General features: G+C 72.9%; 55 protein-coding genes and 1 tRNA gene (1 of these 56 running past the window's edge). 29 read left to right on the top strand and 27 right to left on the bottom strand.

Annotation, left to right across the window (positions count from 1 at the left end; genetic code table 11):
• The 4 genes from AB0412_RS14750 to AB0412_RS14765 all read left to right on the top strand — a co-directional run.
• The coding region (locus tag AB0412_RS14750; protein WP_366402942.1) for a (Fe-S)-binding protein at positions 1-785 on the top strand (785 nt) is incomplete at its 5' end.
• Between the two features lie 205 nt (positions 786-990).
• Positions 991-2,466 carry a VCBS repeat-containing protein gene (locus AB0412_RS14755; protein ID WP_366402943.1) on the top strand — a complete coding sequence of 492 codons (1,476 nt, stop codon included), beginning with the start codon at positions 991-993 and terminating at the stop codon, positions 2,464-2,466.
• A gap of 77 nt (positions 2,467-2,543) precedes the next feature.
• On the top strand, positions 2,544-3,974 hold the full coding sequence (locus AB0412_RS14760; RefSeq protein WP_366402944.1) for an FG-GAP and VCBS repeat-containing protein: 1,431 nt from the start codon (positions 2,544-2,546) through the stop codon (positions 3,972-3,974).
• 98 nt (positions 3,975-4,072) lie between these two features.
• Positions 4,073-5,086, top strand: a complete 1,014-nt coding sequence (locus AB0412_RS14765) for a Yip1 family protein (RefSeq protein WP_366402945.1) — start codon at positions 4,073-4,075, stop codon at positions 5,084-5,086.
• Positions 5,087-5,155: 69 nt separating this feature from the next.
• Here the strand turns inward: AB0412_RS14765 and AB0412_RS14770 are convergent, their stop codons facing one another.
• The 3 genes from AB0412_RS14770 to AB0412_RS14780 form a co-directional block, all read right to left on the bottom strand.
• Positions 5,156-5,653, bottom strand: coding sequence for a phosphoribosyltransferase (locus AB0412_RS14770; protein ID WP_366402946.1), 498 nt, complete (start codon positions 5,651-5,653; stop codon positions 5,156-5,158).
• 5 nt (positions 5,654-5,658) lie between these two features.
• Positions 5,659-6,234 (bottom strand): dCTP deaminase, encoded by a 576-nt coding sequence (gene dcd / locus AB0412_RS14775; RefSeq protein WP_260827882.1) that lies wholly within the window; start codon positions 6,232-6,234, stop codon positions 5,659-5,661.
• Between the two features lie 136 nt (positions 6,235-6,370).
• Complete coding sequence (locus AB0412_RS14780) at positions 6,371-6,541, bottom strand: hypothetical protein (protein WP_366402947.1); 171 nt, start codon at positions 6,539-6,541, stop codon at positions 6,371-6,373.
• Positions 6,542-6,800: 259 nt separating this feature from the next.
• On the opposite strand from AB0412_RS14780, the gene AB0412_RS14785 reads away from it, so the two are divergent.
• The 4 genes from AB0412_RS14785 to AB0412_RS14800 all read left to right on the top strand — a co-directional run bounded on the left by AB0412_RS14785 (position 6,801) and on the right by AB0412_RS14800 (position 9,452).
• Positions 6,801-6,874, top strand: a tRNA-Gly gene (locus AB0412_RS14785).
• A gap of 157 nt (positions 6,875-7,031) precedes the next feature.
• The gene (locus AB0412_RS14790) at positions 7,032-7,289 is read left to right on the top strand and encodes a hypothetical protein (RefSeq protein WP_366402948.1); all 258 of its coding nucleotides are present in this window, start codon (positions 7,032-7,034) and stop codon (positions 7,287-7,289) included.
• A complete protein-coding gene (locus AB0412_RS14795; protein ID WP_366402949.1) occupies positions 7,286-7,663 on the top strand; it encodes a hypothetical protein in 378 nt (125 codons plus the stop codon). The genes AB0412_RS14790 and AB0412_RS14795 overlap by 4 nt, the downstream gene beginning before the upstream one ends.
• A 970-nt stretch (positions 7,664-8,633) precedes the next feature.
• Entirely contained in the window at positions 8,634-9,452 is an 819-nt protein-coding gene (locus tag AB0412_RS14800; protein WP_366402950.1) for a hypothetical protein, read from the top strand.
• A gap of 601 nt (positions 9,453-10,053) precedes the next feature.
• On the opposite strand, the gene AB0412_RS14805 is transcribed toward AB0412_RS14800, so the two are convergent.
• Together AB0412_RS14805 and AB0412_RS14810 are read right to left on the bottom strand one after the other, a co-directional pair.
• On the bottom strand, positions 10,054-10,869 hold the full coding sequence (locus AB0412_RS14805; RefSeq protein ID WP_366402951.1) for a hypothetical protein: 816 nt from the start codon (positions 10,867-10,869) through the stop codon (positions 10,054-10,056).
• A gap of 115 nt (positions 10,870-10,984) precedes the next feature.
• A complete protein-coding gene (locus tag AB0412_RS14810; RefSeq protein WP_366402952.1) occupies positions 10,985-11,695 on the bottom strand; it encodes a DUF4232 domain-containing protein in 711 nt (236 codons plus the stop codon).
• Between the two features lie 213 nt (positions 11,696-11,908).
• On the opposite strand from AB0412_RS14810, the gene AB0412_RS14815 reads away from it, so the two are divergent.
• Positions 11,909-13,297, top strand: coding sequence for a helix-turn-helix transcriptional regulator (locus AB0412_RS14815; RefSeq protein ID WP_366402953.1), 1,389 nt, complete (start codon positions 11,909-11,911; stop codon positions 13,295-13,297).
• Between the two features lie 82 nt (positions 13,298-13,379).
• Here AB0412_RS14815 and AB0412_RS14820 read toward each other — a convergent pair whose 3' ends face one another.
• Positions 13,380-13,841, bottom strand: a complete 462-nt coding sequence (locus AB0412_RS14820; protein ID WP_366402954.1) for a group II truncated hemoglobin — start codon at positions 13,839-13,841, stop codon at positions 13,380-13,382.
• Positions 13,838-14,158 (bottom strand): antibiotic biosynthesis monooxygenase family protein, encoded by a 321-nt coding sequence (locus AB0412_RS14825; RefSeq protein WP_366402955.1) that lies wholly within the window; start codon positions 14,156-14,158, stop codon positions 13,838-13,840. Before AB0412_RS14825 ends, AB0412_RS14820 begins: the two co-directional genes overlap by 4 nt.
• A gap of 12 nt (positions 14,159-14,170) precedes the next feature.
• Here AB0412_RS14825 and AB0412_RS14830 point away from each other — a divergent pair, with 12 nt between their 5' ends.
• Positions 14,171-14,590: a hypothetical protein gene (locus tag AB0412_RS14830; RefSeq protein ID WP_366402956.1), complete on the top strand. Its 420-nt coding sequence runs from the start codon at positions 14,171-14,173 to the stop codon at positions 14,588-14,590.
• Positions 14,591-14,664: 74 nt separating this feature from the next.
• On the opposite strand, the gene AB0412_RS14835 is transcribed toward AB0412_RS14830, so the two are convergent.
• Both AB0412_RS14835 and AB0412_RS14840 read right to left on the bottom strand, forming a co-directional pair.
• A complete protein-coding gene (locus tag AB0412_RS14835; RefSeq protein ID WP_366402957.1) occupies positions 14,665-15,876 on the bottom strand; it encodes an FAD-dependent oxidoreductase in 1,212 nt (403 codons plus the stop codon).
• 114 nt (positions 15,877-15,990) lie between these two features.
• On the bottom strand, positions 15,991-16,935 hold the full coding sequence (locus AB0412_RS14840) for an RNA polymerase sigma-70 factor (protein ID WP_366402958.1): 945 nt from the start codon (positions 16,933-16,935) through the stop codon (positions 15,991-15,993).
• 176 nt (positions 16,936-17,111) lie between these two features.
• On the opposite strand from AB0412_RS14840, the gene AB0412_RS14845 reads away from it, so the two are divergent.
• Positions 17,112-17,984 carry a DUF72 domain-containing protein gene (locus tag AB0412_RS14845; RefSeq protein WP_366402959.1) on the top strand — a complete coding sequence of 291 codons (873 nt, stop codon included), beginning with the start codon at positions 17,112-17,114 and terminating at the stop codon, positions 17,982-17,984.
• 7 nt (positions 17,985-17,991) lie between these two features.
• Here AB0412_RS14845 and AB0412_RS14850 read toward each other — a convergent pair whose 3' ends face one another.
• The gene (locus tag AB0412_RS14850; protein ID WP_366402960.1) at positions 17,992-18,564 is read right to left on the bottom strand and encodes a DM13 domain-containing protein; all 573 of its coding nucleotides are present in this window, start codon (positions 18,562-18,564) and stop codon (positions 17,992-17,994) included.
• A 163-nt stretch (positions 18,565-18,727) separates the two neighbouring features.
• Here AB0412_RS14850 and AB0412_RS14855 point away from each other — a divergent pair, with 163 nt between their 5' ends.
• Entirely contained in the window at positions 18,728-19,729 is a 1,002-nt protein-coding gene (locus AB0412_RS14855) for a TIGR00341 family protein (RefSeq protein WP_366402961.1), read from the top strand.
• Positions 19,730-19,753: 24 nt separating this feature from the next.
• Here AB0412_RS14855 and AB0412_RS14860 read toward each other — a convergent pair whose 3' ends face one another.
• On the bottom strand, positions 19,754-21,106 hold the full coding sequence (locus AB0412_RS14860; protein ID WP_366402962.1) for a hypothetical protein: 1,353 nt from the start codon (positions 21,104-21,106) through the stop codon (positions 19,754-19,756).
• A 148-nt stretch (positions 21,107-21,254) separates the two neighbouring features.
• Here AB0412_RS14860 and AB0412_RS14865 point away from each other — a divergent pair, with 148 nt between their 5' ends.
• The gene (locus AB0412_RS14865) at positions 21,255-21,698 is read left to right on the top strand and encodes a DUF6325 family protein (RefSeq protein WP_366402963.1); all 444 of its coding nucleotides are present in this window, start codon (positions 21,255-21,257) and stop codon (positions 21,696-21,698) included.
• Between the two features lie 79 nt (positions 21,699-21,777).
• On the top strand, positions 21,778-22,086 hold the full coding sequence (locus tag AB0412_RS14870) for an SHOCT domain-containing protein (RefSeq protein WP_366402964.1): 309 nt from the start codon (positions 21,778-21,780) through the stop codon (positions 22,084-22,086).
• Positions 22,087-22,089: 3 nt separating this feature from the next.
• Here AB0412_RS14870 and AB0412_RS14875 read toward each other — a convergent pair whose 3' ends face one another.
• Positions 22,090-23,022, bottom strand: coding sequence for a zinc-binding dehydrogenase (locus AB0412_RS14875; RefSeq protein WP_366402965.1), 933 nt, complete (start codon positions 23,020-23,022; stop codon positions 22,090-22,092).
• 148 nt (positions 23,023-23,170) lie between these two features.
• On the opposite strand from AB0412_RS14875, the gene AB0412_RS14880 reads away from it, so the two are divergent.
• Positions 23,171-23,530, top strand: coding sequence for a hypothetical protein (locus AB0412_RS14880; protein WP_366402966.1), 360 nt, complete (start codon positions 23,171-23,173; stop codon positions 23,528-23,530).
• Positions 23,531-23,704: 174 nt separating this feature from the next.
• Positions 23,705-24,616, top strand: coding sequence for a hypothetical protein (locus AB0412_RS14885; RefSeq protein ID WP_366402967.1), 912 nt, complete (start codon positions 23,705-23,707; stop codon positions 24,614-24,616).
• A gap of 39 nt (positions 24,617-24,655) precedes the next feature.
• Here the strand turns inward: AB0412_RS14885 and AB0412_RS14890 are convergent, their stop codons facing one another.
• Positions 24,656-26,161, bottom strand: a complete 1,506-nt coding sequence (locus tag AB0412_RS14890) for a SulP family inorganic anion transporter (RefSeq protein WP_366402968.1) — start codon at positions 26,159-26,161, stop codon at positions 24,656-24,658.
• 292 nt (positions 26,162-26,453) lie between these two features.
• Here AB0412_RS14890 and AB0412_RS14895 point away from each other — a divergent pair, with 292 nt between their 5' ends.
• From AB0412_RS14895 to AB0412_RS14905, 3 genes are all read left to right on the top strand, one after another.
• A complete protein-coding gene (locus AB0412_RS14895) occupies positions 26,454-26,882 on the top strand; it encodes a MerR family transcriptional regulator (RefSeq protein WP_366402969.1) in 429 nt (142 codons plus the stop codon).
• Positions 26,879-27,208, top strand: coding sequence for an antibiotic biosynthesis monooxygenase (locus tag AB0412_RS14900; protein WP_366402970.1), 330 nt, complete (start codon positions 26,879-26,881; stop codon positions 27,206-27,208). The genes AB0412_RS14895 and AB0412_RS14900 overlap by 4 nt, the downstream gene beginning before the upstream one ends.
• Before the next feature lie 266 nt (positions 27,209-27,474).
• Complete coding sequence (locus tag AB0412_RS14905) at positions 27,475-29,346, top strand: protein-arginine deiminase domain-containing protein (protein ID WP_366402971.1); 1,872 nt, start codon at positions 27,475-27,477, stop codon at positions 29,344-29,346.
• Positions 29,347-29,391: 45 nt separating this feature from the next.
• Here AB0412_RS14905 and AB0412_RS14910 read toward each other — a convergent pair whose 3' ends face one another.
• Entirely contained in the window at positions 29,392-31,014 is a 1,623-nt protein-coding gene (locus tag AB0412_RS14910; protein WP_366402972.1) for a penicillin-binding transpeptidase domain-containing protein, read from the bottom strand.
• 115 nt (positions 31,015-31,129) lie between these two features.
• On the opposite strand from AB0412_RS14910, the gene AB0412_RS14915 reads away from it, so the two are divergent.
• Both AB0412_RS14915 and AB0412_RS14920 read left to right on the top strand, forming a co-directional pair.
• A complete protein-coding gene (locus tag AB0412_RS14915) occupies positions 31,130-32,056 on the top strand; it encodes a LysR substrate-binding domain-containing protein (RefSeq protein WP_366402973.1) in 927 nt (308 codons plus the stop codon).
• Entirely contained in the window at positions 32,053-32,925 is an 873-nt protein-coding gene (locus tag AB0412_RS14920; protein WP_366402974.1) for a serine hydrolase, read from the top strand. The genes AB0412_RS14915 and AB0412_RS14920 overlap by 4 nt, the downstream gene beginning before the upstream one ends.
• 82 nt (positions 32,926-33,007) lie before the next feature.
• On the opposite strand, the gene AB0412_RS14925 is transcribed toward AB0412_RS14920, so the two are convergent.
• Positions 33,008-34,882, bottom strand: a complete 1,875-nt coding sequence (locus AB0412_RS14925; RefSeq protein ID WP_366402975.1) for a hypothetical protein — start codon at positions 34,880-34,882, stop codon at positions 33,008-33,010.
• A gap of 110 nt (positions 34,883-34,992) precedes the next feature.
• Entirely contained in the window at positions 34,993-36,069 is a 1,077-nt protein-coding gene (locus AB0412_RS14930) for a methyltransferase domain-containing protein (RefSeq protein ID WP_366402976.1), read from the bottom strand.
• Between the two features lie 476 nt (positions 36,070-36,545).
• Here AB0412_RS14930 and AB0412_RS14935 point away from each other — a divergent pair, with 476 nt between their 5' ends.
• Positions 36,546-36,911 (top strand): DUF6479 family protein, encoded by a 366-nt coding sequence (locus tag AB0412_RS14935; RefSeq protein ID WP_366402977.1) that lies wholly within the window; start codon positions 36,546-36,548, stop codon positions 36,909-36,911.
• 58 nt (positions 36,912-36,969) lie between these two features.
• Positions 36,970-37,455: a hypothetical protein gene (locus tag AB0412_RS14940; protein WP_366402978.1), complete on the top strand. Its 486-nt coding sequence runs from the start codon at positions 36,970-36,972 to the stop codon at positions 37,453-37,455.
• Positions 37,456-37,464: 9 nt separating this feature from the next.
• On the opposite strand, the gene AB0412_RS14945 is transcribed toward AB0412_RS14940, so the two are convergent.
• The 3 genes from AB0412_RS14945 to AB0412_RS14955 all read right to left on the bottom strand — a co-directional run bounded on the left by AB0412_RS14945 (position 37,465) and on the right by AB0412_RS14955 (position 41,382).
• Positions 37,465-38,250 carry a carboxypeptidase regulatory-like domain-containing protein gene (locus AB0412_RS14945; protein WP_366402979.1) on the bottom strand — a complete coding sequence of 262 codons (786 nt, stop codon included), beginning with the start codon at positions 38,248-38,250 and terminating at the stop codon, positions 37,465-37,467.
• A 217-nt stretch (positions 38,251-38,467) separates the two neighbouring features.
• Positions 38,468-40,171 (bottom strand): alpha-amylase family glycosyl hydrolase, encoded by a 1,704-nt coding sequence (locus tag AB0412_RS14950; RefSeq protein ID WP_366402980.1) that lies wholly within the window; start codon positions 40,169-40,171, stop codon positions 38,468-38,470.
• A 218-nt stretch (positions 40,172-40,389) separates the two neighbouring features.
• Positions 40,390-41,382, bottom strand: coding sequence for a nucleoside hydrolase (locus AB0412_RS14955; RefSeq protein ID WP_366402981.1), 993 nt, complete (start codon positions 41,380-41,382; stop codon positions 40,390-40,392).
• Positions 41,383-41,685: 303 nt separating this feature from the next.
• On the opposite strand from AB0412_RS14955, the gene AB0412_RS14960 reads away from it, so the two are divergent.
• Complete coding sequence (locus tag AB0412_RS14960) at positions 41,686-42,504, top strand: hypothetical protein (protein ID WP_366402982.1); 819 nt, start codon at positions 41,686-41,688, stop codon at positions 42,502-42,504.
• A 29-nt stretch (positions 42,505-42,533) separates the two neighbouring features.
• Here the strand turns inward: AB0412_RS14960 and AB0412_RS14965 are convergent, their stop codons facing one another.
• From AB0412_RS14965 to AB0412_RS14975, 3 genes are all read right to left on the bottom strand, one after another.
• The gene (locus tag AB0412_RS14965) at positions 42,534-42,818 is read right to left on the bottom strand and encodes a ribosomal protein L7/L12 (RefSeq protein WP_366402983.1); all 285 of its coding nucleotides are present in this window, start codon (positions 42,816-42,818) and stop codon (positions 42,534-42,536) included.
• A gap of 48 nt (positions 42,819-42,866) precedes the next feature.
• Positions 42,867-43,643: a GAF and ANTAR domain-containing protein gene (locus AB0412_RS14970; protein ID WP_366402984.1), complete on the bottom strand. Its 777-nt coding sequence runs from the start codon at positions 43,641-43,643 to the stop codon at positions 42,867-42,869.
• 378 nt (positions 43,644-44,021) lie between these two features.
• Positions 44,022-45,365: a helix-turn-helix transcriptional regulator gene (locus tag AB0412_RS14975; protein ID WP_366402985.1), complete on the bottom strand. Its 1,344-nt coding sequence runs from the start codon at positions 45,363-45,365 to the stop codon at positions 44,022-44,024.
• A gap of 98 nt (positions 45,366-45,463) precedes the next feature.
• On the opposite strand from AB0412_RS14975, the gene AB0412_RS14980 reads away from it, so the two are divergent.
• Positions 45,464-45,661, top strand: a complete 198-nt coding sequence (locus tag AB0412_RS14980; protein WP_366402986.1) for a hypothetical protein — start codon at positions 45,464-45,466, stop codon at positions 45,659-45,661.
• 40 nt (positions 45,662-45,701) lie between these two features.
• Here the strand turns inward: AB0412_RS14980 and AB0412_RS14985 are convergent, their stop codons facing one another.
• The 4 genes from AB0412_RS14985 to AB0412_RS15000 form a co-directional block, all read right to left on the bottom strand.
• Positions 45,702-47,084 carry an extracellular solute-binding protein gene (locus AB0412_RS14985; RefSeq protein ID WP_366402987.1) on the bottom strand — a complete coding sequence of 461 codons (1,383 nt, stop codon included), beginning with the start codon at positions 47,082-47,084 and terminating at the stop codon, positions 45,702-45,704.
• Positions 47,084-49,639 carry a substrate-binding domain-containing protein gene (locus tag AB0412_RS14990; protein ID WP_366402988.1) on the bottom strand — a complete coding sequence of 852 codons (2,556 nt, stop codon included), beginning with the start codon at positions 49,637-49,639 and terminating at the stop codon, positions 47,084-47,086. Before AB0412_RS14990 ends, AB0412_RS14985 begins: the two co-directional genes overlap by 1 nt.
• A 4-nt stretch (positions 49,640-49,643) precedes the next feature.
• Positions 49,644-50,006, bottom strand: coding sequence for a hypothetical protein (locus AB0412_RS14995; RefSeq protein WP_366402989.1), 363 nt, complete (start codon positions 50,004-50,006; stop codon positions 49,644-49,646).
• Between the two features lie 76 nt (positions 50,007-50,082).
• Positions 50,083-51,237 (bottom strand): PP2C family protein-serine/threonine phosphatase, encoded by a 1,155-nt coding sequence (locus AB0412_RS15000; protein ID WP_366403183.1) that lies wholly within the window; start codon positions 51,235-51,237, stop codon positions 50,083-50,085.
• Between the two features lie 161 nt (positions 51,238-51,398).
• Here AB0412_RS15000 and AB0412_RS15005 point away from each other — a divergent pair, with 161 nt between their 5' ends.
• From AB0412_RS15005 to AB0412_RS15015, 3 genes are all read left to right on the top strand, one after another.
• On the top strand, positions 51,399-51,848 hold the full coding sequence (locus AB0412_RS15005; RefSeq protein ID WP_366402990.1) for a hypothetical protein: 450 nt from the start codon (positions 51,399-51,401) through the stop codon (positions 51,846-51,848).
• Between the two features lie 706 nt (positions 51,849-52,554).
• Positions 52,555-53,502: a hypothetical protein gene (locus tag AB0412_RS15010; protein WP_366402991.1), complete on the top strand. Its 948-nt coding sequence runs from the start codon at positions 52,555-52,557 to the stop codon at positions 53,500-53,502.
• Positions 53,503-53,609: 107 nt separating this feature from the next.
• A complete protein-coding gene (locus AB0412_RS15015) occupies positions 53,610-54,542 on the top strand; it encodes an endonuclease/exonuclease/phosphatase family protein (protein ID WP_366403184.1) in 933 nt (310 codons plus the stop codon).
• An 80-nt stretch (positions 54,543-54,622) separates the two neighbouring features.
• Here the strand turns inward: AB0412_RS15015 and snpA are convergent, their stop codons facing one another.
• A complete protein-coding gene (gene snpA / locus AB0412_RS15020; RefSeq protein ID WP_366402992.1) occupies positions 54,623-55,309 on the bottom strand; it encodes a snapalysin in 687 nt (228 codons plus the stop codon).
• 214 nt (positions 55,310-55,523) lie between these two features.
• Between snpA and AB0412_RS15025 the strand changes: the two genes are divergently transcribed.
• On the top strand, positions 55,524-56,342 hold the 5' portion of the coding sequence (locus AB0412_RS15025) for a LysR family transcriptional regulator (RefSeq protein WP_366402993.1). It continues 123 nt past the right edge of the window; 819 of the gene's 942 nt are visible here — the first part of the coding sequence; its start codon is at positions 55,524-55,526; its stop codon lies off the right edge, out of view.

Consider the following 56,342-nt stretch of genomic DNA (forward strand, 5'->3'; position numbering starts at 1 on the left):
CGGAGCTGCTGCACATCGCGGGCGTGAAGTTCGCGATCATGGGCGGGGACGAGAAGTGCACCGGTGACTCCGCCCGCCGGCTGGGCAACGAGCCGCTGTTCCAGGAGCTCGGTATGGAGAACGTCGCCGCGCTGAACATGGCGTTCGGTGAGGAGACGGACGACGAGGGCCATGTCACGCCCGAGTCGAGGAAGCCGAGGTCGGCGAAGAAGATCGTCGCGACCTGCCCGCACTGCCTGAACACCCTGGGCAACGAGTATCCGCAGCTCGGCGGCGACTACGAGGTCATCCACCACACCCAGCTGCTGCAGCATCTGGTGGACGAGGGCCGGCTGATCCCGGTCACCCCGGTCGAGGGTCTGATCACCTACCACGACCCGTGCTACCTGGGCCGCCACAACAAGATCTACACCCCGCCGCGGGAGATCATCGCGAACGTGCCGGGCCTGAGGAACGAGGAGATGCACCGCCACAAGGAGCGCGGCTTCTGCTGCGGCGCCGGTGGTGCGCGGATGTGGATGGAGGAGCGGATCGGCAAGCGCATCAACAACGAGCGCGTCGACGAGGCCCTCTCCCTGAACCCGGACATCGTCTCCACCGCCTGCCCGTTCTGCCTGGTCATGCTGACCGACTCGGTCAACGGCAAGAAGAACGACGGCAAGGCCAAGGAATCCATCCAGGTCGTCGACGTCGCCCAGCTGCTGCTGGAATCCGTCAAGACACCGCTCGACCCGGCCGGCGACGCGCAGACCGAGAGCGCACCCGAACCCGAACCGGTGAAGTAGGCATCGCTGACGACGAAGGGGCCGCCCGAGGACCGGGCGGCCCCTTCGTCATGTCCACGTACAACCCTTCCCCGCCCCTGATGGTCTCTTGATCGCCGACCGGCCGGTTACCCCGAGGACAACTCCCGGCGAACGCGGACGGTCCCGGCACCTCATCGACTCCGGATGCCCGCCAGGCATCCCCCGCATGCCGCAGGAGAACCGCATGCACCAGAACCTGAGACTCGCCCTCGCCACGGCCACCGCCGCAGCGCTGACGGGCGGCCTGCTCACCCTCACCACCGCCCCGGCGACGGCCGCCGACTCCACCCGTGTCGCCCAGGCCGACTTCAACGGGGACGGCAAGGGCGACGTGGCCTTCTCGGCCCAGGGCGCCTACGTCGCCGGCAAGGAGGCCGCCGGCCAGCTCGTCGTCCTCTACGGCACGTCCTCCGGCGTGTCCTCCGCCAAGCGCCACTCCCTCAGCCAGAACAGCACCGGCGTGCCGGGCACGGCCGAGACCGGTGACGAGTTCGGCGGCGAGTCCGCCTACGCCGACTTCAACGGCGACGGTTACGACGACGTCGCCGTCTCCGCCCCCACCGAGGACGCCGACGGCGACAAGGACGGCGGCACGGTCGCCATCCTGTGGGGCTCGGCCTCCGGGATCACCGGCAAGGGCATCACGGTCAAGGACCCCGCCCGCTCCTCCCACGACATGTGGGGCGACGAACTCGCCGCCGGCGACTTCGACGGCGACGGCAAGGCCGACCTGGCCGTCGGCAGCAGCGGCGCCACCATCCACGTCTTCAAGGGCGGCTTCACCACCTCGGGCACCTCCGGCGGCCGGTACACCATCACGCCCCCGATCATGAGCGGCGAGGGGACGGGTGCGCTGAACCTGACCGCGGGCGACATCGACGGCGGTGCGACCGACCTGGTCGTCGACGGCTTCGAGACCGACAGCGCGTACGGCTGGAACCGGAACTTCTTCATCCCGGGTTCCACGAGCGGTCTGGACGCCTCGGCGGCCCGGACTCTCAAGCCGGGTGTGATCACCGCGATCGGCGACATCGACAAGGACGGCTACGGCGACATCGTCAGCGGCGCCTACTGGAACTCCACCCTCGAGGACGGCACCCCGATCCCCGACTCCGCCAAGGGCGGCAAGGTATGGGTGACGTACGGCTCCGACAGCGGTCCGCTCACCTCGGACGCCACCGGGATCACCCAGAACACCGGCAACGTCCCCGGCACGGCCGAGGGCAACGACTTCTTCGGCTACGAGCTCGACCTCGGCGACATCACCGGCGACGGCTTCCTCGACCTCGCCATCGGCGTCGCGGGCGAGAACATCGGCAGTGCCACCAACACCGGCTCCGTCACGGTCCTCTACGGCACGGCGAACGGCCTCGACACCAGCTCCGGCGCCCAGTCCTTCTCGCAGGACACCGCGGGCGTCCCCGGCAGCAACGAGGACGACGACGCGCTCGGCCTCGACCTCAAGCTCGACGACGTCAACGGCGACGGCAAGGCCGACCTGGTCGCCGCCTCCGCCGAGAACGCGGGCAACGGCGCGCTCCTCTACCTCCCGTCCAACGGCACGAAGATCACCACCGCGGGCGCCCGCACCGTCTCCCCGAGCACCTCGGGCGTCTCGACGACGGGCACCCCGCTCTTCGGCGGCAACTTCGCCGACTGAGCACCCTTCCCGCCTCCCGCCGGGCCCGTGACACACGGGCCCGGCCCTCCTCCCCCGACTCCCTCCCGGAGCCCTCCTTGCGCAAGCGCACCCTTCTCCTCGCGACCACCCTGACCAGCGGTCTGCTGGCCCTGTCCGCACCGTCCGCGACCGCGGCGGACGGCACCGCGCGGGCCGACTTCAACGGCGACGGTTACCGCGATGTCGCGATCGCCGCCCCCGTCGCCAAGGTCGACGGCAAGTCCGGCGCCGGGCAGGTCGCCGTCGTCTACGGCACGGCGAGCGGACTGGACACCACCAAGCGCCAGGTCATCAGCCAGGCCACCACCGGCATCCCGGGCGTTCCCGAGTCGTCCGACTACTTCGGCGACCGCCTGACCACCGGCGACCTGGACGGCGACGGTTACACCGACCTGATCGTCGGCGTGCACGCCGAGCGGATCGGCTCCACCGGCGACAGCGGCGTGATCACCGTCGTGTGGGGCGGCGCGAACGGGCTGAAGACCGCCACCGACCTCACCGCCCCGCTGCCCGAGAACCGCAACGAGTTGGGCTGGTCCCTGGCCACCGGCGACTTCGACGGCGACGGCGACACCGACCTGGCTGCCGCCAACATCGCCTTTCCCGAGCTGAACATCTTCGAGGGCCCCGTCTCCCGTACCGGCAAGGCCGCCGAGCACACCGGTATCGACACCCTCGAGCAGACCGGCATCAACACCGACCGGATCGTCGCCGGAGACGTCACCGGCGACGGCGCGACGGACCTGCTCGTCATGGGCCAGGAGGAGGCGGGCGGCGCCTACCCGACCCGTAGCGTGCTGTACAAGGGGTCCCCAGCGGGCCCGGTGCCCGGTGGCAAGGTCGCGGGCGGCTACGCGGCGGTCATCGCCGACGTCGACAAGGACGGCCACGGGGACATCGTCACCGGCAACTTCATGGAGAAGTCCGCCGAGGCACCCCACGGCGGCCACGGCGGCGCGATCACCGTCACCTACGGCGCCGCGGGCGGCCTGAGCACCCGCCCGCCGGTCCGGATCACCCAGGACAGCGCGGGCGTCCCCGGCACCGCCGAGACGGGCGACCGCTTCGGCTGGAGCCTGACGGCCGGCGACACCGACGGCGACGGGTACACCGACATAGCGATCGGCGCGGCGGGTGAGGCCATCGGCTCGGTGCGGGGGGCGGGCGCGGTCACCGTGCTGCGCGGCTCGGCCTCCGGCCTCACGGGCACCGGCGCCAAGTCCTTCTCCCAGAACACCTCGGGCGTCCCCGGCACCGCCGAGGCCGAGGACCAGTTCGGTTACGCCGTGCACCTCACGGACACAGACCGCAACGGCCGCGCGGAACTGGTGACGAGCGCGTCCGGCGAGAACGGCGGCGCCGGCTCGGTCTGGCTGCTGAAGTCCACCACGTCCGGCATCACGGCCACCGGCGCCAAGTCCTTCGGCGCGAGCACCCTCGGCACCGCGCCGGGTGTCACGGCCCTGGGTGACGTCCTGACCGGCTGACGGACGCCCTCCGCTGACGCCGTGTCCGTCCTCCGTAGGACCCGGGCCCCTCGGCCCCCTACGGGGGACGGACGGCGGGGCTGACGGTCCCTTAGGGGATGTCACAGCTCGGCCGCAAAGGGGGGTCTGAAACCGGGGGCCGGGCCCGTGACCTTGCAGGACCAGGTACGTTCGAAGACGTGGCTGGATTCAGGATCGGACGCGGCCGGAACAACAACGGCGCTCCCAACGCGCGACCGCAACACCCCCCGTACGGACAGCAGACGCCGCAGGGGCCGTCGTACGGCTACCCGCAGGCGCCGCAGCCGTACCCGCAGCAGCCGTCGTACGGCGGCGGCGCGGGCGGGCCGGGGGGCGGCGGTCCGTGGCCGGGCCCGCACGGCGGGCACGGTGGGCACGGGGAGCCCGAGTACTTCGGCGACGGCGCGTACCCGCCCGGCACGCACGCCCCGCACGACCCGTACGCGGCCAACAACCCGGGCCACACCCAGGCCTTCTCGATCGACGAGGACCCCTACAACCAGGGCGGCACCTACCGGGCCGGCTCGGCCCCGCCCCCCGGCCCGGTCGGCCCCCGGCTGCACTGGAAGGACCTGCTCAGGGGCATCGTCCTGGCCCCGGGCCAGACGTTCCTGCAGATGCGGGACTACACGATGTGGGGCCCGGCCCTCGTCGTCACCTTCCTCTACGGCCTGATCGCCGTCTTCGGCTTCGACGGCGCCCGTGAGGACGCGATCAACGCGACCCTGTCGAACGCGGTCCCGATCGTCCTGACGACGGCCGTGGCGATGGTGCTCAGCGCGTTCGTCCTGGGCGTGGTCACCCACACCTTGGCCCGCCAGCTCGGCGGCGACGGCGCCTGGCAGCCCACGGTCGGCCTGTCCATGCTGATCATGTCCCTCACGGACGCGCCGCGCCTGCTCGTCGCGACGTTCCTCGGCGGCGACGCCCCCTTCGTCCAGATCCTCGGCTGGGCCACCTGGGTCGCGGCGGGCGCGCTGCTCACGATGATGGTCAGCCGCTCCCACGACCTGCCCTGGCCGAAGGCGCTGGGCGCGTCCGCGATCCAGCTGATCGCGCTGCTGTCGATCGTGAAGCTGGGCACGTTCTGACCGGACGGGCGAACGAGAAAGGGGGCTCCCTCGGCGGGAGCCCCCTTTTTCTGTCGCTGTTTCTGCCGGTCAGGCGTCGAGCACCTGCCCCGCCCGCTTCACGACCGGCGGCTGAACGGACCACGGGAAGTTGATCCAGTCGTCGGTGCGCTTCCAGACGTACTCGCACTTCACCAGGGACTGCGTCTTCTCGTAGACGACGGCGCTGCGGACCTCGGCAACGGCGTCGAGGCAGAAGTCGCGGACCAGCTTGAGCGTCTTGCCGGTGTCGGCGACGTCGTCGGCGATCAGCACCTTCTTGTCGGTGAAGTCGATGGCGTTGGGGACGGGCGCGAGCATGACGGGCATCTCGAGGGTCGTCCCGACGCCGGTGTAGAACTCGACGTTGACCAGGTGGATGTTCTTGCAGTCGAGGGCGTAGGCGAGCCCGCCGGCGACGAAGACGCCGCCGCGTGCGATGGAGAGCACTATGTCGGGCTGGTAGCCGTCGTCGGCGATGGCCTGCGCGAGCTCGCGCACGGCGACGCCGAACTGCTCGTAGGTGAGGTTCTCCCGTACGTCGCTCATGCCGCTCACACCTGCGTCCGGTGGAAGTTGAGGTAGGACCGCGAGGCCGTCGGCCCGCGCTGCCCCTGGTAGCGGGAGCCGTAGCGCTCACTGCCGTAGGGGGACTCGGCGGGCGAGCTGAGCCGGAACATGCACAGCTGGCCGATCTTCATGCCGGGCCACAGCTTGATGGGGAGCGTGGCGAGGTTGGACAGCTCCAGGGTGACGTGCCCGGAGAAGCCGGGGTCGATGAACCCGGCGGTGGAGTGCGTGACCAGCCCGAGCCGCCCGAGCGAGCTCTTCCCCTCCAGCCGGGACGCCAGGTCGTCGGGCAGGGTGATGACCTCGTACGTCGAGGCGAGGACGAACTCCCCGGGGTGCAGGATGAACGGCTCGTCGCCCTCCGGCTCCACGAGCCGGGTCAGATCGGCCTGCTCGATGGAGGGGTCGATGTGCGGGTACCGGTGATTCTCGAACACCCGGAAATAGCGGTCCAGCCGCACGTCGATGCTGGACGGCTGCACCATGGATTCGTCGTAGGGATCGATCCGCACCCGCCCGGCGTCGATCTCGGCCCGGATGTCCTTGTCTGAGAGAAGCACGCCCCGAGAATACGCAAGGCGCGCGGACCGGCCACAATCGCACCGTCCACGCGCCCACGTCCGCGACCGCGGAGCTACTGTCGGTGACTGCTCACCGACTCCTCACTGCTGCTTCCGCTCCTACCGCTGCTTGTGCTCACTGCTGCTTCTGCAAGGTCACCGGTACGACGCTGCGGAGCCGCGCGCAGCGCGGACAGCGCAGCAGCCGGCCGGGGCCGAGCCGCTCGGCCTGCTGCATCGGGAACGAGGCGGCGGTGAACACGTGCCCATCGGCACAGCGGACGACGGTGCGCTCCATCAAGTCCAAGAGTCCCTTCCCCAAGAGCCGCGTCTGGCTGACTGCCGTGACGACAAAAGCCACACTACGGGATCAAAGAGACGCCCCTCCAGGCGGCACTCCGCACGCCCGCACCCCCTTCACGGTACGCCCCAACTCCTGCCCCCCGCAGCCACATCCATCCCCTGAAACACAGTCAGGCCCTCGGGCTTGGACACCGGGGGCCTGGCATGGGGTAAAGTAAACGAGCGTCCGGACACCGATCACTGGTCGGCGTCCTGGATCTTGCGCGGGTGTAGTTTAATGGTAGAACATCAGCTTCCCAAGCTGAGAGCGCGAGTTCGATTCTCGTCACCCGCTCCATGAAGAAGGCCCAGGTCAGAGACCTGGGCCCTTTTGCTGTGCGCGGTGATCACTCGTCGTGTGCCAGATCCGTGCCAGAACGCTTCTCGGAACGCCAGACACCGGCAGGCAGCCCTTCCGATACCAGTGCCGCGCCGCCGCCTACCCCCTGAACGAGGTGCACTCCATCCCCCTGGGATCGCACGAGGCCGGCAGCCCACGCCTGGCCCTGCGCTGGTTACAGGAGCGCACGCACCACATCACCGACCAGGTCGACGCCGCATACGCGCAGCCCGGACTGCACTGGCTGACGGACGAGGCAGAGCACGAACGAGCCCTTGCCTACCTGACCGCAGGCACGGTCTACCAAGTCACCCTGTACGACGAGAGCACCCGCTACGTCCTCGTCGCCCACCCGACGGGAGCGGCCTCATGAACGGGCCCGCCCGCGGCTACTGGTGTGAATGCTGGACCGAGGACGTCACCACCACACAAGGGCCGGCACTCCTGGCCTCCTTCGACGTGTACTCAGAGCCCCAGGCGGACCGATGGATGGCCATCGCCCTGCGCACCATCTCACCAGCACTCGACTCCGACACATCCGACCAGGCATGGGCATGGCTCCACGACGAACGCGCCGAGACCCGCAGGGCCCTCCTGCGCTCCGAGCCGTGCACCGTGACCATCACGCACGCCCACATCCGCGTCACATGGACGATCCGCCCAGTCCTCTTCCTGCCCCTGGCACACCGGCAGCACTCTGAACTCCCAGCCTGTGCGCACAGCTTCAAGCCCCGCACCACAGACTGAGTTACAACTTTCTCTACTGGTTCAAGGCACCCGGCTCCGCTGCGCGCTGCACTCCTGCCTTCGGCCCGCTCCGCGCACGCTGCGCCGACGCGCGCCCACGTGCGGATAGGACCGGTGGCCATGAGGCGATCACCGCACTGCGCGGCCCCTGTCAGAACAATGCCTCCGGCGGGGGATCGGCCGGCACTGGGATGGAGGGGGCGCCATCGCCGACTGCGGGTCCGATGTGGCGTGCGCGGGGAGCTCCCATCCCGTCCGCCATCGACCCAGGCGAAGCCGAGCAGACGCGGCCCATGGCGTCCAGGTCGTTCGTACAGTGGCGCGCTCCACCTGGACGCCATGAACCACGCCCGCTCCACGGTGTGTGGGTCGACGGCGGACGGGATGGGAGCTGGGGTGAATGGCGGCTTGAGAAGCGACGACCGCGGCCGCCAGTTGCTCCTTCGAATCCAAGGTCATCGAGACAGTCGAGGTTCGAGAGTAACTGTGTCTCTGACCAGACGCTCTCACTCCGTGCCCACGGTGGGTAATCGGCCCCGATAGGCCGGCGGCCGCTGCTAACGCAGGTGAGAGCGCCAAGGTTCAGCCGCCCCGCGAGACATCTGGATCATTTTTGAACACCATCTGAGCCAGCTCGGACGCATCCTTGGCGGACTGTGATGCGCGCCGGGATGCTCGTCGACGAGCGGGAGATGCCCGCCGCGCCGATAATGAGAGATGGACACGACCCGGACCGTCCCCGCTGATATTGCCGACGTGGCCGCCCACTGGATTGCGGGACTGTCGCTCGCATTTGAGAAGTGCCAGTTCGCTGACGACTACATCGCAGGCCAGGCCCCGATCAACGCCGACTGGCTCTGCCGGGGAGCTATCGGGCCCGTATTCCGAGCTGGGCCGGGACAACCCCGACCTGTCAAAAAGATCAAGGGCATCACGATCGCCAGGTACCGGCGGATGAGGAGGAAGTCAGATGGGCGCTTGGGTCGAAGTTGAGGGCAACGGAATGACGAAATCTGGTCCCGCCGGGATTGTTCAGAGCAACAAAATGCGTCTTGCAGTCAGAGGGTTTGACGACCGCGTCTACAAAAACTCGTCTGATGGAGGATCGTTCGGCGGCTGGGAACAGGCCAACCTGGATGGATTGAGTGCATCCGAACCGGCTTACACTCTCTTCCACGGAGTGGGGGTTCTGTTTTACCGAGGTATGGACAACCGGATCTACAACGGGGGTGCTGGCGACGACGTGGAAGTCGAAGGCGGAGGCCTGACAGGTTCGGCGCCAACTGCCCTGGCCGACGGTCCCCACTTGCACTTGTTCGTGCGCGGACTCGACAACCGCATCTACCACAACCAAGCCCAATCCGAAACGCCGTTCGGCACTTGGGCCGAGGTAGGGGGCGGCGGACTGACGCCCTCGAGTCCGGGCGCCGTCATGGTCGGAGATTTCCTGCATCTGTACGTGCGCGGCGAAGATCTCCGCGTCTACCACAACCGGGCACGTCGAGGACAGCCGTTCGGCAGTTGGGTCGAGGTCGAAGGTGGGGCCCTGACGATGTCCGGGCCAGCTCCTGTTGTGTTCAACGGTGGCGTGCATCTGTTCGTGCGCGGGACCGACGACCGGATCTACCGCAACGCTGGCGACGGCGACCACTTCGGTGGCCAATGGGTTGAGGTCGAAGGTAGCGGCATAACCCCCTCGAGGCCCGCTCCCATTGTTTTCAACGGCGCGGTGAACCTGTTCGTGCGCGGGACCGATGACCGGATCTACCGCAATCGCTTGAATACTTGAGGGGTCGATACTGCCCGAGCGGCCAGATCAGAACTGCACGACAGCCGGTACCGTAGCCGCACTATCGGATCCCCGGCCAGCTACCAGTAGCCGCACGCCGCACCAGCGCGGTTACTGACCTTGGAGTCGGCTTGTCGTAGGAGCTGACGGTTGGTGGTTGTCGCGGTATGCCGGGTGTATGAGGTATCCGCAGGGTGGGGGTGTGACCGCGGGGAGGCAAGCGTCTACTCGGTCAAGAACCGCCAGTCGCTCACCGCTTGAAGACGGCCGGCCTGGTCTTGGAGCGGATCGACAACGAATGACTCGTGCCAGACGCGTGCCAGATCGTGCGGGGAACCACGGGGAACAGCGGGGACCCCGTCGACCGCCCACCAGGCGTCTGCATCCTTCCGCCGCAGGTCAGGCCCGGAGCCAGCCCTAGATACCCTTAGCTTCCCAAGCTGAGAGCGCGAGTTCGATTCTCGTCACCCGCTCCACCACGAACCCCCAGGTCAGGAACCCGGGGGTTTCTTTGTTGTCTGGACCGGCGGGGCGGCGCGCACCAGGTCGGCGAGGCCGGCGGCCACCTCTCGCTGCCGCTCCTCGTCGGAGTGCTGACAGATCAGACGGATCGGAAGTCGTCACTGCGAAAGAAATGAGCGTCCAGGCGGCTTGTGGGGAACGCGTACATGCGGTCCGTGAGCATGCGGACGAGGAACTCACCCAGACCGCAGTCGTATCGCTCCCAGTCGCCGTACTGGCCGACGAGGACGGGCCAGTCGTCCGGATCGGCCGTCCCGGTCTGCCAGGCGAAGTCGAACTCTTGCTCCGAGGATCCCCATCTCAGGAGCCCGTCCGGCGCCGGACAGCCCTCGCTCTTGGCCCAGTCCACGAGGTCCATCCCCAGGGCTCCAGGGACAAGGAGGTCGACGTACTCATCGAAACCGCCCGGACCGAACAGGTCGACGATCTCCTTGTAATCGCTCGGCAGCGAGGTGCCCAGATCGGCCTCGACGGCAGGCCAGTCGACGGCCGGCCGCGGCACCGGTTCCCATCCGGTGAGGATGCGCAGCTTCTCGGCCCAGGAGGCACCCTCCGGGAACCCGGTGACCGCAGGGTCCTCACGATGGGCCATCACCACGACCACGCGCTCTCGGTGTGACGTGGCGACGCTGCCGCAACCGATCCAGTGAGACCTGTAGGCCCAGCCCCGCATCTCGAGCAACTCGTCCCCGAACGTCTCAACGAGCGGCAGCCCAGTGCGCTCGGTGAGTGACGGGTCGGTGAAGCCGTCCGCGACGAGATTACGTGGCCTGCCTGCCCACCGGCTCACTTCGGCAAGCAGTTCCTTCAGACTCGTGCCCTCCGGGGCCTCGAGAATGACCGGTGGTCCTCCCGCAAGCGACGAGTCGATGACCTCCCAGATGGCGGCAGCCACTTCCGAATCCTCCATGGGACTCAGTGAACAGCACGCCACTGACAGTTCTCGTCACCCGCTCCATGGAGAAGGCCCAGGTCGTCCGACCCGGGCCTTCCGACGGGCGTGCGGTGGCTCACCAGGCGAGGGCGTCGGCCATGGTGGACTGCCAGTACGAGACGCGGATCGAGTCGTCGACGTACACGCCCTTGGCGGGGAGTGACGGGTGGGCGGCGTCGCTCGCGCTCTTGTCGAAGTGGACCGCGAGGGACTTGGCCGTGTAGCCGCCTGAGCCACCGCCGTCGGCGGCCGAGAGAAGGACGCTCGCATAACCCGACTCGCCGGGGGCCAGCGTGACCACCGCCTGCGGCTTTGAGTCCTCGAAGGCCGGCGGGACGGACTGGGCCTCGCCGAATCGAACCGCCGGATAGCCGGTGAGGTTGCAGTTCTTCGAGCCGGTGTTGGTCACGGTGAGAAGGAGGTGATTCAGGGGGCGGGAGACCTCCGTGGCGGTCGTCCGGGTGGAGGCGGGGGAGCAGGGAGTCCTGGTGGGCTCCGAGTCCTTCGAGCCCGTGGTACCCGCCGTGCCGCTCGAACCGGCCGCGCCGCCCGTCGAGGCTTCCGAGGTCCGGCCCGCAGGGTCGGCCTTCCCCGTCCCGGTGGAGGTTCCCCCGCTCGCCGTGGGCGTGGGCGCGGTCGAGTTCTTGGGCGCCTGCGTGGACGCCGACCCTGCCGATGCCCCCTCGTCCTGGACGCCCTCTCCGCTGTTGCACGCCGTCAGCGTCAGTGTGGCGGCCGTGAGCGCGGCGGCGAGCAGGATGCGGGTGCGGTGGGTACGTGTGGACATGGGATCCCCCTTGGTCGGTACGGGTGTCGGCATCCGCCGCCCGACCGGTGCCGGGAGCGGCGTGCTTGGATGGCCCAAGCTTGTGGAGTGATCCGTCCCGGCCGCCACGGTTGCCGGGGTATCCGGGACGCTGGAACGCTTGTGACCGCTCTGACCTGGGGGAACGACCGCCCCCTGGAACGGGGGTCCGGGACGTGGGGAGAGGGAGGAACGGTGGCGGGGGACGAGTTCTCGGAGTTGTTGGGCCAGTTGAAGGAGCGGTCCGGGCTCAGTTACGGGGTGCTCGGCAAGCGGCTGCACACGAGTGCGTCCACGCTTCACCGGTACGTCAACGGGGACGCCGTACCGACGGACTACGCGCCCGTGGAACGGTTCGCGCGGGTGTGCAAGGCGACGCCCGAGGAACTGGTGGAACTGCACCGGCGGTGGGTGCTCGCGGATGCCCGGCGGAGGCAGAGGGCGGGCGGGGGCCCGGCGGAGGAGGAGCAACCGCGGGCGCGGACAGCGGTTGAGGCCGGGGCCGGCGCGGCGGAGGCCAAGGCCGGGACGTCGGGGACCGAAGCAGCGGAGACCGGGACCGCGACGTCGGGGACCGAAGCAGCGGAGGCCGGGACCGGGACCTCGGGGAGCGATGCGGCCGCGGCCGAGGCCGGTGCCGTGGGTGGTGGGCGGCGGAGCCTGGCGGAGGCTCTTGCCGTGCGGCGGCGTAGCGGCGTTGTCGCCGGGGCCGCCTCGGCCGCCGTCCTCGTGTCGGCCGCACTCGCGGTGACTCTTGTGCCCGGCCTGGGGCATGACGACCGGGACGGGAAGCAGTCCACGGGGGCTGCCTCCCAGTCCGTCGGCTCGGTCGATTCCGTCGACGAACGGCCCGGCGCCTCCGAGTCGGCCGGCGCGAAGGGCGGGTCGGCCTCGCCGTCCACGTCACGCAGCGGCACTCCCACGGCACGCGCCTCCGCCTCCCGGGGCGGCGGGGCCGGAGCAGCCCAGGGCGGTGGTTCCGAGAACGGGGCCACCGCGCCCACCGTCGCCGTCAATCCGTACAAGTGGGAAGACCCGTGCAGTCAGCATTACCTGGTCGACCGGCGGCCCGAGCAGGTGCCTCCGCCGCCGAGCGAGCCGGACGCGCGCGGGTGGGTCACCGCCCTCGGCGGGGTCGCCGGCGGGCAGCAGATGCTCGCGCTGACCGTGCAGGGCACCGGGAAGGCCACCGTCGTCCTGGAGGAACTGCACGTGCGGGTCGTGGAGAAGAGCGCACCGCTGGCCTGGAACGACTTCGCGATGGGCGTCGGGTGCGGTGGCGGCGTGGAGACGACGGCATTCGGGGTGGACCTCGATGCCGGGCGGCCCGCGCTCTCACCCAAGGCCGGTCAGCGCGACTTCCCGTACAAGGTGAGTGAGTCCGATCCCGAGGTCTTCTACATCTTCGCGGACGCGCGGGCGCACAACGTGAGTTGGTACCTGGAGCTGGACTGGTCCAGCGGTGACCGGCGGGGCACCGTACGCGTCGATGACCACGGCAAACCCTTCCGGACGAGCGGGAACGTGGGGCGGCCCGCGTACAGCCATCCGCTCGGTTCCTCCGAGTGGGGGCGGAACGAATAGCCTCCCCCACCGCCGGCAGGAATCGCGTACCGGTGATCCGCTGCGGCAGTTCACCCTCGCCAACTCAGTTGTCCCGGTGGGATCACTCGTCGCTCAGGCCGTTCCAGCCCCAGCGCGGGGTCGGGCCCGGGGTGCCGAGGTTTTCGCCGACCGGGGACGTCGAGACGTCGCGGGCGATCTGGGTTCCCCAGGCGAAGTAGTCCACGACTTGGCGGCGCAGCAGTTCGTCGTCCGGGAGCTCCTTGTCGACGGCGGCAGCCATCAGTTCCATCCAGCGGGTTCGCTGTTCCTCGGTGATCGACAGGCCGAGGTGGGCGCGCAGCAGGGCTTGGTGACCGCCGAGTTCGGCGGTGAAGCGCGCGGGACCGCCGAAGACCTCGGCGAGCCAGACGGCGACATGCTCGACGTGCGTCCGGGTGAAGTTGGCGAAGACCGGGGAGAGCAGGGGGTCCGCCAGGACGCCGTCGTAGAAGGTGCCGCTCAGTCGGCGGAGTGCGTCGAGGCCGCCGATGGCCTCGTACAGGGTCTCGGCTCGCTCGGTCATGTCGTCCCTCCGGCGGTGGACACCACAGGTGTCCTCTCGTAGTGCTTCATCTCCTCGATGTCGCCGATGTAGGGGCGGATCGCAGTGAGGAACGGGGGGAAGTGCTCGCCGCCGCGGAAGCCCTGCTCGTGGTCCTCGACGGAGGTCCACTCGATCCGCAGGATGTAGCGGTCGGGTTCCTCGATGCCGTGGGAGAGCTCGTATCCGAGGCACTGGGGGGCGAGGTCCAGCCGCTCGGCGGCAGCTGCGTAGGCCTTCTCGAAGTCGACTCGGCGTTCGGAATCAGCGATGCGGTAGCGGATGTACTCCACGATCATGGTGATCCTCCGTTGGGTCGCTCTCATCAGGATTCCAGCGGCCGGCACGAGGGCCGGATTGTTCGCGGAGAGCGCATCCGGCTGGCCGTCACCGTCGGCCCGGTCGCGCAGTTCCCCGCGCCCCTGAGGTTGCCCGTCGAATTGGTCTTGATCATCTTCAGCGTGGTGTACGTGCTGGAGCCCTTGATGTACGTGGTCTCGTCGATGCCCGAATCGTCGGTCGCGGTGACGGTGACCTTGGCGTGGACGACGTCGGTCGTGCCGACCACGACGGGCTTGCCGCCGTTGACGACGACCTTGTCGATCGTGTTGTCGCCCGCGCCGCCGTCGGCTGCCTGGGCGGTGGTGGCACCGGTCGCCGTGGCGACCAGCGCGACACAAGTGCTGAGCAGGGCAAGAGGCGCGTGTGTGCGCGGCCGCCGCGCGGCCTGAGCAGGCTGAGGGGCCGCCGGCCGGGGTGTGGCTGTCGGGGCGGCCCCTGTTCTCCGGCTGAACCGCCGGAGGCGTCAGGCCGCGGCCTCCGTCGTGGCCGGGGAGGCCGGGCGGGGCGTCGGGGTGTGGGTGATGCGGCGGGCGCGGGCCGGGGCGCCCAGGGTCGGGTTGGCGACGCCCCAGACGGCGCCCTTGCAGACCAGCTCCTTGTAGAGGGCGGCGAGACGGCCGGTCAGGGCGGCGCTGACGGCACGGTCGTCGGCGGTGACGTACTGGATCAGGCCCTCCTTGCGGCCGAGCGAGATGCACTGGTTGAAGTAGCGCAGCGGGGCCTTCGGGAGCTTGCGGCCGGTCAGGCGGGCCGCGATCGAGTCGGCCGCCTGCCAGGCCATGGGCCCGCCCGAGGCGCACGACATGCGCAGCGGCTTGTCGCCGGGGCCCATGGCGAAGGCCGCGTCGCCGACGGCGTAGACCTCGGGGTGGGAGACCGAACGCATCGTCTCGTCGACGACGATCTGGCCCCGGTCGGTGACCTCCAGCGTGGTCGCCCGCGCGATCGGGTGGACGGCGAAGCCTGTGGTCCACACGGTGACCGCGGCCGGGATCGCCCTGCCGTCGGCGGTGGTGACGCGGTCGGCCTCGACGGCGGTGACGGCGGCGTGCTCGTGGACGGTGATGCCGAGCCCGCCGAAGACCTTCCGCAGGTGGGCGCGGCCCTTGGACGAGAGCCAGTCGCCGAGGCCGTCGCGGGCGACGAGGGAGACGTCGAGGTCCGGGCGGGACTCGGCGATCTCGGTCGCGGCCTCCAGGCCGGTGAGGCCGCCGCCGACCACGACCACGGGCCGGCCGGCGTCCAGCTCGGCCAGGCGGTCGCGCAGCCGGAGGGCTCCGGCGCGACTGGCGATCTCGTGGGCGTGCTCGGCGGTGCCCGGGACTCCGTGGTCGTTCCAGCCGCTGCCGAGGGCGTACACGAGGGTGTCGTACGCCAGCTCCTCGTCGCCCTGCGCGCCGGTGACCGTGACCGTCCTGCGGTCGGCGTCCACCTCGGTGACCCGCGCGAGCTTCAGTTCGACGCCGGTGCCGGCGAACATCCCGCTCAGGGGGCGGGGCTTGAGGCGCTGGCCGGTGGCGAGCTGGTGGTTGCGGACGCGCTCGACGAAGTCGGGCTCGGCGTTGACGAGCGTGATGCGGACGTCGTCGCGGTGCAGCCGCTTCGCGAGGCGACCGGCGGCGATGGCTCCGGAGTAGCCGGCCCCGAGGACGATGATGCGGTGCTGCGTCTGCATGGCGTTGCTCCTGTCTGGACGGTTCGCCGGGCGATTCGGCTCTTGAACCGGGCGGCGCCGTGTTTCCTGACAGGAATGCGGTGTGACATGAGTCACATCGGCGGGAGGGTGGGTTCAGAAGGCGCGGATGAGGGGTTCGCCGTGGTCGGTGGCGGCCCACTGGCGGGTCGCGCGCTCGAGCTTGTCGGGGTTGATCTGGTTGCGGACCCCGGCGATGCCCTCGTCGGTGACCTCCAGGCACATGACGCCGAGGACGCGGCCGTCGAGGACCACCACCAGGGCGGGCTCGCCGTTGGCGGACGTGGCGTAGACGGCGGGCGAGCCGCCGAGCAGCTTGCGCTTGGCCGGGGTGGGCTTGAACAGGCCGCGCAGGAACTTCGCCACCGCGAGGCCGCCCTCGTACGCCTTCGCGCGGGCCGGGACCTTGCCGCCGCCGTCGCCGACCGAGACGGCGTCCTCGGTGAGCAGCCGCACGAGCGGCTCGGTCCGGCCGCTGGTGGCGGCCGCGAGGAACTCGTCGATGATCCGCCGGGCGGCGGCCTCGTCGATCTCGCTGCGGGCCTTGCCGGCGGCGACGTGCTTCTTCGCGCGGTGGAAGATCTGCTGGCTGGCGGCCTCGGTGATGTCGAGGATCTCGGCGATGTCCCGGTGCGGGTAGTCGAAGGCCTCCCGCAGGACGTACACCGCCCGCTCGTTCGGCGACAGCCGCTCCAGCAGGGCGAGGACCGCGTACGAGACCGACTCGCGCTGCTCGACGGTGTCCGCGGGGCCCAGCATCGGGTCTCCGGCGAGCAGCGGCTCCGGGAGCCACTGGCCCACGTAGGTCTCGCGCCGCGCACGGGCGGAGGTGAGCTGGTTGAGGCACAGGTTGGTGAGCACCTTGGTCAGCCAGGCCTCGGGGACCTCGATGTGCTCGATGTCGGCGGCCTGCCAGCGCAGAAAGGTCTCCTGCACGGCGTCCTCGGCCTCGCTCGCGGAGCCGAGCAGACGATAGGCGATGGCCTCCAGCCGGGGCCTGGTCGCCTCGAACCGATCCACATCCCGCACGGTCAGGGCCATGCCCGGATCCTAACCGGCGGGACCGGGGGACGGCGGCCGCACCGGTGCGCACGGGGGTGGTGAGGGTTCGCCGGGTGCCGGGGTGTCAGGTCTGCCGGGACCGGAAGCCGGAGGGCTCGGTCTCCCGTCCGGTCGAAGTCCCGTCTGTTCAATGAGGGTTCGGGTACGCGCAGTCCATGGGTGACATCCTCGTGGGCACGTGTTCGTGGACCGACCGGGCGTTGGTCGGGAGCGGGTGGTATCCCGTGGGGCGGCGGGATGCCGAGGGCCGGTTGCGGCATTACGCCGAGCGGTTCCCGGTGGTGGAGGTCGACGCCTCGTACTACGCGCTGCCCGCCGAGCGGAACAGCCGGCTGTGGGTGGAGCGGACCCCGGACGGCTTCGTGTTCGACGTGAAGGCGTTCTCCCTGCTCACCGGACATCCCGCACGGCCTTCCGTGATGCCGCAGGGGTTGCCGCCCGACGCCGGGGATCCCGGTGTGCTCGACCAGGTGTGGGCTCACTTCGCGGCGGGGATCGCGCCGTTGCGGCACGCCGGGCGGCTGGGCGGCGTGCTGTTCCAGTTCCCGCCGTGGTTCCGGCCCGGGGCGCGGGCCGAGCGGTTTCTGGAGCAGACGGCCCGTCGGACCCGGGGCTGGCCCCTCGCGGTCGAGTTCCGGCACCCGGCGTGGTGGCGGGAGGAGCGGGCGGAGGCCACGCGCGCCCTGCTCGCGCGGTACGGCATGGCCGCCGTCGCCGTCGACATGAACCCGGCGCTGCCCTCCTCGATCCCGCCCGTCACCCCCGTCACCTCGCCCCGTCTGTCCGTCGTCCGGTTCCACGGGCGCAGCACCGCCTGGGGGACCGGGAGCAAGGAGGACCGGTTCCGCTACGCCTACGACGACGGCGAACTCGGCGCGTGGGTACCAAGGTTGCACGCGCTCGCCGAGCGGGTCGACCGGGTCCACGTGCTGTTCAACAACTGCTGCGGTGACGCCGCCGTACGGGCCGCGGAGACGATGACGCGGCTGCTCGGGCAGCCCGTACCGGCCGCGGCCCCGCCGCACTGACCGCACGTCAGGCGCGGGCCAGCTCCGCCGCGCCGAAGGAGACGTCGACGCGGTCGCACCAGATGCTGACGCTGCTGAACCGGGCCGGGTCGACGTCCTCGGGCACGGCGTAGTTCTGGCTGCCCTTGTTGCCCTTGAGCTTGCCGAGGCTGACGTACCGGCCGTCGTCGAAGACGTGCCAGCCGGCCCGCCCTTCCTTCACCGGCGCGTCGGTCAACCACACGCGCAGATCGGGGCCGTTGCTCGTGTCGAGCCGCTCCAGGCGGACGACGTGGCTGCCGTCGGCCAGCCGCAGCAGCTTCACGGTGCCGGAGGTGGCGTGCTCGTGGCTGATCAGCCGGCCGCTCGCCAGAGTCGTGGGGGCCGCCGGAGCGGAGGAGGCAGGAGCGGAGGAAGCGGGGGCGGACGGTGTGGCGGCGGGCGCGGCCACCGCGCTGCCGGGCAGCGCCTCCCGCACCGTCTCGTCCTGCCACAGCTTCCATGGCTGGAACCAGTACAGCCCGAATCCGGCCCCGGCGACCGCCAGCACCAGCAGCCCGATCACCCACGGCCTGACCAGCGCGCTCCGCACGCGTCCCATACCGTCCGCCTCCCAGATGGTCACTCGTCACTCGTCCCGTCCGGCTCCCATTCAACGGCCGGGACCGGCCGCCACGGGCCGCGCGGCGGATGACGAAACCCTTACGTTCGCGGGCCCCGTGTCCTGACCCGGGGAAACGCGTGGTTCGTGGTTGTTTGGGGGGATGCTCAGCGGACTGCGTGCCCTCGTCCTGCCGGTCCCCCAGCGGCGTGCCCTGGAGGAGCTGGCGGAGGATCTGGATCTGTCGTCCGGGGACACCCGGTCCAAGCGGTCGGCGTTCTGGACCATGCTGGTGCTGTCGTCGGTCATCGCCGCCGCCGGAGTGCTCACCGACTCGACGGCCACCGTGATCGGCGCCATGATCATCGCGCCGCTGTCCACTCCGATCATGGCCATCGCCCTGGGGTCGGTGCAGCGCCGACGGACGGGGTCGGTGCTGATCGTCCTGGCGGCGATCCTGGTGGTCGTCGCGCTCGGGGCGCTGTTCTCGGTGGTGCTGCCGGCGGACTACGACCTGCTGTCCAACAGTCAGATCTCCTCCCGTACGTCGCCGCGGCTGATGGATCTCGTCGCCGCCCTGGCGACCGGTCTCGCCGGGGCGGTGGCGCTGGCCCGGCGGGACGTCGCCGCCGTGCTGCCCGGTGTCGCGATCGCCATCTCCCTCGTCCCGCCCCTGGTGGTGACCGGGGTCTGCCTGGGGCGTCTGTCGGGCTGGCTGGCGCTGGGCGCGCTGGTGCTGTTCGTGTCCAACCTGTTCGCCCTGGTCTTCGGCGGCATGGTGGTCTTCGCCGCCCTCGGCTACGGCGAGCGGGCGGGCACGGGACCGAGGCGGCCGGCCCGCAGCGCGTATGTGGCCATGGCCCTGCTGTTCGTCGTCGTGTTCGTGCCGCTGGCGGCCAACACCACCGTCACGTACCTGCTCAACGTCTGGACCGACCGGGCCCGGGCCGCGGCGACGCAGTGGCTCGCCGGTCTGCCGGGGGCGTCCGTCACGAAAGTCGACGCCGTGTCGCGGACCCTGCACATCCACGTCCAGGCCCCCGGGAAGCTGCCACCGGTCGGGGAACTGCTCGACCGGCTGGAGGGGCAGGTCCCGGACGGCATCCCGGTCGTGGTGAACACGATGAGCGGTCAGCGCATCGAGGCCGGCCGCGTCGGCGACTGAACGGCTGCCGCACGGCCCCGGAACCTATGCCCACCCACGACCCGGCTCGGCCGGTCGAGAGGTGCCGGCCCGGCCCGGCGGAGCGGCATCGTCCAGGAATTCGCGGATCGCGAGCGCCGCCAGTGTGATCACCGCCGTCCACACCACGACCGCGGTGGTCGGGTAGTGCCAGGTGAACAGGACGACCGCCGCGATCGCCAGGACGGCCACGCCGATCCAGCGCTTGAAGCGGTGCACGAACCGCCCGACCGGCCCCGTACGGAACCCGGCGGACTTCGCCACGTCCCGCAGCGCGCCGATGCTGCGGGAGCACCCGGTGCGCGTGAGCACGGCGACCCTGGACGGGCCGGCGAGGAAGGCACCGGCCGCGGTGAACAGGGCGGCGGCGCCGAGCGCCCGCGCACCCGCCCGCAGGAACCTGACCAGCGCGTCGTACACGGCGCCCGCCGCCGCCCGCGACGTCCCGGCCGGCAGCTGGTCGAGGTACACGCCACGGACGACGGTGAGCGAGACCCCGAGCACCACCATCGCGACGAACACCGCCAGGGCCGCCCCGATCAGCGCGTGCCGCCGGTCGAACGCCACATACACACCGGCCGCCGCGATCAGCAGCGTGACGAGAGGCAGCCAGCCACCGAGGATCTCCAGCACCCTCAACCAGGTCCTGACCGTGCCGATCTCCTCGGACGAGAACACCACGAAGTCGGTGTGCACCGTCGGGATCCGCGCGGCCGGTGCGAAGCCCGCGTCGACCAGCCGGTCCTTGACCTCGGCGACGACGGGCGCCACGTCGATGACGACCTGGTCGCCCTTCAGCCGCACCGGGCCCTCTCCTTCGCCGGTCAGCGCCTCGTCCAGCGCAGCGTGGACCCGGCGGTTGGCGTCCACCCAGACCGTTCTGAAGGCGCTGCTGGTGACCACCCGCTCGACGGTGCTGCCGACCAGTTGCCTCAGTCCGTTCTCGATCGGACCGTCCAGGCCGCCCAGCAGCTCGGCCAGCCGCGGCGGTACACCCTGCCCCTCCGCCGCGTCCGTCAGCTGCCGCACCAGCGCGTCCACGTCGATCCGGTCCAGTGCGACGGCGGTGACGCGGTCGGTGACCGCCCGCTGCACCTCGGGGTCGTCGGCCAGTGGCCCGACGGTGGCGACGTAGCGGTCGGTGTCCTGCACGATGCTGTCCGCCCACACCGCGACCACGGACAGCAGCGACAGCAGCGCGGTCAGGAGGATCAGCAGCGCCGCGCCGAGCGAGCGGAACGGATGGTGCCGGGCGGCCCGGGCCTCTTCCAGGGCCTTCACCCTCAGTCGCAGCTCGTCCAGCTCCTCCGGCTCGCCGCGCTCGCCCGACGGGCGCCGCCCGTCACCGCTGTCCGTCATGCCCACCAGCACATGCGGGCCCCGCCCGCCCCGCCACCGGGGCGCACCGCGCGGGTGAACGGGCACCGAGGTGCGAGGGCCCCGGTGCGGTGATGCAATGAGGAGGCACTGTCACGGACGGTCGGACAGGATCACCAGGAGTGACATCGTGAGCGACGAGTACGAGGACATGGGCCCGATCGACTACCTGGTCGTCGAGTTCCCGGGCAACCGGATGACGGGCGAGGGCTTCCCGCTCCTCGTCGATCTCGTGGACCGCGGCGTGATCCGGATCATCGACCTGATGTTCATCAGGAAGGACGAGTACGGCTCCGTGACCGGCATGGAGATCGCCGACTTCGACCGCGACGGACAGCTCGACCTCTCCGTCTTCGACGGCGCGTCGTCGGGGGTGCTGGGCCAGGACGACATCGAGGAGGCGGCGGTCGCCCTCGAACCTGGCAGTTCCGCCGGCATCCTCGTCTACGAGAACCTGTGGGCCGCGCCGTTCGCCGCCGCCCTGCGCCGCGGCGGGGCCAGGATGGTCGCCTCGGGACGGATCCCGGTGCCCGCTCTCGTCGCCGCGCTCGACGCGACCGATGCCACGCAGTGAGCCACGAGTCATGAGCCGTGAGCCGTGAGTCAGAGTCATGAGCCGAGGTCGATGAGCGCCTACGGTCAGGAGGTACGTCATGCCGGGTCTCATCCAGGGAGTGGCACGCACCGCCATCGTCGCCGGTACGGCGACCGCCGTGTCGAACCGTGTGACACGGCGGCAGCGGGGCCGCTGGGCCGCCCAGGGCTACGATCCGTACGCCCCCCGGTCGGCGTCGTATGCCGAACCGCCGCCCGCGTCGCCCCCTCCGCCCGCGTCGGGCGCGCCGGGTCCCGACATGTCCGCCAGGATCGAGCAGCTCAAGCAGCTCGGTGAGCTCAGGGCCCAAGGGGTGCTCACCGAGGCGGAGTTCGAGCAGCAGAAGCAGCGCCTCCTGAACGGGTGACCCTCATCGCGGCGGCGTGCCCGCGACCTCCAGGACCGCCTTGCCGGCCACCCGGCGCCCGCGCAGGGCCTTGGCCGCCTCGGCGAAGTGCTCCCAGGAGCCCTGCCAGCCGATCTCGACGGTGAGGGATCCCTCGGCGGCCAGTTCGGCGAGGGTCGCCAGGTCCGCGCCGGCGTTGCCCTCGATGACGAACGAGGTCAGGGACTTGGCGGGGCCGACCGTCGCGTACGGCGGGAAGACGGCCGGTTCGCCGGAGGTCCAGCCGACGCTCTGCAGGCTGCCGCCCGGGGCCAGCAGGTTCCACGCCTCGACCAGTTGGGGGCCGCCCACGCCGTCGATGACGATGTCCACCGGACCGTCGAGGCCCTTCAGGCCGGTCACCACCTCGTCCGCGCCGAGTTCCCTCAGCCCCCGCCCGCGCGCCTCGGACCCCACGGACGCGATCACCCGGGCGCCGGCCCGTGCCGCCAACTGCACGGCGAACCGGCCCACCCCGCCGGACGCGCCCGTGATCAGCACTCGCTTCCCCGGCCCGAGCCCCGCCGCCCGCAGCGAGCGCAACGCGGCCACTCCGGCCACCGGCAGGGCGACCGCCCGCGCCGGGTCCAGGGACTTGGGCACCTCCGCGAGCGCGTCCGCGTCGATCGCGATGCGCTCCGCGAACGCCCCCGAGGTCAGGGCCACCACGCGTGTTCCCACCGCCGGACCGGTCCCGTCGTCCGCCGCCCGGACCACCACACCGGCCGCGTCCGACCCCAGCACCGCGCCCACCGGGACCCGGCCGGAGCGGGCGTCGTTGAGGTCGCCGTAGTTCAGGGAGACATGCGTGACCTCCACCAGGACCTGACCCGGCTCCGGCGCAGGGCCGGGAACCTCCGCGAGGCGTACGGCGGTGGCGGGCACGGACGGATCCACGACGAGCGCGCGAACGGACATGGTGTCATCTCCCCCTGGTCTGCGGCGTTTTGCGCCGGACTCGGTCTGCGGCAGTGCAACGCGTCACGGTGCCGGAATAGTCCAGGAGGCCTACTGGCAGTGGTTCGGGGCCCCCGCCCGGGTCCGGGCTCGGCTACGCTCTCTCAGCATGTCGCACCCTGATGGTCTGCTCGTGAACATCGCCGCGATGGTGGAGTCGGAGCAGGACAGTCAGATGTCCCTCACCGTGGTGGTCCCCGGGGCCGTCATCACGGGACGTCTGGCACCCGAGGCCATGTGGAGAGAGCGTGTCGCGGAAGTGCTGGGGGACTCCGCCGCGCTGAGGCGCTTCGCCGCCGCCTTCTCCGTCTCCGGCGATCTCGGCGCCCGCCCGACCCACCTCCACTTCCACGTCGCCCGCATCCTCCAGGGCAGCTACGGCATCCCTGACACCGGAGGCATGTACCGCGTGGCGATCGCCGAGGTGAGCGCGTGGAGCGTGGGGGCGATCGGGTACTCCGACGAGTGAGGACGCACAGCGTCGTGGATGGCGCCCCTCGAACATGAGGGGTGTTCAAGATCCAGAGAATGTGCGCAGGAGAGGCACACGGACTGCACACAGTGGCTCATCGCTGTCGTTACCGTGGCGTCCCGCCGGCGACCACTCGCCCCCGCGTCGGCACGCCGACTCAGGAAGACACCGATGGACTACTGCTCCACCTGCCGCAGGCATCTGAACGGCGCCCTGGTGTGCCCGGGCTGCGGTGCGTACGCCCCTGACATCGCGCCGACGGTCCCGGCAGCCGTCCCGGCGGTCCTCCCGACGTCCTCCTCCGTGCCGTTCGAGACCGCCACGACGGCGGACCCGCACGCGGACAAGGCCCCGCCCTCCGACCCCGATCCCGACTCCGCACCCGCACCCGCACCCGCACCCGAGATCTCCGCGATATCCGCGCCCACCGGGCGGGCCGCGCGCCGGCGGCAGCTGGCCCGGTGGAAGAAGACACAGCGGCGTGCCCTGGTCGCCACGGCCGTCGCCCTCGTCGGCGGTGGGCTGACCGTCGCCTCCATGGACCGGGGCTCGGGCGACCGCGCCCAGGCCGCGACGGCCCCCGGAGTCTCGGGCATGGGCGGCGCGAAGGGCCCCGCCGAGGGGTACGGCGACGACCCGGCGGCCACGCCCCCGCCCGGCACACACCGCTCCTCGCAGCCGCCGTCCGCCGGCGACTCGGACCGGCGCTCGACGGCCACCTCGCCGTCCGCCTCCCCCACCACACCGTCCGACACGCGCACCGCGGACGCGGCGACGTCGCGCACGCCGGTCGCCGCACAGCCGCGCTCCACGCCACCGGCCGCCGCGCCCGACGCGAACACCGGGGCGGGATCCGTCGCGGGCTCCGCCGCCCGGTCGGGCTCGGATGCGGCGACCGCACCCCCGGACGCGGCCGGTGACGACGGGAGCGGTCAGCGGAGCGGCACCGGCGGGGGCGGCGGCACGGACCGGTCCGGCACCTCCGCGTCCTCCCCGACGTCCCCTTCGTCGCCCGCCACGGATCCCGCCTCCGACCCGACCTCGCCGGACCGGCTCTGCCTGCTGGTGGTCTGCCTCGGCTGACCCGGCGACACCGCGGGACCGCCGCGGGCCACGGCGAGGTCAGTGCCCGCCCGCGAGTTCGCCGCTCAGCCGGTCGTGCAGCCGGGCGCTCGGATCGTTCAGGCCGGTGATTTCGACGGTCTTGCCGCGCTGGGCGTACTTGGTCTCGACGGCGTCGAGCGCGGCGACCGAGGAGGCGTCCCAGATGTGGGCGGACGACAGGTCGATGACGACCCGGTCGGGGTCACCCGCGTAGTCGAAGCGGCCGACGACGTCGTTGGACGAGGCGAAGAACAGCTCGCCGGTGACCCGGTAGACCACGGAGGTGCCGTCGGGGTCGGTCACGGCGGTGACGTCGGCGAGCCGGGCCACCCGCCGGGCGAAGATCACCGTGGCGGTGACCGTGCCGACGACCACACCGATGGCGAGATTGTGGGTGGCGACCACGACCACGACGGTGATCACCATGACCGCGATCTCCCCGGCCGGCATCCGCCGCAGCGTCCTCGGGGCGACGGAGTGCCAGTCGAAGGCGGTGAACGACACCATCACCATCACCGCGACCAGCGCCGCCATCGGGATCTCGGAGACGACCGGCCCGAACACGATGCACAGCACCATGAGGAAGACGCCCGCGAGGAACGTCGACAGACGGGTCCGCGCCCCGGACACCTTCACGTTCATCATCGTCTGGCCGATCACGGCGCAGCCGCCCATGCCGCCGCACAGGCCGGTGACGATGTTGGCGATGCCCTGACCCGCCGACTCCCGGGTCTTGGAGGAGTGCGTGTCGGTGATGTCGTCGACCAGCTTGGCCGTCATCAGCGACTCCATGAGGCCGACCAGCGCCATGGCGAAGGCGTACGGGGCGATGGTCGTGAGGGTGTCGAGGGTGAACGGCACGTCGGGCAGGCCGGGCACCGGCAGGGCGGACGGCAGCTCCCCCTTGTCGCCGACCGTGGGGACGGCGATCCCGGCGGCGACGGTGATGACCGTCAGGATCACGATGGACACCAGCGGGGCCGGGACCACGGTGCTGATCCTGGGGAGCAGGACCAGCAGGGCCAGCCCCGCGGCGATCAGCGGATACACCGGCCAGGGCACGTCGGTCACCTCCGGCACCTGGGCCATGAAGACCAGCAGGGCCAGCGAGTTGACGAACCCGACCATCACCGAGCGCGGCACGAAACGCAGCAGCTTCGCCACGCCCAGCGCGCCCAGCACGATCTGGAAGACCCCGGCGAGGATCACGGCGGCCACGAGGTGGCCGAACCCGTGCTCGCGGTTGAGCGGGGCGACCACGAGCGCCACGGCACCGGTGGCAGCGGAGATCATCGCCCGGCGGCCCCCGACGAGGGCGATCGTGACGGCCATGGTGAAGGACGTGAACAGCCCGACGGCGGGGTCCACCCCGGTGATGACCGAGAAGGAGATCGCCTCCGGGATCAGCGCGAGCGCGACGACCAGACCGCCGAGCACCTCGGTCCGCCAGACCTTCGGATCGTTCAGCCAGTCGGGACGCAGGGCACGCAGCCGGGCGGCGGGGGACGGGGCGGGAGAGGACAAGGAGGCGGTACCTGTCGTGCTCGGGCACGCCACGGGGGCGGGCGTGCGGAAGAGGGCGGAAGAGGCGGAGAGAGCGGGTGGGGGGCGGTGAGGAGAAGTCCTCTCCGGCTGTCCCTGCCGACGGTCTCTGCCGACTGCGTGAAAATGGGCCGGTACCACCGGGACACCGTCGGCCCGGGCACCCGCCCTCGTCGTCGGACGACAACTCTACCCTAACGTTAGGGTAGAGATCCGGGGCGAGAGCCCGGTACGGCACGAGCGGGACAGCACGAGAAGGGGCCGGAGCGGCTACGTGGACGGCAAGCAGATGCAGATCGGCGAGGTCGCCGCGCGGACCGAGCTGTCCCTGCGCACCATCCGGCACTACGAGGAGACCGGCCTCGTGATCCCCTCGGCCCGCTCCCAGGGCGGCTTCCGGCTCTACACCGAGGCGGACGTCGCCCGGCTGATGGTCGTCCGCCGGATGAAACCGCTCGGCTTCACCCTGGACGAGATGCGCGAACTCCTCGCCGCCACCGACCGCCTCGACGCGGGCGACCTGCCCGACGGGGAGGAACGCGAGGAACTCCTGGGCCGCGTACGGCACTTCGAGGAGGCGGCGCGGCAACGGGTGGCGGACCTGCGGACACAGCTGGCCCGCGCGGAGGAGTTCGCCGCGACTCTCCAGGAACGCCTCGACCGCGCGCACCGCACCCGCCCTGCGGAACAATCGCCGGCATGAGCATCGTCAAGATCAACGTACTCACCGTCCCGCCGGAGCACCGGGAGACGCTGGAGAAGCGGTTCGCCGCGCGGGCCGGTGCGGTGGAGGGCTCGGACGGGTTCGAGTGGTTCGAGCTGCTGCGGCCCGTCGAGGGCACCGACACCTATCTCGTCTACACCCGCTGGCGGACCGAGGAGGACTTCCAGCGCTGGATGGCCGGGCGCGGGCAGGCCGCGCACGGCGGCGGGGGCGGCGAGCAGGGTGACCGCCCGAAGCCCGCGGCCACGGACGCCACGCTGTGGTCCTTCGAGGTGGTCCAGCAGGCGGGCCCGAAGCAGGGCTGAGCCCAGGACGACGAGCGGCGGGGCGGAAGCGGTGAGGGTCGGGCGGGCACGCCCGGACCGATAGCGGACGCCCCGTCAGTTCCATGTGCCCGTCGGTCGTATGACCCGCGCCTCACCGGGAACGTGCGGTCCGTCTTCCTCCTCTTGCACGGCGACACAACCACCCCCCACCTGAGGAGGGATGCGCCGTGCGGACTCGTACGGGTATACGCAGGAACCCCGCAGGACCGGTGATCGTCGCTCTTGTCGCGGCGGGATCCGTATGCGTGACACCGCTCTCCCCCGCCCACGCCGCCACCGGCTCCACCTCGGCCGATCTGCGGGCCGACGTGAACCGTGACGGACGGGTCGACGTCACCGGCAGCGCGGACACGGCCGGTGAGGACACCTGGTCGGCCGGCCGTGGTGCGGTGATGCTGCCGAACATCGACGACGACACCAAGCGCTGCCCGGTCAAGGGGCCGGGCGGCAAGCCGCTGTCCGACGCCAAGCTCGCCGCCTGCAACGACGCCGCCGACACCAAGGTCAACGGCGGCGCGGACGCCTCCGACCTGGCGAGAATCCGCTCCGTGCCGATGGCGAAGGTGCCGGGGACCGCCCGCGGCAGCCTGAAGATCACCGCCGGGGCCAAGTACACCCACCTCTTCCTCAAGCGGGACGGCGCCTGGGTGCCGGTCACCTCGCGGACCCGGCTGACCCCCGGGGAGCTGCGTGCGGGCGTGGAGTTCGGGGTCGAGGCCACCGATGTCGTCCGCGATGCCAAGAAGTGGGACGGGCGGGCCGTGGTCCGGCTGACCGTGACCGCGGGGAAGCGGACGACCTCCGACGAGGTGACGCTGCGCGTCGCACCCTTGCTGACCCACCATCACCTGCAGAAGGCCCAGCAGGTCATGGTCACCGAGGTGCCCGGCAAGGGCCAGTGGGAGCGGCTTCAGCAGAAGTTCGTCAAGGACCTGGCCGCGGAGGTGAAGAAGGCCGGGATCACCAAACCGCTGATCACCTTCGACAAGTACGGCGACCCCTGGGCGCAGGACTTCGTGGAGCCGGCGTACGTCAGCATGACCGGGGCGAACGGCCGCCCGCAGACGATGCGGGTGATGCTGCGCTCGGCCCAGCCGGACCGTGTGGCGGGCCGTGAGCTGTTCGAGAAGGTGCGCGGCCGGAACGTGGGCGTCGTGCAGGCCTTCGACCGGTCGGAGCCGGAGGACTGGACGCTGAACTCCATGGGCAACCTGGAGACGATCCCGCCCTACGCGCACGCGGGCCGTTCGTACCCGGCGGGCCGGATCATCCAGGGCTGGCGCAAGGACAGCGGCGAGAAGCCCTCGAAGGCCGTACGGACGCTGCTGAAGGCCCAGGGCCTGCAGGATCCGCTGCTGCTGGACACCTCCTGGCTGAGCGTCGGGCACGTCGACGAGTTCGTGCAGTTCCTGCCCGCCGACACCCCGCGCGGCTGGCGCATCGGCATCGCCGACCCGGAGGCGGGACTGAAGCTGCTGCGGGACGCGCAGCGGGCCGGGCACGGGAAGACGAAGATGTTCTCGGTGCCGGGCATCGCCGGGCAGCCGGCGCCCAAGGAGACCATCGACAAGGCGCTGGCCTCCAGGCATCTGGTCGCCGACAACGAGATGGCGGCCCGGCGGATCGCGGCCAATCTGGAGACCCTGAAGCGGGAGACCGGGGTCACCGACGCCGAGGTCGTCCGGGTGCCCGCCCTCTACACCCGCGACGGCGAGGCGACGGACGCGAGCGGGGACGAGGTGCCCGTGCCGCGGCTGACCCGGATGGGCGGCAAGGCCCCGCTGGTCGACACGCTCCGGGAGCGCGGCCAGCAGAAGTGGATGGCCGGACAGGAAGCCGCCGGGGCCGGGGAGACGGTGATGACCAGCGCGTACGTGCCGGGCGCGGTGAACGGTGTGCTGCTCGGCCCGGACCGGTATCTGGCGCCGCGTCAGTGGGGCCCGGTCATCGGCGGCAAGGACATCTTCACCGAGGCCGTGAGCGCCGCGTACCGGCGGGCGGGGCTGAAGGTGTCGTACCTCGACGACTGGTACACGTATCACCTCGGCATGGGCGAGGTGCACTGCGGCACCAACACCCTCCGGGACGCGGGCGCCCCTTGGTGGAAGGACCGGTAGCTGTGCACGCCGGGTGGCCGGAGCAGCGCTTCCGGCCACCCGGGCTCAGTCCTCGGGGACGGCCGACAGCAGGCTGTGCAGCACCGGGCCCGCCGAGCCGCCTCCGGTGACGCCCTCCTCGACCACGCAGGCCACGGCGACATTGCCGCGGTGGGCGACCATCCAGCCGTTGTTGTCCTGGTCGTCGGAGACCTCCGCCGTGCCGGTCTTGGCGCCGATCTCGCCGGGCAGGTCCGCCAGGACGTCCGCGGTGCCCTCGGTGACGGTCGCGCGCATCAGTGCGCGCAGCTGGCTCACCACCTCACGCGGCAGCGGGGTCGTGGTGGTCGTGTCCTCGGTGCCGGGGACCAGCGAGGGCTGGTGGAAGGTGCCGGACACGGCCGTCGCCGTGACCGACGCCATGATCAGCGGGTTGGCCTGGACGCGGCCCTGCCCGATCATCGACGCGGCCTTCTCCGTCGCGTCGCGCGGCACCGGCACGGAACCGTCGTACGACGGGACGCCGACGTGCCAGGTCTGGCCGACCCCGAAGTACTTCTTCGCCACGTCCCCGAGTTCGCCGTCGGCCAGCTTGCCGCGCAGGCTGATGAACGCGGTGTTGCAGGACTCGGTGAAGTCCTCGCGGAAGGTGGCGCCCGGGTGTTCGGAGGTCTCGACGTTCTGCCACTTCTTGCCGACGGTGAGGTACTTGGGGCAGTCCACGACGTCGTCGGGGGCCACCGCGCCCTTCAGCAGCAGTGCGCTGCTGGTGACGATCTTCCAGGTGGAGCCGGGGGCGTAGGTGCCGGAGACGGCGCGGTTGAAGCCGGAGGCGGGCGAGTTGGCCACGGCGAGGATCTCGCCGTCGTCGATGCGCAGGGCGACCAGGGCGGCGTTCTTGCCGTCCGCCTCGGCGAGGGCACGCTCGGCGGCGGACTGCCAGGTCGCGTCCAGGGTGGTGCGTACGGGGCCGTCGGACTTGGTGGCGGGCTTCCTGCCGAAGGCGGCCTCGGTGCGCTCGACCTCTCCGCTGGCGCGGTCGACGAGCAGGACCGCGCCGCGGGGACCGCCGCCCGACCGTGCGGCGAGCTGGGCGAGGACGGGGGCCAGGGAGGGGTGGGTGGCGCCGGAGAGGGTCTCGCCGTCGCGGTCGGTCGCCTCGACGGGCTTGTCCTCCTCGCGTTCCAGACGGAACTTCTCCGTGTCGCTGAGCCGCGGGTGCACCAGCGACAGTCTCCAGTCCACCTTCCAGGCGCCGTCCTTCTGCTGCCGCAGCGGCAGCGCGGAGGTGTACGTCCAGGTGCCGAGGCCGGTGATCGGCATGCGGGCGGTGAAGGGGACGGTGACCGTGCCGTCGCCGGTCTCCTTCGGTGCCTTCGCGGTGAGCTTCGGGCGAGTGATGTCGAGCCCGGTGGTGAAGCTGCTCAGCACCTGCCGGGCGCGGTCGGGGCTGGTCGTGCGGGCGGCGGCGGCCGGCAGCCGGCCGGCGGACCAGTCGGCGAGGAAGGCGCGGGCCTCGGCCGTCGCCTCCGGGTCGGGGCCGTCGTCCGCGAACGGGCCGATCCCGGCCGCGTACGCCCCGCCCACGGCGAGGGCGGCCACCACCGCGACCGCGGTGAGCGCCTTGACCGCCCGCCGCGGGCGGCGACGGCCGGGGGCGGGCTGGGTGAAGTCGACATGGGTGTCCATGCGCCGAGAACAGCAGTGCCGCGGGCCGTTCGTCCAAGACGCGTATGAATCATGGATCGATTAACACTCGATATGATGACTGGTCGTGGACCTGGTGCGGCACCTGGAGTGCTTTGTGGCTGTTGCAGAAGAGTCACACTTCGGTCGTGCCGCGGCCCGTCTCGGCATCGCGCAGCCGCCGCTGTCCCAGCGCATCCAGCGGCTGGAACGGGAGCTGGGGGTACGGCTGTTCGAGCGGACCAGCCGGCAGGTGACCATCACCGAGGCGGGACGGCTGCTGCTCGCGGAGGCGCGGGAACTCCTCGCCCGGTCCGAGTCGTTCCTGGCCGCCGCGCGCCGGGTGCGGGACGGCGAGACGGGTCTGCTGCGGGCCGCGCTGCCCCCGGACCTGCCGGGCGAGACCGTCGCCGCCCTGCTCGACGACTTCGGGCGCCGCCACGCGGGCCTGGAGCTGGAGCTGCACGAACTGTCCACGGCCCAGCAGCTCGCCCGGCTCGCCGCCCACGAACTGGACGTCGGCGTCGTCCACCACCCGTGCGACGTCTCCGGACTGGAACTGGGCCCGGTGCTGCGCCGCGAACTCGGCGTGCTGCTGCCGCGCCACGCGCCCGAGGCCGGACTCGACGCGGTGCCGCTGAGCTCCCTGACCGGATACGACCTGATCCTGTTCCCCCGCCCGGCCGCCCCCGCCCTCTACGACGACCTGCTGACCGCCTGCGCCCGCGGCGGCTACACCCCCGCCGCCGTTCGCCACGGCCAGGGCGCCAGTTTCGTGCGCGGTCTGGTGCTGTCCGCCCGGGCCGTCGCCCTGGCCCCGCGTGACGCCGCCCACCCCTCCTCCGCGGACGTCGTCTGGCGGCCGATCGCCGGTGACCCGCCGGCCTGGCGGCACTCGGCGGCCTGGCCCAAGGGGCGCGGGGACGCCGCCGTCCAGGCCTTCGCGGACGCCGCGGCGCACGCGCTGCGCACCACCGCGGGTGCCGTGCCCGACGCCCCGGCCCGCCCGCTGCACCTGCGCCCGGCCTCGGAGTTCTGGCTGTGACCGACGCCCTCGCCCGAATCCAGGCCGCGTTCGCCGACGCCGGCGTCACCGGCGTGCTGCACGCCCTCGACATCGACTCCGGCGCGCAGCTCGACGCCGGGGCCGACCAGCCGGTGTGCACGGCGAGCGTGCACAAGCTGTGCCTGCTGGTCGCGCTGTACGAGCAGGCCGCGGCCGGGCGCCTGGACCTCACCGAGCAGATCGAGTGCCCCCCGGACACCCGCACCAAGGGCCCCACGGGGCTCGCCGCCATGCTCGACACGGCCCGGCTGTCCCTGCGCGACCTGGCCTATCTGATGATCGCCGTCAGCGACAACGCCGCCGCCGACCTGCTGCTGCACCGGGTCGGCCTGGACGCCGTCAACGCCACCACGGCCCGGCTCGGCCTCACCCGCACCCGCGCCGTCCACACCTTCGGCGAGATGCTCGCCACCATCAGGGAGGACGCCGGCCCCGGCGGCGCCGGCGCGCTGACCGACCCGCACGTCATCGCCCGGCTCCGGGCCCTCGACCCGGCCCGCACCAACCGCAGCACCCCGCGCGACATGACCCGCCTGCTCGCCGCCGTCTGGCGCGACGAGGCCTGCGCCCCCGAACACGGCGCGGCCGTCCGCCGCGTCCTCGCCCTCCAGGTCTGGCCGCACCGCCTGGCCTCCGGCTTCCCCTTCGACGACGTCCACGTGGCCGGCAAGACGGGCACCCTGCCGACGGTCCGCAACGAGGTGGGCGTCGTCGAATACCCCGACGGCGGCCGCTACGCCGTAGCCGTCTTCACCCGCACCGCCCACCCCGCGGCCACGCTCCCGGCAGCCGACGCGGTCATCGGCACAGCGGCCCGCCTGGCCGTGGACGCACTACGGGCTCGGTGAAGCCTCGCGACGAAGCCGGTGACGCCTCGGCACGCGGGAAGGCCCGGGCCGTGGGGCCCGGGCCTTCGGTGGGGCGGAGAGGTCAGGTGCGGGTGGGGCGGCGGGTGAGGCGATAGGTGGCGAAGCCTGCTGCGGCCAGGGCCGCGGCGAGGGCGATCAGGGTCGTCGTGCCCATCGCGCCGGTGAGGGCCAGGCTGCCGCCGGTGTTCGTCGACGTGTTCGTGGTGTCGTCGGAGCCGGTACCGCCGGAGGTGGTCCCGTCGTCGGTGGAGTCGGTGGAGTCGTCGTCCGGGCCGCCGGCGGAGCCGGTGTCCTTGCCGTCGTCGTCCGAGCCGTTGCCGTCGCCCTTGCCGGGGACGACCTCGACGGCGAACTGGGTGGAGACGCCGTCGACCGTCGCCGCGACGGTGTACGTGCCGGTGCCGCTGCCGGCGACGAGGGTGGGGGCGGTGGCACGGCCGGACGCGTCGGTCTTCACCGTGACCACACGGTCCTCGCCCTTGAAGCGCGGCGCGTCGCCGGAGCCGTCCTCCACGCGGAACTCGACCTCGGTGCCCTCGGGCGCGTCGGCGCCGGACTTGACCACGCGGGCCTGAAGGGCCTCGGCGAAGGCGCGGTGCTGCTCGGTCCGCTGGTCGTCGCCCGCGGCCACGGTCACCGTGTACGGGGACTGCTTGACCTGCGCGGTGAAGACGGTCGACGCGTCGCCGACGCTCACCCGGACGCTGAACTCACCCTCCTCGTACGCGCTGATCAGCGGGGACTCGGCGCGGCCCTGGGCGTCGGTGGCCACGACGTACTTCTGCTCGGTCGGGCGGTTCACCGCGAAGGCGGCGCCGAGGCCCGCCGGGTCCTCGATGGTGAAGGTGGCGCTGGCGTCCCGCACCGGCTCGCCGTCCTCGTCGAGGGCGACGACCGCCATCGGCTGGAAGTTCATCGGCTGGGTCTGGCCGGCGCCCGACACCTGCTTCAGCTCCGCGACGGTGGGCGCCTTCCACTGCAGGACGACCCGGCCGTCGCCGCCGGGCGAACTGCCGTAGCCGCCCTCGGCGGTGCCGAGCCGCACCGGGTCGGGGGCGGGCGCCCAGAACGGGTCGGCCTTCTCGGGCGCCGTGCGGGCCTTGCCGGGCACGACACGGGCGTCGGTCACCCGCTCGCTGTCGACGTAGCTGGTGCCGCCGCCCCCGCTGCCGGGGTTCGCCGTGGGGTCGTCGGTGCCCGTGCCACCGCCGCCGCCCGCGTGTCCGGCGCCGCCACCGCCACCGCCGTAGGCGCCCTTTCCGCCGTCGCCGCCGGCCCCGCCCGCGGCACTGTCCTGGCCCGCCGCGCCGTTGCCGCCGCCGGCTCCGCCCTTCGTGCCGGACGCGCCCTTGCCGCCGCCGGCCTCGGAGGCGTCCTCGCCGCGGTCGTCACCGGCCGCGCCGCCCTGGCCGGACGGCGAGATGCCGCCCGCCGTGGCTCCGCCGCCGCCGCCGGCGATGAACAGCGCCTTGCCGTCGGCGGTGCGCACGGCGCTGCTGCCGCCGCCGTCACCGGCGCCGTTGCTGCCGCCCGCGCCGCCGACCGCGTCACCGAAGCGCATACCGGCGACCGCGACCGACAGCCGCTCGCCCGGCTTCACACCGAGGGTGCCCGCGACGTACGCGCCCGCTCCGCCGTTGGCGAGGGCCGTGCCCTCACCTCCCTGGCCCCAGGCCCGCACGTCCAGCGCGCGCACGCCGGCCGGAACCTGGAACTCCTCCCGCTGCTGCGTCACGTCGAACAGACGGCACCCGGAGAAGCCCTCCGTCGGGGTGCACACCGTCCCGGCGCTCCCGGCGCCGTCGGCGGCCACCGCGCCCGGAGCGGCGACGAGAACGCCGCCGGTGCTCAGCGCGGCAACGGTGGCGAAGGCCAGAGCGGCGGTGCCCCGCCGCAGTCTGTGCCGGCGCTGGTCGAAGGAAACCTGACGTGTCAAAGCCGAACTCCCCTGAGATCCGGACCAGCTCCCCCCCGGGAGCCCGTGGACCGCGCCAGCGTATCCGAACAAACGATCACACAGGAGTCGTGCAGGCACCCGGAGCGGGCTCATGCGAGCCGCCCCTCGTCCGGCCTCAGCCGGACCACGAACGGCTGGGCGCCGGCCAGGCGGACCCGCTGGACGTGCACGGGGGTCAGCCGGTGGCGCACCGCGTCCGTCAGGGCGGCGGGATCGGGCAGCAGCAACACCGCCGTCCCGTCGGGTGCGAGGACCCGGCGCACCTCCGCCCACCACCGGGACGGGTCCACGGCGAGCACGCCCCCGGGCCGGACCTGCGCACCCCACGGCGGGTTGCACAGCACCCGGTCGGCGAAGCCGGCGGGGACGGGGAGCCGGCCCGCGTCCGAGCGGCGCACCGTGACCGGCAGCGACCGGGCGTTGGCGCGGGCCGCGGCCACCGCGTCGGGGGAGAGGTCGAAGCCGTGGCAGTGGACGCCGGGGCAGGTGAGGGCCGCCTCGATGAGCAGGGTGCCGGCGCCGCAGCACGGGTCGAGGACGGTGTGCCCGGGGCGCAGATCGGCGAGCGCGGCCAGGGCGGCGGCCACCGGCGGGTGCAGGGTGCCGGGGACGGTCCGGTGCTTGTAGGGGCGCCGGTGCGCGGGCCGGTCGTCGATGCGCGCCATGAGCGTGGCCTGACCGCCGTCGAGGGTGAGCCGCCACCCCCAGGTGCCCGGCGGGGGCGCCTCGCCGGTGCGGCGCGAGTGGTACGGCAGGCCGAGCCGCCGGGCCAGGACCGTACCCACGGCGTCCTCGGCGTCGTACCGGCTGAAGGTGCGGCGGCCGAGGAACGAGGCGGAGACGTCGATGCCGGTGGGGCGGTCCGCGGCCGGCAGCAGGGCGCGGCGCCGGGACAGCAGGCGGCCGGGGTCCGTGCGATCGGCCAGGCCGGTGAGCGCGGTCAGGTCGGGTTTCGTGCGGCCGGGGTCGCCGGCCTGGGCGGCGAGCAGGAAGACGTCGTCGGCGGTGCGGGGCCGGGGCGCCCGTGCGGTCGGCGCGAAGGGGATCGCGAAGTGGACCGCGCGATGGCGCAGCGCGGTGACGGTGCCGAGACCGCGGTCGAGGATCTCGGCGGCGAGGACGGACTCCAGGCCACGGACGCAGCGCGCCACGAGAGGCGGGTGCATGGTGATCGTGCTTCTCCCACGTCAGGACTCGGGACAGCGCACACCGCTGCCCCGCCTCGCCGGCGACGGGGTTCCGCGCTTCGCCGGCGGCGTCCTAGCGGAGGTGGAAGAAGTACGTCATGGGGGTCACTTTAAGGGGCGGGGCCCGCCTGGAGCCCGCGCTTTTCCCGCCGGGCCGCGGCTGCGGGGCTCTCGCGGTGGGGGCCGGCGACGGACACCCCGCCCCCCGTCCCGGATGCGCACCTCGCGGGGTGACGCGGGAAGGCCGGGGCCGGGCCCCGAGCTGCACACGTGGGGACGCGACGGCCCGTCCCGGCCTTCCCTCTGGCCGCAATCTGCCACGCCACGGGCCGCACCGCGCGCCGGCCGGGTCCGAACGGGGACGGCCGGGGCCCGGCCTCGGCTTTCGTGCTTCTGCCCGATTCATCCAGGGCATTCCGGGCGCTTTATCGCATTTCCTCGGAGATAATCGGAACATGAGCACGGCAACGTATGAACTACTGGCCGTAAGTCAGCATCAGCTGAACGTCTTCGCCGCCTTCCTCGGCGGGCTGGTGGTGGCCCTCGCGCTGATCTGGGCCGTACGGGTCGGCATGAGGGTCATGGACAAGGACGTGCACCACCCCACCCCCGAGGAACAGCCGAAGATGCCGGACGGTGGCCCGGTCCGCGAGGAACGGGAGATGCGCGAGCCGGACGATGTGGTCCCCGAGGACGGCCGACGGCTCATGCCGTACGAGATCCACCGGGCCAGTACCAGAACGGGCAAGGACCAGACCCGCAAGCGCTGGCAGCCCGGCTCCAGCGGAGGCTTCGGCAGCGGAGGCCCGGGACACGTGTGACCACGTGCACGGACGTGAACACCGGTGCTCCCGCGTCGCCCCGATCCCGGAGGACCACATGCCCGTACCGCGGACCCGTCGGCGCCCGCGTCCCGGCCGGGTGGCGGGTGCGGTGATCCCCGCGGCCCTGCTGATCGCCGGGACGGCAGGCTGCACCGGCGACGAGGAGCCTCCCCCGCCGCCCGCCTCCTCGCTCGCCTCCCGGGCCACGGAGGGGTGGGCGTCGGCGACGGCGGAGGCAGGGCGCAGGTTCGACGAGTTCACGCAGGGCTTCGACGTCAAGAAGGACGTCCGCGTCGGCTCCCCGGCCACCGCCGCCGACGGCCGCACCACCGCCGAGGTCACCGTGCGCAACACCACCGACTCCGCCCGGTCCTTCCTGGTCGAGGTGCACTTCACCGACCCGGACGAGCGGCTGCTCGACGTCACCTTCCTCACCGTGGACGACGTACCGGCCGGCGAGTCCGCGAAGGCCACCGCCCGCAGCACGCACGACCTCAGCGGCGACATCCGGACCGAGGTGGCACGGGCGGTGCGCTACTGAGACGCCCGGCTAGCGGGCGGGAGCGGGCGTGGGCGCGCCCGTCACGGTGATCTGGATCTGCTCGCTCGTCGCGCTCACGCCGTTCAGGGTGGCGACGGCCTGGAGGCGGTTGCCGCCCGGTGGAAGAGCCGGGCCCGGGACGCAGCTCCAGCGGCCGTCGGCCTCGGCGGTCGCGGTGCACACCTCGGCGTCCTCCTGGTCCAGCACGGTGATCTGCGCGCCCGGATGGGCCGTGCCGCCGATCTCCGGCCAGGCGTCGAGCGGTACGCCCGGCTCGGGCCGGGTCAGGGTGGGCTCGGCCAGTCCCACGGTCACCTGGCAGCCGCCGGACGCCCGTAGCACGCCCCGCGCGTCGGTCAGCCGCAGCGTGCAGCCGCTCAGCCGGGTCCCCGGCACCGCGTCCACCGGCATCGCCAGCACGAAGGGGAAGGTGCCCGCGGGCCCCGGCGGCCGGGCGGCCGGGCCGGTCGCGGTGTACGCCGCGTGGCGGCCGTCGGCGGCCAGCGTGGCCGTGTAGCCGGCGGCGCCGAGCGGGAGACCCGTCACCCGGGTCCCGGCGGGAGCGGTCAGGGTGAGCGTGGCGCCCGCTCCCGCGGAGGTGGCGGTCGGGCCCGCGACCTGGATGACGCCCTCACGGCCCGGCGGGATCGTCACGGCGCCCCACAGGACCCGGTCCCGCGCCGAGGGGCCGGGGCCGTCGGCCGCGGCGGCGGGCGGGCCGGTGAGCAGCCACCCGCCCGCGAGGATCCCGGCCGCGGCCAGCCCGGCAGCCGCTGTCGTGCTGGACCTGTTCATCGTCGGCGATCTCCCTGGGCGTGCGGACGGACGTACGGACTGTGCGGACGTACGGACGCGGCGTACGGACGTCTCCGCACCCGCCACCCCGCCCCGTTCGTGATTCTCGCCGTGCGTTCACGCGGGTGGCCGCCGCTGCTGGACCGGCCGGGTGACGTGCTCCCGGCCCCGGCCTCGCGGGGAGGACCGGGCCGGGAGCAGTAAGGCGGGGCGCCGCTCAGCGGCCCAGCCACGCCGTGGTGTCGGGGCCCAGCCGGCCGTCCTCCAGCGGTGCGCTGGTCAGCAGGACCTCGCCGGCCGGGAGGGAGACGGGCCCGCCGGACAGGTTGGTGACACAGCGCCAGCCGTCACCGCGGTCGAACTGCAGCACGCCCGGAGGCGTGTCCGCGGCCCAGCGCAGCGTCTCGTCCTCCAGCAGCTTGCGGCGCAGCCGCAGGGCCGTGCGGTACAGCTCCAGGGTCGAGCCCTCCACACCGTCCTGCGCCTCGACGGCGTACGCGGCGAAGGAGGGCGGCTGCGGCAGCCAGGCACCGCCCGGTCCGAAGCCGTACGACGGTCCCGTGGTCGTCCACGGCAGCGGCACCCGGCATCCGTCCCTGCCCTTGCGGACGTGGCCCGTCTGCTCCCAGATGGGGTCCTGGAGGACCTCGGTGGGCAGGTCGGCGACCTCGGGCAGGCCGAGTTCCTCACCCTGGTAGACGTACGCCGAGCCGGGCAGCGCGAGCATCAGCAGGGTGGCCGCGCGGGCCCGGCGCAGACCGGCGTCCGGGTCGACGGCGGGGGCGTGGCCGCCGGACAGCAGCCAGGCGTTCTCGTCGGTGCCCGGCGGGAGGATCAGGCGGGAGGCGTGCCGGACGACGTCGTGGTTGGACAGCACCCACGTGGCGGAGGCACCGGCCGCGTGCGCCGTCTCCAGCGAGTCGGCGATGACCCGGCGCAGCGCGCCGGCGTCCCACGGCGTCTGCAGGTACTCGAAGTTGAAGGCCTGGCCCAGTTCGTCCGGGCGGGCGTACAGGGCGCGGCGGGCGCCGGGCACCCAGGCCTCGGCGACGGCCATGCGGGGCGGCGAGTAGTCGTCGAGGATCTTGCGCCAGTCGCGGTAGATCTCGTGCACGTCGTCCCGGTCGTAGAACGGGTGGGTGCCGGGCGCGAAGTCGGCGAGCGCGCTCTCGCGGCTCAGTTCCGGGGCGCCGAGGTCGCGCAGCGGCTCGCTCAGGTCCTTGGTGAGGGCGTGCGCGACGTCCACGCGGAAGCCGTCCACGCCCCGGTCGGACCAGAACCGCAGCGTGGTGCGGAAGTCGGCGCGGACCTCCTGGTTGGCCCAGTTGAGGTCGGGCTGCTCGGCGGCGAACAGATGCAGGTACCACTGCCCGTCGGGGACCCGCTTCCAGGCGCTGCCGCCGAAGACGGACTGCCAGTCGGTGGGCGGCAGCTCGCCCTGCTCGCCGCGGCCGTCGCGGAAGACGTAGCGGTCGCGGGCCGGGGAGCCGGGGCCGGAGCGCAGCGCCTCCTGGAACCAGACGTGCTGGTGGGAGGTGTGGTTGGGGACGATGTCGACGATCACCTTCAGGCCGAGGCGGTGGGCCTCGCCGACCAGGGCGTCGAAGTCGTCGAGCGTGCCGAGGCGGGGGTCGACGTCGCGCGGGTCGGCGACGTCGTAGCCGCCGTCGGCGAGCTCGGAGGGGTAGAAGGGGCTCAGCCACAGGGCGTCGACGCCGAGCGCGGCGAGGTGGGTCAGGCGCCGGGTGATGCCGCGCAGGTCGCCCAGTCCGTCGCCGTCGGCGTCGGCGAAGCTGCGCGGATAGACCTGGTAGACGACGGCTTGGCGCCACCAGTCGGGATTACGGGAGGAGAGGTCGGGCGTGGCGTCGGGTGCGGGACGGTGCGGCCGGGGGCCGGGGGTGAGGGTGCGATCGGTCACGCGGTCTCCTCTGGGTGCGTGCGGGTGACAGCAGAAATCTGTCCACATCGCAGTAAAAGTGAACACACGGCCCGAGGGGCGCCATTCCCGCCCGGTGTCGGGTGCATCCGTGTGGCGCGCTTGTCGTTCCGCGCCGCCGTGTCCAGCGGCGGGCCGGGTATCCGGGCCCGGACGGGACGCGGATCGGTGAACCCGAGCCGGGCCGGGGCGTGGGTCGGTCAGCCGGCGGCCGGGGACGTGCTCTCGATCGTCGCCAGGTAGAGCTTGACGTAGCACTCGACGTCCACGTCCAGTGCCACGTCCACGAGCGGCTGCTCCCGGGTGCCCTCGTGCAGCTCCGCCTCGCCGATGCGCGGCCGGCGGTCCACGACGGTCTGGCCGCGGGTCGGGCCGGGGGCGAGGGACACCTCGACGGGCAGGCGGTACGTGGTCAGGCCCTCCGGGTCGGCGACGGCGCACAGCGCGCCCGCGTCGCCGAGTCCGCCGGCGTCCTCGCGCGGGTCGTCGGGACGGCTGCCGGGGGTGGCCGGGCGGTGGGCGAGCAGCTCACCGGCCAGCCGGGCGCCCGGTTCCGCGCTCGCGCGCAGCCGGCGCACGTCGGCCGCCGGGACGACGACGCGGGTGAACACCTCCAGGCCGTACATGGTGATCGGCACCCCGGCGGTGAGCAGGATCGCCGCGGCCTCCGGGTCGTGCCAGACGTTGAACTCCGCGACCGGTGAGGCGTTCCCCGCGCCCGCCGCGCCGCCCATGAACACGATCCGCTCGATGTTGCGGGTGACCTCGGGGTGGGTGCGCAGCAGCAGGGCGATGTTGGTGAGCGGTGCGGTCGGCACGAGAGTGACCGGGTGCGGGGAGGCGAGGATCTCGCGGCGCAGCAGCGTCACCGCGTCGACGTCGGCCGGGGTGCGGCGCGGGGCGGGCAGACCGAGGTCGCCCATGCCGTCGTGGCCGTGCACGTGCCGGGCGGAGCGCGGCGCCTCGATCAGCGGGCGCTCGGCACCCCGGGCGACGGGGATGGCGGGCGCGCCCGCCTGCTCCAGCACGGTGAGCGTGTTGCGGACGACGCCGTCCACGTCCGTGTTCCCGGCCACGCAGGTCACCGCGCGCAGGTCGATCGCCGGGTGCCGTACGGCGAAGAGCAGGGCCAGGGCGTCGTCGACACCGGTGTCGCAGTCGATGATCACCGGGGTGGGCCGGATGTCGGTCACGTGAGGGCTCCTTCACCGCTGCGGGGCCGTTGCGACGACCTTACGCGGCAGGGGGAGGGCCCGGGGTTTCGCGGGCGGGTGCGGGGTGGTCGGTGGCTGGTCGCGCGGTTCCCCGCGCCCCTTTGAGGTACGTGCAGTGGACCTACCCGAAGGGGCGCGGGGAACCGCGCGACCAGCCACGAACGACCCGCAGCCGCCCGGAAACCGCACCCACCGAGCTCTCGGGCACCCAGCACCCCCGGACACTCACCCACTCGGACCCCCACGCTGGTGAGCCGCGCAGCGCAATGGTGCCGTAGGAGCATGACCCCTGCCCCGGCCCCCGTCGCCCGCGCCCTCGCCGCCTCCGCGCTCTCGGTCACCGCGCTGCTGACCACCGCCGCCTGCACGGCCGACGGTCGCAGGGCCGGGCTCCCCGCCGGTGTGGAGCAGGAGGCCGAAGCCACCGCGACGGCCTCCTCCTCCACCGCCGCGCCCGCGAGCAAGCAGCCCTCCGACGCGCCGCCCGCCGGGCTCAGCGAGGCACAGGCACGGGCCGCACTGATCACGGAGCTGGACCTGGGCGAACCGTGGGTGCCGACGCGCGGCACGGCGACCTGGCGCGACGGGCTGCTCAAGGCACAGGTGGAGGACGCGCACTGCCGGCGCCTCCTCGACGCCCTCTACACGGAGGAGCTGTTCGGCACCCCGGCCGGACCGCGAGCGGTGGTCACCCTCGACGACGCCTACAACGGCAGTCAGTTGCGCTACCAGGTCGCCGCGTACCGGCCCGAGGACGTGGACCGCACGCTGGAGTGGCTGCGGACCATGCCGGAGACGTGCGGGGAGTTCACCGCGAAGCCCGCGCGGGCGGGAACGCAGGGCGTCGACGTCGAGGAGCTGGAGCTGCCCGAGGCGGGGGACGCCAGGGCGGCGCTGCGGGTCACCATGACCGGCGAGACGACCGGCGGGGAGCCGGCGTACCTCACCGTGGACGTCGCCGCCGTGCGCGTCGGCGACGACACCATCACCCTGACCCACGGCGGCTACGGCGACGTCGTGCCGGAGGTCACCCAGGCGGTGGCGGAACTCGGCGCGGAACGGCTGACGGAGATCCACCGCCAGGGCCGCCTCGAGGTCTGACCGCCCGGACCGTTCCCGGGGGCCGGGCGTCAGCCCAGCCGCTCCAGCGCGTCCACCGCCTCCTTCGCCTCGGCCAGACCGGCGCCGGTGGCCTCCCGGTACACCTTGATCGCCTGGATCTTCCTGCCGTCCCGCAGGAGCCCGGCGATCTCGTCCCTCCTCGGCACCTCCTCGTGCAGCCCCAGATGACCGAGAACCAGGTCGAGCTTGCGCTCGACGCGGGCGATACGGCGTTCGGTGCGGGAGACGTGGTTCTGGAGGGCCATGATCCCGAAGATCACGACGCAGACGAGAAGCAGCGCTGCTATGTCCATGACCAGCAACTTTAGGCGGCCGGGGGCGGGTTGACGGACGCGGCGCGCTCAGTCCGTGTCGAAACGCCTGCGGTGGGCCACCACGTCGCGGGCGACGTCGAGGGCGGTGCGGCCGTGGGCGAAGGCGTCGCCGCGCAGCCGGGCCAGGGCCTCGTCCGCGCCGACACCGAGCTGGGCCATGATCATGCCGACGGCCTGGTAGATCTTGTCGTGCTCCGCGGCGAGACCGCTCAGCCAGGTCTCGCTGCCCTGGAGCTCGTACTCCTCGCCGTGCGGCAGCGCCATCAGCGCCACGGTCATGACGCCGGCCACCAGCCGGGCCACGCGCAGCTGGTCGTCGGTGAGGGTGCCGGGGGAGTCGCGGTAGAGGTCGAGGGTGCCGACGCAGACGGCGTCGCTGCCGAGGGGGAGGGCGTAGACGGCCCGTACGCCGGCGGCGAGCGCCTGCTGGACGAAGACGGGCCAGCGGTGCGTGTGGGGCGGGGCGGCGAGATCGCGGGCGAGCACGGGGGCGCCGGTCTCCAGCACGCGCCGGCAGGGGCCGTCGCCGAGGGTCGCCTGGAGCTGGGCCAGATACGCGGCGTGCGCGCTGCTCGCGCAGAGCTGCACCGGCATGCCGTCGCTGCGCAGCGACACGCTCGCACCGTCCACGGGGAGCAGATCGACCGCCACCGCGCACAGCCGCCCGGGCACCTCACCCGGCGCGGCGCCCCGCACACCCTCGGCGATCACGTCGGCGGCCTGTTCGTACCCCCGGCCACCGGGACCCCGGGCGCGGCCCGGGCCGGGATCGCCGCCAGGGTCGTCCCTGGACCGCAAGGCCACCGCCTCCCTCATTCACACCAGGCCGAACCGAGCCCCGACTACCCTCCACCGCCCCGCCGAAACCGCCCCCCACCCCACCCGAACCTCCACGGCACAGGTACGAGAACCCCGCGAAGACCCCACCAGAACACGCACCCCCGACCCAACACTCCTCCCCACCCACCGAGCCGACCCGACACTCTCCCCACCCACCGAGCCGACCCGGTGCCCTCCCGACCCACCGAGCCGAGCCAACACCCTCCCCACCCACCGAGCCGACCCGACACCCTCCCCACCCCCCGAGCCGACCCGGTGCCCTTTCGACCCACCGAGTCGGGTGGTGGGTGGGCATAGGTTCCGGGGGTCCAGGGGGCGGAGCCCCCTGGTGCGGCGCGTACGTCACACCGGGGGCTGCGCCGGGGCCGGGCCCAGCGTCGTCGTGCCCGGTGTCGTGCGGTGCCCCAGCCCCGTACGGTAGGCGTCCAGCGCCGCCTCCGTACGCCCCGTACGACGCAGCAGATCACCGAGAAGCCGGCACAGGTCGGCCAGGTCACCCGCCGCACCCGCCCGTTCCAGCAGGCTCATCGCCCGCACGTAGTGCTCCTCGGCCCGCTCCATGTCCCGCGCGTCCTCCGCGATGATGCCGAGCAACCGGTGCGCCGCGGCAGCATGGACCGCACCCCGCTCGGGAGACAGCCCACCGAGGACGTCACGGAGCAGCGCCGCGGCCTCCCCGGAGGCACCGCGCCGGTGCAGCACGTCCGCCAGTTCCACGCTGACCTGGCTGCTGTACAGGGACGCCCGCCGGGCCGACAGCATCGCCAGCGCCTCGCGCAGCTCCCCCTCCGCCCGCTCCAGCTCACCGTTCTGCGCATGCACGTACCCGCGCATCCAGTGGCAGTTCGCCAGCTCCGTGCGCAACTGCAGCCCCCGGTACAGCTCCGCCGCCTTCGCCAGCGACGCGTCCGCCTCGGCGAGCCGCCCCTCCGCGAGCAGCGTGCGCGCCACCGACCGGTGCATGCGCGCCACCAGCGCCGGATCCCCGGACTGCGGGGCCAGCGCCAGCGCGAACTCCGCCGCCTGCGCGGCACGCGCGTGCGCGCCCATGTCCATGTACGGCCCGATCGCGCTCGCGTACAGCAGCAGCAGCGCGTCCGGGTCGTGGAGCCCGCCGCGGTTCAGTTCGTCGAGGGTGGACTCCAGCAGGTAGACGGCGTAACGCAGTTCGCCCGCCAGGTAGTGGGCGACCGCCCTGCCGCGCAGCGCCGGGACCCGCGCGGGCAGCGGGGCGTCGGCGAGCTGCTGCTCCGCCTGCTCGAAGTACCGTCGGCTCGCGGACAGTTCGCCGGTCTCCAGCGCGCACTCCCCGAGCCCCAGCAGGGCAGCCGCCCGCACCTCGGCCAGGCCGTGCGCCTCCGCCTCCGCCAGCAGCCCGGCGTACTGCTCCACCGCCGCCTCCGCCTCACCGGCGGCGAGCGTGCGCTGCGCCTCGGTCAGCCGCAGCCGCAGCTCGGTGACGAGGCGGGCCGGGCGTCCGGTGGCCAGTTCGTCGAACGCGACTCCGAGGCGTACGGCGAGATGCCGCAGGGCGTCGTCGGAGGGCCGCACCCGGCCGGCCTCCAGCGTGGAGATGTAGGCGGGCGTGTACACCGGCTCCGCCAGCTGTTTCTGGGTCAGTCCGCGCTCCACGCGCAACTGCTGCACCCGGCGTCCGATGGTCTCCGGATCGTCACGTTCCCCCACCGCCAACTCCCCTTGTGCCCCTTGCCGTTCGAGTCCGAAGGCCCCTAGGTTAAACGGCGGATTAAACGTGCTTAACCCATCGCTGTTGCGAGGTCTCCGTGCTGGACCGTTTCCGCACCGCCGAGCGCTGGACCCGGAGCTTCGCCGCGGCCGTGACAGCGGTCGCCGCGCTGGTCCTGGCCGCCAACGCGGGCCCGGCCAAGGCCGCCCACCCCGACGCCGGCCCCGACACCTGGTCCGACTCCCAGCGGCCGGCGACAGCTCCGGTGGACCCGGTGAGAACCACGGCGCGCTAGACACCTCACCCCACCCCCCACAAGACCGGCCCCGCCCCCGTCAGTCCGGCAGCGCCCTGCGCAGCGCCGCGTCCAGCCGCTGCGCCAGCACCTCGTCACCGGGCGGATCGTTCCCGAACAGCGGTCCGAGCTGGGCCGTGAACGTCTGCGTGAACGCCCCGTACAGCGGCGTCCTCGGGCGGTGCACGGCGTTCTGCAGGGCCGGCAGCAGGATGGTGCGGGCGTAGGCGGGCCGGCCGGCCGTGTCGCGCGGCACCCGGTCGGCGGCACCCTCGCCCGTCGGTGACGCGGACGGCCCCGCACCGGCGGCGGGGCACCGCACACCGTCCCCGTACGCCGAGCTCCGCGTCGCCGCGAACCCCGCGTCCAGCAGGCACCGTTCGCTCTCCCGGCCGGTGAGGAACCGGATCAGGTCGGCCGCCTTGCCCGCCCGCTGCGAGCCCTTGGCCACCGCCAGGTTCTGCCCGCCGAGCACCGCCCGGCCCGGCAGCGGCGCCACTCCGAGCTGCTCCTTCGTGAAGGTGCGGTGCAGCGTCGGGTACACGTACGGCCAGTGCCGCAGGAAGGCCGTACGGCCCTCGGCGAAGTCGCTCACCGAGGCCGCCTCGTCGGAGTGGACGGCGTCCTGCAGGGTGTACGGCGGCTCGGTGCGCCGACGCAGCTCCGCGACACCGGCTCTCAGGTCGTCCACGTCGCCCGTGTAGCGGCCGTCCTCGTCGACCAGCGCGACGTCCCGCACCGCCGACGCGAACGCCTCCACCGCGTTGACGGTCCGGCCCTCGTACGCGGCGAGCTGGGTCGTCCAGCCCTTGTCGTAGGCGTCCGCGGGGAGATGGCTGTCCAGCGCCTCGGTCAGGTCCCGCAGATCGTCCCAGGTCGTGTCGTCGCCCAGGTCGGTGGGGTGGACGCCCGCCTGCCGCAGGTAGTCGCGCCGGTAGTACAGCAGGCCCACGTCGCTGTTGAACGGCACCGCGTACACGTCCCCGTCCCACCACGCCGTCCCGGCCACGGACGGGATGACGTCGTCGTCGACCAGGTCCTCCGGCAGCGCGCGGACCAGCCCGGCGGCGGCGAACTCCGGCACCCAGGTCACGTCCAGGTTGACCACGTCGTAGTCGGCGCTGCCGGACTGCAGGGCTCCGAGCAGCTGGCTGCGCTGCTCGTCCGCGCTGCCGGGCAGCTCCACCAGCCGGGCGCTGAAGCCGGAGTTCTCCCGCTGCTGGCGCTGGTTCCAGGCGTCGATGAGCTGCTGGCGGATGCCGTTCTTGCCGGTGACGTCCCGCCCGCTGGCGACGACGATGACGCCCGGCACGTCCTCGGAGGACGACGCGGCCGGCTCGCCCCCGCCGCCTGTGCCGCCGTCGCCGCCGGTGCAGGCGGCGGCCAGCAGCAGCGCCAGCACGACGGCCAACCGCCGGATCATCAGCCCTCCCCCGTTCCGGTGCGCGCGACCTCGTCGTGCAGGGCCGCGCCCAGGTCGTCGCCGCTGTCCAGGCAGCGCCCGCCGCTCGCGTCGGCGACCTGCCGGTCCGCGCGGCCCGCGTCGCAGCCGCCGCTCTGCAGGGACACCACCGTCACCGGCACCCCGGTCTCCCGTGCCGCGTCGAGCACCCTCTCCAGCCGGCCGCCGGTCAGCCGGGTGTTGTCCTCGCCGTCGGTGATGTGCACGATCAGCTGCGGGCGCCGGTCGTCACCGCGCCGCTCCAGCTCGGCGAACGCGGCGAGCAGCGCGGCGCCCGGATCGGCCTCGGCGTCCCGCACCCGGGCACCGGAGCCGACGGTGCGCTCGGCGTCGGCGCGGCGGTGCGATGCGAGCGGCAGCAGTGTCTCGTGGGTGCGGTCCCCGGTGCCGGCCACCGACCACACGCCGTACTCGTCCTCGCCGCCGAGCCCGCCCAGCGACTGCCGCAGCAGCCCGGGGCCGCCGCTCGGGCCCTTCCACAGCCCGGCCATCGAGCCGGAGCTGTCCAGCAGGAAGAGCACCCTGCCCGGCCCGCCCGCCTCCCGGTACTCGGTCAGCGCGCGCTCCATCGCCTTCCGCCCGGCCGACTCGTCCAGCGGGGAGGGCGCGCGCAGCACGCCGTCGGCGACCTCGGTCAGGTCCAGCAGCTCCCCGCCGTCCGCGGAGCGGAAGCCGTCCCGGGCGAACACCGCGCGGCCCCCGGCGCCGGCCAGCCAGTCACGGAAGCCGTCGGCCGCCCGGTCGCGGGCGGTCCGGTCGTCGTCGCCGTTCAGCCAGCGGACCCGCACGAACAGCGGCTCCACGCCCGGCACGTCCTCGGGGTACTGGGCCATGCGGGGGCTGCGGGTGGTGTGATCGCAGCCGACGCCGCTGCGCAGCAGGAACTCGGGGACGAGCGCCGCGGTGCGGTTGTCCACCGCGTCGTCGTCGGGCAGCGTGCACAGCAGGTCGGCGGCCGTGGGCGAGGGCGAGCCCGGCTGCGCCACCAGACGCTCACCGCGGGCGGCGGCCCGGGCGTCCTCGCCGTACAGACCCACCGTGGCGAGCAGCCCGACGTCGCTGTGCTCCGGGTCGGGGCGGCGCACCTCGGCGCTGTCGTCCCGCTCGGTCAGGTCGTCGATCATGTCGAGGAGCGGCAGGTCGGTGCGCTCGTGCTTGAACTCGGCGGCGAGGTTCTGCGGCACGGCCAGGACGACCGGGGAGTAGGCGAGCGGCTCGGCGTCCGGGCTCAGCACGGCCACCGCGTCGGTGTCCTGGCCCGCCTCCACCCGGGCCACGTCGGCACGGGAGGCGGGGATCCAGACGTCCGGCTGCGGGCCGATGTCCCGCTGCGGGTTGGTGTCCTCGTCGCGCGGCTCCTGCCAGATGCCGCTCTGGGTGCGCAGCGCGGTGACCACGTCGGAGGAGCCCGCGCTGTAGACGGTGATGCCGCTGCGCCGGCAGCCGTCGCCGGTGGTGTTCGCCTCGGAGGTGAGGTAGGTGTCGGCGGCGGCGCGGACCGTCTGCTCCAGGTCCGGGTCGGTCAGCACGCGCAGCTCCGGCGGCGGTGCGCAGGGCGGGTCGTCGCCGGAGAGGAATCCGGTCAGGGCGCGGCCCCCGAAGCCGATCAGGGCCAGGGCGAGGACCAGCGGAAGGACGCTGCGGGTCATCGTCCGGCGGCGCGGCCACCGGATGGCGCGCAGCCGGCGCGGGAGCCGGGCCGGGCCGAGCCGTCCGGGGAGCTCGCGCAGGAAGCGCAGGAGCACGGCGAGGAGGGTGGGCCGGCGCGGCGGTGGCGGCGCGGTGCCGGTCGCCGCGAGCAGCACGTCCTCCCCCGACTTGGCGCGGTCCTGCGGCTCCCACTTCTCGCCGCGCAGGGTCTTGCGCCCCTTCATCCGCACCCGCAGCCGCTCGGTGAGGTCCCCGAACCAGATCTCCCCGCCCTGCTCCAGCAGCCCGACGAGTTGCTCGGTGTACGGCGTCGGCGTGTGCGGATCGCCCGCGTCGATACGGTTGTTGGCCTGCACGCTCGCCAGCAGCAGCACCCGGTCGTGGCCGTCGAAGGCCTCCCAGACCCGCCCGGCGTTGCCCGCGAAGCAGCAGTCGAGGATCAGCACGATCCGCTCGGCCCGGCCCGACGCCAGCGTCGCCAGCACCGCGCTGACCGGGTCCGCGCCGAGGAACACCGCGGGCCCGCCCGCGACCACGCGGGCGTTGCGCATCTGCAGGAACAGCTCGTCGCCACCGCTCGGGATGGCGCCGTGCCCGGCGAAGTAGAACAGCAGCACCCCGTCGGTCTCCGCGACGGCCGACAGCAGCGCGGCCTGGAAGTCCCCCTGCAACGGCGAGTGGACCACCTTGATGTCCTGCTCGCCGAACACCTGCCCGTGGCCGAGTGCCTTCTGCAGGCGGAGCACGTTGTGCTTGACCGCCGGGAGGTCCCCGGGCACACCGTCCGGCGGCTCGGTGTGGTCGTACTGGGACACGCCGACCAGCAGCGCCCGGTTCACCAGCCCGCGCGGATCGAGACGGTTCACCGGCCTACCTGTCGTCGACGTCCACCGGTTCGACGGAGCCGCTCGGTGGCTCACCGCTCTCGACGGCGCGCCGGTTCTCCCGCCAGGCCGACACCGCCTTCTTCACCTGCTCCACCAGCTCCGCGACGGCCACACCCGCGCCCGCGTTGAGCAGCAGGACGAGGATGTCCATGCCCAGGCCCATGGGGGCACCGGACTCGTCGGTCCTGGCACGTTCCTCGATCCGCAGCGCGCCCCTGCGTATCAGTTCCTCGAGCAGTTGCTCGCGCTCCAGCCAGTTGCGCAGCGCCGCGATGTCGCCCGCTCTGGCGGGCCCGTCCAGCCGTACCCGTATCCCCTGCTCGGCCACACCGTCCCCCTCAGCCATAACTCAGCATCATGGCACCGCTGTTGCTCATGGGGGAGGGTTCGTACGGCACCGAGGTCCGCGGCCCCGGGCGCCGCTATCCTGCGTCTTCGTCGCCGGCGCCCCCGGTCTCCGGCAGGCGCCGCACCGCGAACACCGTGGTGTCGTCCGTCAGCCGGCCGCCGCTGTGCTCCAGCGTCCCGGCGCGCACGAAGTCGACCAGGCGGGCCGGCTCGGCGAGCCCCGGGTCCCGCGTCACCGCCTCGCGCACGGCGTCGACGAGCGGGTAGAAGGCCCCTCGGCCGTCCCTGGCCTCCGTCACGCCGTCCGTGCACAACAGCAGGGTCTCGTCGCGGGCCAGGTGCGGGCAGTGCAGGAACGGCGGCCCGGGGGCCAGTTCGCCGAGCCCCAGCGGCAGTCCGCCGCCGCCCGGCAGCGGCCTGACGCCGCGGGGGCTGACGGCCAGCGGCGGTTCGTGCCCCAGCACGACCATCTCGACCAGGTCCCGCCGCGTCACCGGGAACCCGACCAGCACGGCGGTGGCGAACCGGTCGCCGTCCTCCGAGCCGAGCTGCCGCTTGCGGCCCCGCTGGCGCAGCAGACGGGCCTCCAGGTGCTGGGCGACCACCGTCAGCTCCGGCTCGTAGTGGGCGGCCTCGCGGAAGGCGCTGAGCAGGGCGGCCGCCGCCTCCACCGCGCCGAGCCCCTTGCCCTGCACGTCGCCGACGAGGACACGGGTGCCGTGCGGGCCGGGCTGGATGTCGTAGAAGTCGCCGCCGACGTCCGCCTCGGCCTCGGCGGTGAGATAGACCCCCGCGTGGTCGAGTCCGCCCCAGCGCGGCGGCAGCGGGCGCAGCACGGTCCGGCGGATGATCTCGGTGACAGTGCGCATGTGCACCATGCGGCGGTCTCTGCGGACGCGGAACGCGCAGGCGACGGTGGCGAGGCAGCCGCCGACGACGGTGAGCAGGAAGTCGGCCGTGCCCTCCTGGTACTCGCTGGGCCAGGAGCCGTCCACGACGGCGTACGTGACGATCGCGAGCACCGCGATCACGGCCGTCTCCCGCACCCCGCACATCGTGGCGGCGACCCCCGGTACGAGAACGGCCCAGGGGACGACCCGGACATCACCGGGGGTGGAGTAGTCGGCGACCACGATCGCGGCCAGCAGGACGACCGGAGGAACCCAGGCGACGCTGTGGCCGCGCACCTGCAGCGGACCGGCGAGGTCGACCGGTTCCCGGCGCCGGATCCGCAGGTCGCGCCGGCGTCTGACTTGGCTCACCGCCCCAGCGAAACACGCGCCCGCAGCGGTCGCATCCGCTTCCTTCCGCGCTCTGACTTGCCCGCAGGCCGCGGCAGGTGTGCCCTGGAAGGCGAGGCGGACGGGGGCGACGTGGAAGGAGCACCCTCATGGCTCACGCGGCACCGAGAACCAGGCTGACCGATCAGCGGCGGACCGGCACGCCGGACGTCTTCAGCGAGCGCGTCCACGGCATGGCACGGCTGGGCACACCCGTCGTGCTCGGCCTGATCTTCGGCTACTGGGCGGCGGCCAACGCGCGGCGCGGCGGCCCCATCACCGGCTGGAACCTTCTGCTCGGCTTCCTCTCCGCGGCCGCGTTCATCGTGGTGTACCTGGCCCTGCAGGCGATCGCCCCCAGACTGCCGAGGGAACTGCACGCGGCGGCCTGGGGCGTCTTCACCGCCTGCGCGGTCGGCTTTCTGATCAGCCAGTCCGACGAGAGCGTCCTGCGCTCCGCCTGGCTGGGGTTGGTGGCCGGCGCGGGCGTCTTCGGCCTCCTCTTCTACCGCTACTACTCCCGAGAGGACACCGAGCAGCGCCGCACACCCCAAGGGTGAGGGTCACCCGTTCGGCCGAGCGCCCACCGACGGCCCCCGAAGGGCCACGGGACGCCGCCGCCGCACGGCTCCGCCGCACAGGCGGGACGGCCTGGGTGCACAGCTCCGCCGGACAGGCGGGGGATGACCGAGGGGCCCCGCAGGAGCGCGGGTCGGTGTTGGCATGTGGCCGCGCCGCGCGGTCGGACGGCGACCGACAGACCGCCGCGGACCCCGCAGGAGCACGGCGGCGCGGATGAGCGGTGCACCGCGCGGGCGCGGGGGTGACCGACAGGGCCCCGCAAGAGCGCGGGCCGGTGTCAGCGTGCGGCCGCGCCGCGCGGTCGGACGGCGACCGACGGGCCCCGCAGGAGCACGGCGGCGCGGATGTGCGGTACGCCGCGCGGGCGCGGGGGTGACTCACAGGCCCCGCAGGAGCGCGGGGCGGTGTCGGCGTGCGGTGGCGCATGTGGGCAGGTGACCGACGCCCCGTCTGCGGGACCCGTAGGGGCGACGGGCCGTGCCGGTGTGTGTGGTTGCGGCGCGCTGGTGGCGTGAGGCTGTCGGCGGGGTGGCCGGCCGGGGTGGTTCGGCGAGTGGGCGCGTCGTGCGGGGAATGTGCCGGGCGGGCAGCGGGACGGGAGTTAGCCTCGGGCGGACGTGCCGGATGCACCCGTCCGTATGCGCACCGGTCGCGTACCCCGGTCGGGGCGCCTTGCCTGGAAGGGTGCCCCGCAGCGACGAACGACCCGGACCCCAGCGGACGCCGCCCGCGCGGCTGCGCGACGCCCTGTCGGCCGCGCTCGTCGCCCTCGCGTGTCTGCTGGCGCCCCTCGGCGCGTTCGCGGCCTGGGCGGCGTACGGGCTGGCCGACACCGGGCGGTACGTCAGCACGATGGCCCCGCTGGCCGCCGACCCCGCCGTGCGCGAGGCGGTCGCCGACGCCGTCGGGGACGGGGTCGTACGGGAGCTGGACCCGGGGCCGATGCGCGGCACCATCGGGCCGTTCGTGCAGGACGCGGTGCGTTCGTTCACCCGGACAGAGGCGTTCCGCACGGCGTGGGAGGCGGGGAACCGGGCCGTCCACGGCGCGGTGCTGCACGCCCTGCGCGACGAACGGCCCCCGCGGGGTCCGGTGACCGTCGACCTCGCGCCGGTCGTCGCCCAGGTGAAGCAGCAACTCGCCGCCGATCACATGCCGTTCGCGCACCGCATCCCGGTGCGGCGCACCGAGGTCGCGGTGCTGCCGGCCGAGGACGTGCCGGGACTGCGGAAGGGGTACCACGTGCTGGACGCCGCCGCCCTGTGGCTGCCGCTCGCGGCGGCCGCCCTCGCCGTCACCGGGATCGCCGTGGCCGCGTGCCGCCGCCGCGCGCTCACCGCCACGGGTCTCGGTACGGCCCTGGGTGGCGCCCTGCTGGCCCTGGCCGTGGCGCTCGGCCGCCACCTGACGCTGACCGACCTGCCCGATCCCGCTCACCGTCCGGCGGCGGCCGCCATCTACGACGCCCTGACCGCCACCCTGAGAACGACGTCCTGGCTCCTGCTGGCCCTGGGCCTGACGGTAGCCCTGGCCTCCTGGCTGACCACCCGCCGCACCAGCACCGCCCACCCGGCCCCCGCCACCCCGACTCCGGCCCCGGCCCCGGCCCCCTCCTCCAGAACCAGCGTCTGAGCCCCCGAGCGCACTCCCCCGCAGCCGCCGACGGCGAGACACCCGCACAGGGGCCACGCCGGCACGGCAACCACCCACCCCCCACCCCCGTCTATTACTCCGTGCGCATCGGAACCTGGCCCGCAGCCCTTCTCCTCACCCCCGTCACCGCCCTCCTCGCCTTCCGCGTGGCCGACGCCGACGCCCTCACGCCCGTCCCTCAGCTCCTCGCCTTCCTCCCCTGGCTGCTCGCCCCCACCGCCGCCGCCCTGCTCCTCACCCTCCTCGCCCGCTGGTGGCCCGGCACCGTATGGGGCGTCGCCCTCCTCGGTCTCCTGGCCTGGTACATCGAGCCGTACGGCAAGACCACCGAACCCACCGGCCGCCCCGTCACCACCCTCCGCGTCCTCACCTCGAACGTGGAGTTCGGCCAGGCCACCCCCGCGCTGATCGACGCCGTCCGCCGCCACGAACCCGACCTCGTCTTCGTCCAGGAATGCGAGTACACCTGCGACGCCGCGCTCAGGAAGCACCTCGCCGCCGCCTACCCGCACCGCGCGTCCGTCCCCGGCGGCGGTTCCGAAGGCTCCGTCATCCTCAGCCGCCACCCCCTGCGCCCCACCTCCGGCGTCCCCGCCACCATGGGCATGCCCGGCGCGATCGCCGACGTCGACGGACACGCCGTACGACTCCAGCTCGCCCACCCCATGCCCCCGGTCCCCGGCCAGATCGACCTCTGGCAGCGCGAACTCGCCCGCCTGCGCGACCTCGCCGCCGCCGACCCCGCCACCCCCACCGTCCTCGCCGGCGACTTCAACGCCTCCCAGGACCACGCGGCCTTCCGCGCCCTCCTCGACACCGGCCTGCACGACGCCGCCCGCCTCACCGGCGCCGACCGCACCCCCACCTGGCCCGCCCGCACCACCCCGGCCTTCGGCGCGCAGATCGACCACGTCCTGGTCTCCGACGACTTCGCCGCGACCCGCACCCGCTTCCTCGACCTTCCCGACACCGACCACCGGGCCGTGCTCGCCGACCTCACGCTGCACGCCGGACGGTGACGGCGGCACACGTGCGGGCCGCCCCCTCCGGCAAGGGAGGGGACGGCCCGTACGCCCCTGCGCGCAGCCCTCGGCGCGCCTCAGCGCTCCGACTTCTGCAGGGCCTTGTCCAGCGCCGCCGCGAAGCCGTTCGCCCACAGCTGGTTCACCCGCGCCCGCTCGGTCGCGTTCGGGTACGCGTTGGTGCAGGACGGGCCGGGACCGCCGCCCGACATCAGCTCGCTGCACGGGCCCCGGTAGTTGTCCGGGAGACCGAGCACGTGCCCGGTCTCGTGCGAGGTCACCCGCGTGGAGTCGTAGATCTGGTTCTGCCGGTAGTCGAGGAAGATGTAGCCCCGGCCGTGACCGTCGGTCGAGGCGTATGAGCCGCGCGCGTCGTTGCCCTCGTAGTACGCGAAGTCCGCGCCGGACGTGCCGGCCTGGAGTCTCACGTTCGACACCGAGCTGTTCCATATCTGCGCGCTGCGGGCTATCTGCGTGGCGAACGAGGGCGCCCTGGAGGCGTTGTAGACGACCGTGACGGCCGCCGTGCTCCTCGGGTTCGCGGCCCGCTTCTCGGCCACCGACTTCAGGACGGCCTCGAAGAAGGCCCGGTTGGCGGCGGCCTCCTCGGAAGAGCCGTTGTACGCGGCGAAGGCGGCGGTGGGGGCGCTGGACGCGGCCGGGGCGGTGGGGGCCGCCGAGGCCGGAGCCGCCGTACCGAGACCGAGCGCGGTGACGCTCAATCCGGCGGCGGTGAGCAGGGACATGGGCATGCGGATGCGCATCGATGACTCCTGGAGGTGGGGGTGAGTCACATGTCACCGGTGAGTGTCCGCGCCCGCCGCGCGGCTGTGATGATGGCAACCGGCGATAGGACGGCCCTATCGGCCGGCACCGGCCACCTTGGAATTCCGTGTCCCGATTCGGCCCGACTCCGCCCGCAGCACAGGGTTTTGAGACTCTGGTGAAAGCTGAACTTCCGCCTTACTCTCCCAGGGCATGGAGCTTGAGGTCAGGCACCTCAGGGCGCTGTGCGCCATCGCCGACACCGGCAGCCTGCACCGAGCCGCTCGTCAACTGGGTGTGGCGCAGCCGTCGTTGAGCACACAGCTGCGGCGCATCGAACAGGAGCTGGGCGGTGCGCTGTTCGTCCGCGGGCGCACCGGCTGCCGGCCCACCCCCCTGGGCCGGCTGGTGCTCAGCCGCGCCCGCCCGCTGGTCGCCGAGCTCCGCTCCCTGGTCACCGAGGCCCGCGCCGCCGCCGTCGGCGGACGCCAGCTGCGCATCGGCTCCACCGCGAGCCGCGCCCTGGCCGGCTGGCTGCGCCGACTGCGCCGGCACGCCCAGGAGCCCACCCTGCACATGGACGTCTCCGCCAACCTGCTGCTGCGCATGGTCGCCGACGGGCAGCTCGACGTGGCCTTCGTGCACGAGGTGGAGGGCTGCCCGCTGCGCATCCCCGAGAGCCTGCGCATCCGGGTCCTCATCGAGCGCGAACCGCAGTTCGTGTCCCTGCCCGCCGACCACCCGGCTGCGGCGAAACCCGTCGTGCGGCTGTCCGACCTGGCCGCCGACCGCTGGATGATCGACCCGGCGGTCGACGGCGAGTGGGACGCCGTACGCCGGGTCCTGCGCGCCGCGGGGCTGGACCCGCCGGTGCTGCACGGCGACTACCACACGGCCGCGAACCTGGTCGCCACCGGCGAGGTCGTCACCGTGGTGCAGCCGACCTCGCCCTCCCGCCCCGAGACGGCGGTCCGCCGGCTGCACGGCGACCCGCTCGGTGTGCGCCTGCTGCTGGCGGCCCGCACGGACACG

Source organism: Streptomyces sp. NPDC052012 (assembly GCF_040689265.1).
Taxonomy (GTDB): Bacteria; Actinomycetota; Actinomycetes; order Streptomycetales; family Streptomycetaceae; genus Streptomyces.

Coding starts and splice junctions, on each gene's coding strand:
- AB0412_RS14995 (WP_366402989.1), bottom strand. CDS start 50,006: ATGGCTGAGGGGGACGGTGTGGCCGAGCAGGGGATACGGGTACGGCTG.
- AB0412_RS14850 (WP_366402960.1), bottom strand. CDS start 18,564: ATGGGACGCGTGCGGAGCGCGCTGGTCAGGCCGTGGGTGATCGGGCTG.
- AB0412_RS14765 (WP_366402945.1), top strand. CDS start 4,073: ATGTCACAGCTCGGCCGCAAAGGGGGGTCTGAAACCGGGGGCCGGGCC.
- AB0412_RS15005 (WP_366402990.1), top strand. CDS start 51,399: ATGGCTCACGCGGCACCGAGAACCAGGCTGACCGATCAGCGGCGGACC.
- AB0412_RS14985 (WP_366402987.1), bottom strand. CDS start 47,084: ATGATCCGGCGGTTGGCCGTCGTGCTGGCGCTGCTGCTGGCCGCCGCC.
- AB0412_RS14940 (WP_366402978.1), top strand. CDS start 36,970: ATGCCCGTACCGCGGACCCGTCGGCGCCCGCGTCCCGGCCGGGTGGCG.
- AB0412_RS14860 (WP_366402962.1), bottom strand. CDS start 21,106: ATGACGGACAGCGGTGACGGGCGGCGCCCGTCGGGCGAGCGCGGCGAG.
- AB0412_RS14820 (WP_366402954.1), bottom strand. CDS start 13,841: ATGACCGAGCGAGCCGAGACCCTGTACGAGGCCATCGGCGGCCTCGAC.
- AB0412_RS14825 (WP_366402955.1), bottom strand. CDS start 14,158: ATGATCGTGGAGTACATCCGCTACCGCATCGCTGATTCCGAACGCCGA.
- AB0412_RS14875 (WP_366402965.1), bottom strand. CDS start 23,022: ATGTCCGTTCGCGCGCTCGTCGTGGATCCGTCCGTGCCCGCCACCGCC.
- AB0412_RS14935 (WP_366402977.1), top strand. CDS start 36,546: ATGAGCACGGCAACGTATGAACTACTGGCCGTAAGTCAGCATCAGCTG.
- AB0412_RS14900 (WP_366402970.1), top strand. CDS start 26,879: ATGAGCATCGTCAAGATCAACGTACTCACCGTCCCGCCGGAGCACCGG.
- AB0412_RS14880 (WP_366402966.1), top strand. CDS start 23,171: ATGTCGCACCCTGATGGTCTGCTCGTGAACATCGCCGCGATGGTGGAG.
- AB0412_RS14960 (WP_366402982.1), top strand. CDS start 41,686: ATGACCCCTGCCCCGGCCCCCGTCGCCCGCGCCCTCGCCGCCTCCGCG.
- AB0412_RS14755 (WP_366402943.1), top strand. CDS start 991: ATGCACCAGAACCTGAGACTCGCCCTCGCCACGGCCACCGCCGCAGCG.
- AB0412_RS14810 (WP_366402952.1), bottom strand. CDS start 11,695: ATGTCCACACGTACCCACCGCACCCGCATCCTGCTCGCCGCCGCGCTC.
- AB0412_RS14770 (WP_366402946.1), bottom strand. CDS start 5,653: ATGAGCGACGTACGGGAGAACCTCACCTACGAGCAGTTCGGCGTCGCC.
- AB0412_RS14910 (WP_366402972.1), bottom strand. CDS start 31,014: ATGGACACCCATGTCGACTTCACCCAGCCCGCCCCCGGCCGTCGCCGC.
- AB0412_RS14945 (WP_366402979.1), bottom strand. CDS start 38,250: ATGAACAGGTCCAGCACGACAGCGGCTGCCGGGCTGGCCGCGGCCGGG.
- AB0412_RS14885 (WP_366402967.1), top strand. CDS start 23,705: ATGGACTACTGCTCCACCTGCCGCAGGCATCTGAACGGCGCCCTGGTG.
- AB0412_RS14795 (WP_366402949.1), top strand. CDS start 7,286: ATGAACGGGCCCGCCCGCGGCTACTGGTGTGAATGCTGGACCGAGGAC.
- AB0412_RS14965 (WP_366402983.1), bottom strand. CDS start 42,818: ATGGACATAGCAGCGCTGCTTCTCGTCTGCGTCGTGATCTTCGGGATC.
- AB0412_RS14855 (WP_366402961.1), top strand. CDS start 18,728: ATGCTCAGCGGACTGCGTGCCCTCGTCCTGCCGGTCCCCCAGCGGCGT.
- AB0412_RS14840 (WP_366402958.1), bottom strand. CDS start 16,935: ATGGCCCTGACCGTGCGGGATGTGGATCGGTTCGAGGCGACCAGGCCC.
- AB0412_RS14930 (WP_366402976.1), bottom strand. CDS start 36,069: ATGCACCCGCCTCTCGTGGCGCGCTGCGTCCGTGGCCTGGAGTCCGTC.
- AB0412_RS14800 (WP_366402950.1), top strand. CDS start 8,634: ATGGGCGCTTGGGTCGAAGTTGAGGGCAACGGAATGACGAAATCTGGT.
- snpA (WP_366402992.1), bottom strand. CDS start 55,309: ATGCGCATCCGCATGCCCATGTCCCTGCTCACCGCCGCCGGATTGAGC.
- AB0412_RS14870 (WP_366402964.1), top strand. CDS start 21,778: ATGCCGGGTCTCATCCAGGGAGTGGCACGCACCGCCATCGTCGCCGGT.
- AB0412_RS14835 (WP_366402957.1), bottom strand. CDS start 15,876: ATGCAGACGCAGCACCGCATCATCGTCCTCGGGGCCGGCTACTCCGGA.
- AB0412_RS14845 (WP_366402959.1), top strand. CDS start 17,112: ATGGGTGACATCCTCGTGGGCACGTGTTCGTGGACCGACCGGGCGTTG.